The sequence below is a fragment of the Bacillus sp. ISL-41 genome, assembly GCF_018613235.1.
In the GTDB taxonomy this organism is placed as follows: Bacteria; Bacillota; Bacilli; order Bacillales; family Cytobacillaceae; genus Mesobacillus.
Genome location: NZ_JAGGQP010000010.1, coordinates 1 through 56,196, shown reverse-complemented (window position 1 = coordinate 56,196; position 56,196 = coordinate 1). Strand labels below are relative to the sequence as shown.

At 37.2% G+C, this 56,196-nt stretch carries 72 protein-coding genes, 4 pseudogenes and 1 other annotated feature; of the genes and pseudogenes, 12 read left to right on the top strand and 64 right to left on the bottom strand.

What is annotated here, in order from left to right:
- Positions 1–214: 214 nt before the first annotated feature.
- Positions 215–406 (top strand): hypothetical protein, encoded by a 192-nt coding sequence (locus J7I80_RS04775; RefSeq protein WP_214736242.1) that lies wholly within the window; start codon positions 215–217, stop codon positions 404–406.
- A gap of 338 nt (positions 407–744) precedes the next feature.
- Here J7I80_RS04775 and J7I80_RS04770 read toward each other — a convergent pair whose 3' ends face one another.
- From J7I80_RS04770 to J7I80_RS04740, 7 genes are all read right to left on the bottom strand, one after another.
- Positions 745–966, bottom strand: coding sequence for an ABA4-like family protein (locus J7I80_RS04770; protein WP_214736241.1), 222 nt, complete (start codon positions 964–966; stop codon positions 745–747).
- A gap of 174 nt (positions 967–1,140) precedes the next feature.
- Positions 1,141–1,707, bottom strand: coding sequence for a GNAT family N-acetyltransferase (locus tag J7I80_RS04765; RefSeq protein ID WP_214736240.1), 567 nt, complete (start codon positions 1,705–1,707; stop codon positions 1,141–1,143).
- 65 nt (positions 1,708–1,772) lie between these two features.
- Positions 1,773–2,020, bottom strand: a binding site (T-box leader).
- 336 nt (positions 2,021–2,356) lie between these two features.
- Positions 2,357–3,151, bottom strand: coding sequence for a DUF2935 domain-containing protein (locus J7I80_RS04760; RefSeq protein ID WP_214736239.1), 795 nt, complete (start codon positions 3,149–3,151; stop codon positions 2,357–2,359).
- Between the two features lie 206 nt (positions 3,152–3,357).
- Complete coding sequence (locus J7I80_RS04755) at positions 3,358–3,573, bottom strand: helix-turn-helix domain-containing protein (RefSeq protein ID WP_213367441.1); 216 nt, start codon at positions 3,571–3,573, stop codon at positions 3,358–3,360.
- Between the two features lie 9 nt (positions 3,574–3,582).
- Entirely contained in the window at positions 3,583–4,074 is a 492-nt protein-coding gene (locus J7I80_RS04750; RefSeq protein WP_214736238.1) for a DUF2975 domain-containing protein, read from the bottom strand.
- A 153-nt stretch (positions 4,075–4,227) separates the two neighbouring features.
- Positions 4,228–4,389, bottom strand: coding sequence for a DUF3934 domain-containing protein (locus tag J7I80_RS04745; RefSeq protein ID WP_214736237.1), 162 nt, complete (start codon positions 4,387–4,389; stop codon positions 4,228–4,230).
- Between the two features lie 183 nt (positions 4,390–4,572).
- Positions 4,573–4,719: a hypothetical protein gene (locus J7I80_RS04740; RefSeq protein WP_214736236.1), complete on the bottom strand. Its 147-nt coding sequence runs from the start codon at positions 4,717–4,719 to the stop codon at positions 4,573–4,575.
- Positions 4,720–4,940: 221 nt separating this feature from the next.
- Here J7I80_RS04740 and J7I80_RS23450 point away from each other — a divergent pair, with 221 nt between their 5' ends.
- Positions 4,941–5,066, top strand: a complete 126-nt coding sequence (locus J7I80_RS23450; RefSeq protein WP_023614463.1) for a hypothetical protein — start codon at positions 4,941–4,943, stop codon at positions 5,064–5,066.
- A 48-nt stretch (positions 5,067–5,114) separates the two neighbouring features.
- Here the strand turns inward: J7I80_RS23450 and J7I80_RS04735 are convergent, their stop codons facing one another.
- Entirely contained in the window at positions 5,115–6,650 is a 1,536-nt protein-coding gene (locus tag J7I80_RS04735; protein WP_251027600.1) for a DUF4145 domain-containing protein, read from the bottom strand.
- Positions 6,651–6,942: 292 nt separating this feature from the next.
- On the opposite strand from J7I80_RS04735, the gene J7I80_RS04730 reads away from it, so the two are divergent.
- Positions 6,943–7,122 (top strand): hypothetical protein, encoded by a 180-nt coding sequence (locus tag J7I80_RS04730; RefSeq protein ID WP_214736235.1) that lies wholly within the window; start codon positions 6,943–6,945, stop codon positions 7,120–7,122.
- Positions 7,123–7,258: 136 nt separating this feature from the next.
- On the opposite strand, the gene J7I80_RS04725 is transcribed toward J7I80_RS04730, so the two are convergent.
- The 26 genes from J7I80_RS04725 to J7I80_RS04600 form a co-directional block, all read right to left on the bottom strand.
- Positions 7,259–7,498, bottom strand: coding sequence for a hypothetical protein (locus J7I80_RS04725; RefSeq protein ID WP_214736234.1), 240 nt, complete (start codon positions 7,496–7,498; stop codon positions 7,259–7,261).
- 74 nt (positions 7,499–7,572) lie between these two features.
- Positions 7,573–8,445 (bottom strand): proline iminopeptidase-family hydrolase, encoded by an 873-nt coding sequence (locus J7I80_RS04720; RefSeq protein WP_214736233.1) that lies wholly within the window; start codon positions 8,443–8,445, stop codon positions 7,573–7,575.
- Positions 8,446–8,564: 119 nt separating this feature from the next.
- On the bottom strand, positions 8,565–9,389 hold the full coding sequence (locus tag J7I80_RS04715) for a VanW family protein (protein WP_214736232.1): 825 nt from the start codon (positions 9,387–9,389) through the stop codon (positions 8,565–8,567).
- Positions 9,390–9,551: 162 nt separating this feature from the next.
- Entirely contained in the window at positions 9,552–10,472 is a 921-nt protein-coding gene (locus J7I80_RS04710; protein ID WP_214736231.1) for a DMT family transporter, read from the bottom strand.
- 63 nt (positions 10,473–10,535) lie between these two features.
- Positions 10,536–11,408, bottom strand: coding sequence for a phosphotransferase family protein (locus J7I80_RS04705; RefSeq protein WP_214736230.1), 873 nt, complete (start codon positions 11,406–11,408; stop codon positions 10,536–10,538).
- Positions 11,409–11,477: 69 nt separating this feature from the next.
- Positions 11,478–12,125, bottom strand: a complete 648-nt coding sequence (locus tag J7I80_RS04700; RefSeq protein WP_214736229.1) for a hydrolase — start codon at positions 12,123–12,125, stop codon at positions 11,478–11,480.
- 119 nt (positions 12,126–12,244) lie between these two features.
- Positions 12,245–12,475: a hypothetical protein gene (locus tag J7I80_RS04695; protein ID WP_214736228.1), complete on the bottom strand. Its 231-nt coding sequence runs from the start codon at positions 12,473–12,475 to the stop codon at positions 12,245–12,247.
- Positions 12,476–12,576: 101 nt separating this feature from the next.
- Positions 12,577–12,753, bottom strand: coding sequence for an amino acid transporter (locus J7I80_RS04690; RefSeq protein WP_214736227.1), 177 nt, complete (start codon positions 12,751–12,753; stop codon positions 12,577–12,579).
- Positions 12,754–12,825: 72 nt separating this feature from the next.
- Positions 12,826–12,993: a hypothetical protein gene (locus J7I80_RS04685; RefSeq protein WP_214736226.1), complete on the bottom strand. Its 168-nt coding sequence runs from the start codon at positions 12,991–12,993 to the stop codon at positions 12,826–12,828.
- A 65-nt stretch (positions 12,994–13,058) separates the two neighbouring features.
- A complete protein-coding gene (locus J7I80_RS04680) occupies positions 13,059–13,478 on the bottom strand; it encodes a GNAT family N-acetyltransferase (RefSeq protein ID WP_214736225.1) in 420 nt (139 codons plus the stop codon).
- A 108-nt stretch (positions 13,479–13,586) separates the two neighbouring features.
- The gene (locus J7I80_RS04675; protein ID WP_214736224.1) at positions 13,587–14,510 is read right to left on the bottom strand and encodes an alpha/beta fold hydrolase; all 924 of its coding nucleotides are present in this window, start codon (positions 14,508–14,510) and stop codon (positions 13,587–13,589) included.
- A gap of 148 nt (positions 14,511–14,658) precedes the next feature.
- Entirely contained in the window at positions 14,659–14,949 is a 291-nt protein-coding gene (locus J7I80_RS04670) for an SdpI family protein (RefSeq protein WP_214736223.1), read from the bottom strand.
- Positions 14,950–14,973: 24 nt separating this feature from the next.
- Positions 14,974–15,552 (bottom strand): NUDIX hydrolase, encoded by a 579-nt coding sequence (locus J7I80_RS04665; RefSeq protein WP_214736222.1) that lies wholly within the window; start codon positions 15,550–15,552, stop codon positions 14,974–14,976.
- A 66-nt stretch (positions 15,553–15,618) separates the two neighbouring features.
- On the bottom strand, positions 15,619–16,383 hold the full coding sequence (locus J7I80_RS04660; protein WP_251027599.1) for a class I SAM-dependent methyltransferase: 765 nt from the start codon (positions 16,381–16,383) through the stop codon (positions 15,619–15,621).
- Positions 16,384–16,417: 34 nt separating this feature from the next.
- Positions 16,418–16,942, bottom strand: coding sequence for a hypothetical protein (locus J7I80_RS04655; RefSeq protein WP_214736221.1), 525 nt, complete (start codon positions 16,940–16,942; stop codon positions 16,418–16,420).
- Positions 16,943–17,041: 99 nt separating this feature from the next.
- Positions 17,042–17,485 (bottom strand): hypothetical protein, encoded by a 444-nt coding sequence (locus tag J7I80_RS04650; protein WP_214736220.1) that lies wholly within the window; start codon positions 17,483–17,485, stop codon positions 17,042–17,044.
- A gap of 47 nt (positions 17,486–17,532) precedes the next feature.
- On the bottom strand, positions 17,533–18,396 hold the full coding sequence (locus tag J7I80_RS04645) for a phosphotransferase family protein (protein WP_214736219.1): 864 nt from the start codon (positions 18,394–18,396) through the stop codon (positions 17,533–17,535).
- 87 nt (positions 18,397–18,483) lie between these two features.
- Entirely contained in the window at positions 18,484–19,110 is a 627-nt protein-coding gene (locus J7I80_RS04640) for a histidine phosphatase family protein (protein ID WP_214736305.1), read from the bottom strand.
- A 124-nt stretch (positions 19,111–19,234) separates the two neighbouring features.
- Complete coding sequence (locus J7I80_RS04635; protein ID WP_214736218.1) at positions 19,235–19,486, bottom strand: hypothetical protein; 252 nt, start codon at positions 19,484–19,486, stop codon at positions 19,235–19,237.
- Positions 19,487–19,527: 41 nt separating this feature from the next.
- Entirely contained in the window at positions 19,528–19,914 is a 387-nt protein-coding gene (locus J7I80_RS04630) for a hypothetical protein (protein WP_214736217.1), read from the bottom strand.
- 93 nt (positions 19,915–20,007) lie between these two features.
- The gene (locus tag J7I80_RS04625) at positions 20,008–20,211 is read right to left on the bottom strand and encodes a hypothetical protein (RefSeq protein ID WP_214736216.1); all 204 of its coding nucleotides are present in this window, start codon (positions 20,209–20,211) and stop codon (positions 20,008–20,010) included.
- A gap of 122 nt (positions 20,212–20,333) precedes the next feature.
- Positions 20,334–20,519, bottom strand: coding sequence for a DUF4177 domain-containing protein (locus tag J7I80_RS04620; protein ID WP_214736215.1), 186 nt, complete (start codon positions 20,517–20,519; stop codon positions 20,334–20,336).
- A gap of 68 nt (positions 20,520–20,587) precedes the next feature.
- Positions 20,588–21,139 carry a GNAT family N-acetyltransferase gene (locus tag J7I80_RS04615; RefSeq protein WP_214736214.1) on the bottom strand — a complete coding sequence of 184 codons (552 nt, stop codon included), beginning with the start codon at positions 21,137–21,139 and terminating at the stop codon, positions 20,588–20,590.
- A gap of 165 nt (positions 21,140–21,304) precedes the next feature.
- On the bottom strand, positions 21,305–22,438 hold the full coding sequence (locus J7I80_RS04610; RefSeq protein WP_251027598.1) for a M14 family zinc carboxypeptidase: 1,134 nt from the start codon (positions 22,436–22,438) through the stop codon (positions 21,305–21,307).
- 650 nt (positions 22,439–23,088) lie between these two features.
- Complete coding sequence (gene paiA / locus J7I80_RS04605; RefSeq protein WP_214736213.1) at positions 23,089–23,610, bottom strand: spermidine/spermine N(1)-acetyltransferase; 522 nt, start codon at positions 23,608–23,610, stop codon at positions 23,089–23,091.
- 69 nt (positions 23,611–23,679) lie between these two features.
- A complete protein-coding gene (locus J7I80_RS04600) occupies positions 23,680–24,066 on the bottom strand; it encodes a DUF4440 domain-containing protein (protein WP_214736212.1) in 387 nt (128 codons plus the stop codon).
- Between the two features lie 297 nt (positions 24,067–24,363).
- Here J7I80_RS04600 and ggt point away from each other — a divergent pair, with 297 nt between their 5' ends.
- Complete coding sequence (gene ggt, locus J7I80_RS04595; RefSeq protein ID WP_214736211.1) at positions 24,364–26,136, top strand: gamma-glutamyltransferase; 1,773 nt, start codon at positions 24,364–24,366, stop codon at positions 26,134–26,136.
- Positions 26,137–26,388: 252 nt separating this feature from the next.
- On the opposite strand, the gene ftsZ is transcribed toward ggt, so the two are convergent.
- The 16 genes and pseudogenes from ftsZ to J7I80_RS04515 form a co-directional block, all read right to left on the bottom strand.
- Positions 26,389–27,615: a cell division protein FtsZ gene (ftsZ, locus tag J7I80_RS04590; RefSeq protein WP_214736210.1), complete on the bottom strand. Its 1,227-nt coding sequence runs from the start codon at positions 27,613–27,615 to the stop codon at positions 26,389–26,391.
- Positions 27,616–28,066: 451 nt separating this feature from the next.
- A complete protein-coding gene (locus J7I80_RS04585) occupies positions 28,067–28,492 on the bottom strand; it encodes a hypothetical protein (protein WP_214736209.1) in 426 nt (141 codons plus the stop codon).
- Between the two features lie 293 nt (positions 28,493–28,785).
- Entirely contained in the window at positions 28,786–28,965 is a 180-nt protein-coding gene (locus tag J7I80_RS04580; RefSeq protein WP_214736208.1) for a hypothetical protein, read from the bottom strand.
- A 62-nt stretch (positions 28,966–29,027) separates the two neighbouring features.
- The gene (locus J7I80_RS04575; protein ID WP_214736207.1) at positions 29,028–29,708 is read right to left on the bottom strand and encodes an HAD family hydrolase; all 681 of its coding nucleotides are present in this window, start codon (positions 29,706–29,708) and stop codon (positions 29,028–29,030) included.
- 159 nt (positions 29,709–29,867) lie between these two features.
- The gene (locus J7I80_RS04570; protein ID WP_214736206.1) at positions 29,868–30,089 is read right to left on the bottom strand and encodes a hypothetical protein; all 222 of its coding nucleotides are present in this window, start codon (positions 30,087–30,089) and stop codon (positions 29,868–29,870) included.
- A 116-nt stretch (positions 30,090–30,205) separates the two neighbouring features.
- Positions 30,206–32,197 (bottom strand): S9 family peptidase, encoded by a 1,992-nt coding sequence (locus J7I80_RS04565; RefSeq protein ID WP_214736205.1) that lies wholly within the window; start codon positions 32,195–32,197, stop codon positions 30,206–30,208.
- A gap of 81 nt (positions 32,198–32,278) precedes the next feature.
- Positions 32,279–33,886, bottom strand: a complete 1,608-nt coding sequence (locus tag J7I80_RS04560; RefSeq protein WP_214736204.1) for a putative polysaccharide biosynthesis protein — start codon at positions 33,884–33,886, stop codon at positions 32,279–32,281.
- A gap of 201 nt (positions 33,887–34,087) precedes the next feature.
- Positions 34,088–34,546, bottom strand: coding sequence for a GyrI-like domain-containing protein (locus tag J7I80_RS04555; RefSeq protein ID WP_214736203.1), 459 nt, complete (start codon positions 34,544–34,546; stop codon positions 34,088–34,090).
- Between the two features lie 104 nt (positions 34,547–34,650).
- Positions 34,651–35,094, bottom strand: a complete 444-nt coding sequence (locus tag J7I80_RS04550; RefSeq protein WP_251027596.1) for a GrpB family protein — start codon at positions 35,092–35,094, stop codon at positions 34,651–34,653.
- A gap of 383 nt (positions 35,095–35,477) precedes the next feature.
- The gene (locus J7I80_RS04545; protein WP_214736202.1) at positions 35,478–36,074 is read right to left on the bottom strand and encodes a protein kinase; all 597 of its coding nucleotides are present in this window, start codon (positions 36,072–36,074) and stop codon (positions 35,478–35,480) included.
- Positions 36,075–36,629: 555 nt separating this feature from the next.
- Complete coding sequence (locus J7I80_RS04540; RefSeq protein WP_214736201.1) at positions 36,630–36,971, bottom strand: hypothetical protein; 342 nt, start codon at positions 36,969–36,971, stop codon at positions 36,630–36,632.
- Between the two features lie 46 nt (positions 36,972–37,017).
- Positions 37,018–37,206 (bottom strand): annotated as a pseudogene (locus tag J7I80_RS23710) (PspC domain-containing protein).
- 208 nt (positions 37,207–37,414) lie between these two features.
- On the bottom strand, positions 37,415–37,969 hold the full coding sequence (locus J7I80_RS04530; RefSeq protein WP_214736200.1) for a GNAT family N-acetyltransferase: 555 nt from the start codon (positions 37,967–37,969) through the stop codon (positions 37,415–37,417).
- 137 nt (positions 37,970–38,106) lie between these two features.
- Positions 38,107–38,919, bottom strand: a complete 813-nt coding sequence (locus J7I80_RS04525; protein ID WP_214736199.1) for an alpha/beta hydrolase family protein — start codon at positions 38,917–38,919, stop codon at positions 38,107–38,109.
- Between the two features lie 170 nt (positions 38,920–39,089).
- Positions 39,090–39,515, bottom strand: a complete 426-nt coding sequence (locus J7I80_RS04520; protein ID WP_214736198.1) for a GNAT family N-acetyltransferase — start codon at positions 39,513–39,515, stop codon at positions 39,090–39,092.
- 96 nt (positions 39,516–39,611) lie between these two features.
- Positions 39,612–39,806, bottom strand: a pseudogene (locus tag J7I80_RS04515) (DUF4279 domain-containing protein); the annotation flags it as partial.
- A 1,175-nt stretch (positions 39,807–40,981) separates the two neighbouring features.
- On the opposite strand from J7I80_RS04515, the gene J7I80_RS04510 reads away from it, so the two are divergent.
- A complete protein-coding gene (locus J7I80_RS04510; protein ID WP_214736196.1) occupies positions 40,982–42,085 on the top strand; it encodes a hypothetical protein in 1,104 nt (367 codons plus the stop codon).
- Between the two features lie 37 nt (positions 42,086–42,122).
- Positions 42,123–42,263 carry a hypothetical protein gene (locus J7I80_RS04505; protein WP_214736195.1) on the top strand — a complete coding sequence of 47 codons (141 nt, stop codon included), beginning with the start codon at positions 42,123–42,125 and terminating at the stop codon, positions 42,261–42,263.
- 293 nt (positions 42,264–42,556) lie between these two features.
- On the opposite strand, the gene J7I80_RS04500 is transcribed toward J7I80_RS04505, so the two are convergent.
- Positions 42,557–42,928, bottom strand: a complete 372-nt coding sequence (locus J7I80_RS04500) for a hypothetical protein (RefSeq protein ID WP_214736194.1) — start codon at positions 42,926–42,928, stop codon at positions 42,557–42,559.
- A gap of 168 nt (positions 42,929–43,096) precedes the next feature.
- Between J7I80_RS04500 and J7I80_RS23610 the strand changes: the two genes are divergently transcribed.
- Entirely contained in the window at positions 43,097–43,390 is a 294-nt protein-coding gene (locus tag J7I80_RS23610) for a hypothetical protein (protein WP_214736193.1), read from the top strand.
- A 53-nt stretch (positions 43,391–43,443) separates the two neighbouring features.
- Here J7I80_RS23610 and J7I80_RS04490 read toward each other — a convergent pair.
- From J7I80_RS04490 to J7I80_RS04460, 7 genes and pseudogenes are all read right to left on the bottom strand, one after another.
- A pseudogene (locus J7I80_RS04490) lies at positions 43,444–44,160 on the bottom strand (alpha/beta fold hydrolase).
- Positions 44,161–44,320: 160 nt separating this feature from the next.
- The gene (locus tag J7I80_RS04485) at positions 44,321–44,818 is read right to left on the bottom strand and encodes a kinase (RefSeq protein WP_214736192.1); all 498 of its coding nucleotides are present in this window, start codon (positions 44,816–44,818) and stop codon (positions 44,321–44,323) included.
- 558 nt (positions 44,819–45,376) lie between these two features.
- Positions 45,377–45,976 (bottom strand): alpha/beta hydrolase, encoded by a 600-nt coding sequence (locus J7I80_RS04480; RefSeq protein ID WP_251027594.1) that lies wholly within the window; start codon positions 45,974–45,976, stop codon positions 45,377–45,379.
- A gap of 92 nt (positions 45,977–46,068) precedes the next feature.
- Positions 46,069–46,555: pseudogene (locus J7I80_RS04475) on the bottom strand (GNAT family N-acetyltransferase).
- Positions 46,556–46,983: 428 nt separating this feature from the next.
- On the bottom strand, positions 46,984–47,127 hold the full coding sequence (locus tag J7I80_RS04470; RefSeq protein WP_214736313.1) for a hypothetical protein: 144 nt from the start codon (positions 47,125–47,127) through the stop codon (positions 46,984–46,986).
- Positions 47,128–47,172: 45 nt separating this feature from the next.
- On the bottom strand, positions 47,173–47,367 hold the full coding sequence (locus J7I80_RS04465; RefSeq protein WP_214736190.1) for a hypothetical protein: 195 nt from the start codon (positions 47,365–47,367) through the stop codon (positions 47,173–47,175).
- Positions 47,368–47,418: 51 nt separating this feature from the next.
- Entirely contained in the window at positions 47,419–47,832 is a 414-nt protein-coding gene (locus J7I80_RS04460; protein WP_214736189.1) for a nucleoside 2-deoxyribosyltransferase, read from the bottom strand.
- A 265-nt stretch (positions 47,833–48,097) separates the two neighbouring features.
- Here J7I80_RS04460 and J7I80_RS04455 point away from each other — a divergent pair, with 265 nt between their 5' ends.
- The 4 genes from J7I80_RS04455 to J7I80_RS04440 all read left to right on the top strand — a co-directional run bounded on the left by J7I80_RS04455 (position 48,098) and on the right by J7I80_RS04440 (position 51,791).
- The gene (locus tag J7I80_RS04455; RefSeq protein WP_214736188.1) at positions 48,098–49,129 is read left to right on the top strand and encodes an ArsR/SmtB family transcription factor; all 1,032 of its coding nucleotides are present in this window, start codon (positions 48,098–48,100) and stop codon (positions 49,127–49,129) included.
- Positions 49,130–49,240: 111 nt separating this feature from the next.
- Positions 49,241–50,221, top strand: coding sequence for an ABC transporter ATP-binding protein (locus J7I80_RS04450; protein ID WP_214736187.1), 981 nt, complete (start codon positions 49,241–49,243; stop codon positions 50,219–50,221).
- Positions 50,218–51,000, top strand: coding sequence for an ABC transporter permease (locus J7I80_RS04445; RefSeq protein WP_214736186.1), 783 nt, complete (start codon positions 50,218–50,220; stop codon positions 50,998–51,000). The genes J7I80_RS04450 and J7I80_RS04445 overlap by 4 nt, the downstream gene beginning before the upstream one ends.
- A gap of 2 nt (positions 51,001–51,002) precedes the next feature.
- Positions 51,003–51,791 (top strand): ABC transporter permease, encoded by a 789-nt coding sequence (locus tag J7I80_RS04440; protein WP_214736185.1) that lies wholly within the window; start codon positions 51,003–51,005, stop codon positions 51,789–51,791.
- Positions 51,792–51,861: 70 nt separating this feature from the next.
- Here J7I80_RS04440 and J7I80_RS04435 read toward each other — a convergent pair whose 3' ends face one another.
- From J7I80_RS04435 to J7I80_RS04410, 6 genes are all read right to left on the bottom strand, one after another.
- Entirely contained in the window at positions 51,862–52,503 is a 642-nt protein-coding gene (locus J7I80_RS04435) for a hypothetical protein (protein WP_214736184.1), read from the bottom strand.
- Between the two features lie 362 nt (positions 52,504–52,865).
- Positions 52,866–54,074 carry an MFS transporter gene (locus J7I80_RS04430; protein ID WP_214736183.1) on the bottom strand — a complete coding sequence of 403 codons (1,209 nt, stop codon included), beginning with the start codon at positions 54,072–54,074 and terminating at the stop codon, positions 52,866–52,868.
- Between the two features lie 126 nt (positions 54,075–54,200).
- Positions 54,201–54,608 carry a hypothetical protein gene (locus J7I80_RS04425; protein WP_214736182.1) on the bottom strand — a complete coding sequence of 136 codons (408 nt, stop codon included), beginning with the start codon at positions 54,606–54,608 and terminating at the stop codon, positions 54,201–54,203.
- A gap of 82 nt (positions 54,609–54,690) precedes the next feature.
- The gene (locus J7I80_RS04420; protein WP_214736181.1) at positions 54,691–55,113 is read right to left on the bottom strand and encodes a hypothetical protein; all 423 of its coding nucleotides are present in this window, start codon (positions 55,111–55,113) and stop codon (positions 54,691–54,693) included.
- A gap of 82 nt (positions 55,114–55,195) precedes the next feature.
- Complete coding sequence (locus tag J7I80_RS04415) at positions 55,196–55,339, bottom strand: hypothetical protein (RefSeq protein WP_214736180.1); 144 nt, start codon at positions 55,337–55,339, stop codon at positions 55,196–55,198.
- Positions 55,340–55,433: 94 nt separating this feature from the next.
- Complete coding sequence (locus tag J7I80_RS04410; protein ID WP_214736179.1) at positions 55,434–55,784, bottom strand: nuclear transport factor 2 family protein; 351 nt, start codon at positions 55,782–55,784, stop codon at positions 55,434–55,436.
- A 153-nt stretch (positions 55,785–55,937) separates the two neighbouring features.
- Here J7I80_RS04410 and J7I80_RS04405 point away from each other — a divergent pair, with 153 nt between their 5' ends.
- A complete protein-coding gene (locus J7I80_RS04405; protein WP_251027593.1) occupies positions 55,938–56,126 on the top strand; it encodes a hypothetical protein in 189 nt (62 codons plus the stop codon).
- Positions 56,127–56,196: the final 70 nt, after the last annotated feature.

Here is a 56,196-nt window from a genome sequence, read left to right as displayed (position 1 = left end):
AGTTTACTTATAAGGATTTAAAATTGTTTTTATAAGAACCAATCGCTCTGTTCCATATGTCGGGGAATTGTTAAAGACTACTAATAGGAGCATGAGGTACGTAGCAAAACTTATCCATTAATTTTTAAAGGCTCATTGATTGATAGACATTCCTAAAAACAGAAAATATTGTATAATTGTGTAAAATATAAAAGTGTTTTGGGGGTAAGATTAAATGAAGCAAAAATTAAGTTGGCTATTTAATCTATTAAAAGGGGTTGGGGCAATAGCCTTAACTTTATCTTTTTTTGAAATAGGGACAGAGTTCTTTCGCTCTTATTTATTTTGGTTTGTAGCATCTCTTTGGATCGGACTGGCAGGATCCTTCATTATTGAAAAAATGGAAAAGACTACTAAAAAAAAGTGAGTTGTAGTCATTTTGTGGGGTTGCTAGCTTGAATATAGGTGTGGACTTCATAAAATCACAGGGTACTCCCTAAAAGAGCTCTTTCATCGGACACTTCTTCATGCTTACGTCTTCCATTTGTCCGATAGAGCCCTTCTATCGGACACTTTTTTACGCTTAAGCCTCCCGTTTGGCCGATAATGAAGTTAGACTAAAAAACGGACACGTTAAATTGGACAATAAAGCTCTTATATAGGGTACTTTCAGTCATTTCACTATTCCTTTGACATATAGTGCCTTCAAGAAATCCTAGGGGCGAAATCCAAACGACTTACTTTATCTAAAGATAACCGTTCCAATTAAACTAATCCTTTTTTCTTCCGCTGTATTAAATAAATGATCAGACCTATTGGACCTGTGATAATTGTTAAAACCCATAAAATATGCCGTTTGATCCCGACAAAATATTTGTCCGAATCATAGTACACCCAAATTCCGATTACGATGAACATGGCAAAAATTGCAGCAATTTCAAGTTGGTGTCCATTAAAATCTGTATTCCTGGCCAAGCCCCATCCCATGTAATCAGCACCCCTTACCGTTTTATATAAACTTTACGAGCGTGTTAAAAAAAGGTTTCAATTTTCAGTTAATTAAATTAACAAACGAAAATTTCTAGGATAGTATATTTAAATATCAGTTCTCCATTTGGATCTCTTTCATTGGAGTATTCAAATCTTAAGTCTTTGTATTTTTTATGAAATAATCGAATAAAAGCATGTATCCGTAGGCCTGCTTCCATCCGCTGATAAATCCTCATTGCGTAAAACACCTTCTAATTCATATCCAAGTTTTTCGGGGATGGCACGGCTTTTCAGATTAGTAGATTCACATCTTATCTCAATCCGCTTGAATTTAAGTTGATTTAGCCCAAAATTCGTTACCGCCTTTACGGCTTCCGTCATATAGCCGTTTTCGCCAAACTTCGTATTGATCCAATATCCAATTTCACATTTAGGAATGGACCAGTCGATTCCTTGGAGGCTGACAGTCCCAATGAAATCATTCGTCTCTTTTTGAAAAATGAGGAAACGAAAGCTTTCTCTCTTTAAAAAGTTAATATGGGCTTTCCTCAGATTAATCTCGGTTTCCTCGACAGCAGGCAGCTTTTGGGCAAATGGCAGCCACGCTTTTAACTCAATGAATGAATCTCTTATTGCCTGGTTGACGATACTTCCATCACCCGTTCGATATGGAGCACGAAGTAATAATCTTTCTGTTTCTATCTGGGATGGAATATCTAATAATATAGGAACAGTCATTTATTTCCCCTCACTATTCTATTGATTTTTCCAATAAAAAAACTCTCACCACCCAAGAAATGAATCTTGAGGGCGAGAGTTTGACTTCGCGGTACCACCTCAGTTTGTTGATTTGTCGCCAAACCAACCTTTTCAGGTACTTTAATACCCTATCTTTATATCGGAAGAACCCGTCTTACGATCCCTGATTCATCATCAGCTTGGCAAGAAGCTCCGAGACTTTATTCATTAAGCCAGATAATACTCCCTTTCAGCAGCCAGGAGCTCTCTGTAAATATCCAAGATTAACTACTCTTCTCTTCAACGCTTTTATTATTTGGAATTTTAAATAATTTTAGTGGTTATATGAACTGATGTCAATGTTTTCCTTTGTAATAGGAAAACTCGTATTAACTGTACAATGTCTTTTAGTCATAAGTGAAGGGTAACTGCTCGAATGAATGACCAAATAAACGGGAGGCTAAGACTTACCAGTTTATCTAAACCTAATCAAAAAGCAACGCTTGTCAGCGTTGCTTTTCATACACTCTAAACCATTAATTTAAGTATATTTATTAATAACTTTTATTGAAGTAGTTTGTCTTCTGTGATTAAAAATATGGATTCTAAAAAAATATCTCTCTTTATAGAATCTGAAATACATGTATTTTTATTGCTTTGGCTTTGTAAGGTAAGTATCAAATAAATCTATAATTTCCAAGAATCTCTCAGCTTCTCTAAATGTATGGTCTGCTAGGAGTGGATGAATATTGCTTTTAATTCGGCAAGCCTCGATTAATTCTCTGGCTGTTTTCTTAAAATCCCTTAGTGAGACTACTGATACTCTGTTTTGATCTAAGAATTGATCTAAAATTGGCTCTGTTTCGGATTGTGGACGCATGGAGTCTAAATCAACCGCCTGGAAGACTAACTGATCAAAATCATGGCTAAACTCATTTGCTTGTTCAACTAGTTTTCTTTCAGAAGGATCTAAGAGATGTCCGATGAATTTTGCATGATCTGCCATAATTTTTAAAAAGAAAAGATTTTCTTGAATGATTTTATCAGGTTCGGGGGCCAGTTTTCCTTCGTTAAGTTCTTTTAATCTGTTGGCAAAATAAGCAGCCTCTCTGCTAACATGGTCAACCAATAAAGGAAAATTATTTGTCCGGATTTCACAGCGTAAAGTTAACCCTAACACCTTTCTCTTGTAACTCCAAATGGCAACAGCTGCTTGATAAACCTCATTGTTAAAAGCTTGAATTTGGCGTAAATCCGTATTAATAGAAAACCTTGCCAACTTTTCCTCGATTCGTTCAAAGAGAGTAATAAATTGTTGAGCTTCAGCTATCAATTGCTGTTGTTCATAAGTAAATCCGAGGCTTAAAAACAAAGCATGTTCCTTCATGATTCTGGACCAAAACTGTATTTCGTCCAACGATCTAGCGACTATTGGATTCGCCAATTTCCCCACCCCTTATACAGACTTCACCTCCATCATATGTATGTGTACATGTCCTTATTCTTGCTATTCGAACTACCTATTTTCACAAAAAAACTAGACAAACCAATAAAAAATGCGATCATCCTTCCTGCCCTGGATGATCGCATACTATAGTTATAAAAGGTTTTTATTACCTCAATTTGCACTTTACGATTCTGCCACTCTTATCAATACTCTTCATCACTCTTATACTCCAAAATATCCCCGGGCTGGCATTCTAACGCTTTGCAAATGGCCTCCAGCGTGGAAAGCCTGATTGCTTTTGCTTTGCCATTTTTCAAAATAGAAAGGTTAGCCATTGTGATTCCAACACGATCTGAAAGCTCCGTTACGCTCATTTTCCTTTTAGCCAACATCACATCAATATTAATTATAATTGCCATATTATCACCTCAGACTATTAAGTCGTTTTCTTCTTTGTAATCGATGGCTTCTTTTAAAAGTCTCTGCAGAACTGCTGCAAAAACAGCAACCACTAACGGAGCAAAAACCATCCCCATTCCGATGAGGATAAGGCCTGGTGCATCATCTACCTCCGCTAAAGCATAGACAAATGGGAGGGCAACCACGTATAATCCGCTGATAATGATAGCACTATTTTTGATTTTCTTTAGAGCAATTACAGATAAGTCTGAGAAAGCCTGGTTCCTGTCGATATACGTTAAAAGGTTAAATGATTGATACAGAGCGAAGTAAAATGGAACGGCCGAAACATACAGAACCATTAAAATGGCGTAAACCGCAAGAGCCAAATCTGAACCTCTTTCCATTGCCTCATTCGCCTCAGAAGCGATCTGAGGCAATAAGAACAGACACAAAGCCAAAACCGGTATGCCGATAAAAATTACAGCTACCTTCAAAAAAAGTGTTGAACTTTTTTTCATAACAAGCACCTCATTCATTTAATGTCAATTTGAATTTATCATGTTATTTATCGTTTTACAATAAAATATTATTAAAATTTATAATTATTTTATTGAATTTCACAAAAAAAGCGTCAATCCATATCTGGATCAACGCTTTTTAAACTACAGTCACTATTTTTCAGAGGCTCCATCCTTTGAAGCATCCCCATGTTTTACACCTTTACTTTTGTACGGCTTGAAACTCTTAGCTTTATTTGCACTAGCTTGCCAGCGATTCCAGCCTTTCTTGCCAGTACCTCTACCTGTTCCGCTCTTGCCCTTTGCTTTACTCAAAAGATCAACTCCATATTCTTGTACGTTCATTGTTGTACGTTCATTGTTTAGTTTTATCCATTTTCGCATAGGAAAAAACAAACATTAAGGAAGTCTAATCATATAACAGTCAGAAGTTATTATCTACTATAAAATAAAAACAGTCCAACTCATTTTGGAATCGGACTGCAGATTGCTGTGCTTTTAATGCACTCGAATGATTTCATATATATCTTCATCATGATGAACTCTCGTATGCTTTGATTCGATTCTTTCAAATTCCTCATTTCCGACCCTTGGTAAATCTCCAATCCACCAGCTTTTAAATTCATAGATAAGGTCAGCTAACATTGCGATTCCTCCAGGAAATGAATAATGTTTTATTTACACTCTTATTATACTTGTGAATAGTTTCACATGTAAAGCGCTTTCATTATATCCGGAATAGCAAAATAATATAGAATTATGAGAAATTTAACCAGTTAATTATAGTTTCTATTTTTCACTTCTGAGTGACAGAATAATCCTCCAAACTTTGAACAAAATACTCATGATAAAAAGGAGGTTTTTTTATGCCAAATCAAAATGACAACAAGTTCAGGAAAATCCAATCTGAAAGCTTCAAGCAAGGTAAATCTCAAGAGGAATATGCAGCTGAACTGGAAATGAACAAGTTGAAAGCCCAAAAGAGGAAGTAACATAATGCTAAAAAACTGCCGTGGCGTCACCACGGCAGTCTGTCGTTACTATTCACCCTTCAAAAGCGGGATATCCACCTCAACACCCAGTCGAGTCAAAATCTTGCTCAATGTCTCAAGCCCCGACTTTGGATTAATCTTCGTTTCTAGATAATATACTTCACCTGTAAGTTGAGACTGATAGGTATGAAGCTGCGTAAATGGCCTTTGATCTGGATGGATCGGCTGGAGGGCAATACCATAACGCTTGCCATTATCGGTAGACCCTAGGATGATCCCCGCTTTTACCAGATCGTACAATGGAAGACGCTTGTCTTCGATCCATTTCAACGCTTCCTTCCAAATCGCCGGAACGCTAGCACCCTCAATAATTGCTTGACCGCCATTCAGTTTTACTTTTACATATAAAGATTCCCACTTCTTGAAGCTTTTCCGCTCTGTAGAAGTGTCGTCATCTGCATATATAGCATTGTCTGTTACTTTTGCCTTCAGTTGGTCGAACAACTTTTCAACCGTACCTACTCCAACATTGGCATACTTCGCTAAAATCACAAGCTCCATTGGCAGCTGGCCAACGGTGTAGATTTGATCCTCATTCAATTGCCTTAACAAACTTGGAATACCCGTGAATTCATCGGCAGTTAACGGAACTTTTTTCAATTCTTCCGTCACCACAATATGACTCGCCTTGTAAAAGAAGAACAGCTCCCCTTGACGCTTCAATGTCAGGTTTCTGCGAACTTTCTCCTCTTCAATAAAAGTTCCAAGCTCTTCGAAAAACTGCTCATCATTCTTCTCGTTATAACGCTTCACATTCTTGTGCAGACCCTCTAGATCCCCTGGCAGCTCACTCATGATCCGCGCTTCCTGTTCATCACCAAGACGAATAAGGAAAGTTTCCGATTTATCAAATCGCTGCGGCAAAAGAAACGCATCTCGTAAGAAATAAGGGATATCAAGTGTCCTGCCCTTGTAATTTATCGTCCGGATTGGCGTAAACCCAGGCGTTTCCTGAACCTCAACAGCAGGAACAGCAACAGCCGCTGCAACCTCTGCTTTCGCTATAGTTTCAGTTTGTTGCGGAGGAGGATTTTTCAACAGATCTTCCAAACCCTTTAACCTGACCTCTAGCTCAGACATATCAAATGCCTTTTCTGCCCGTGGGGATGGATCCTGATATTCCGGCACGACCACATCCACTGGACCGTACACTTCAACATACCATTTCACAATGCTATACAAAGCTTCCCATGATAAAAGCGCCTCGGAAAAGCGGAACATACGCGCATCATGTGCCGCCTGGTTCCCCATCCTCCGCACCAAATGAAGTGCGTCGCGAATCTCTGGAATCAAATAACCCTGGTCATTGAGCAAATCCAGCTGTTCCTTCAAACCAGTCCTTGGGTCCTCAGGCATCCCCTCTGCTTTCGTCACCTGCTGCAAAATATTTTCAATAAACACCCGCGAATGAGTCAGCATCGTTCTCGGGCTGGAAAAGATACTATTTTCTAATTCCTTAGCCAGTAACGCCAATTCCTTTGAAATCGGCTCTACAAATTGATAAAAATATGTATTTGCACTCATAAATTGGTCCCCCGATTGTAGTCTACCTTTGATTTTATCATAATAATAGACTCATTTTATCGTAAACCGTAAATTGGAAGACAGCCTTATGAGTGTCTGGCAATTTTATTGGCCATAATTTCGTTTTATTGGCGATTTTGACAACTTTATTGGCGAAATGGAAATCACGATCGATTATTACCAATTTTTCATTCTAATTACAAACGCTCACCCACTCTAAAAAAGCGACATAAAATATACTCTCCTTGCGAAACTATATTAAAACAAGGATTCATTTCCCAGGAGGATCATTATGCGAAAAGTCATTTGCATCAATAATGAAGGTTTAGAAGTGGAATTCAACGTGGGTGACCAATATAATGTCGACCGAGAGTTAGATATGACCTATATTGTTACAAATAAACAGGGCAAAAAACATACAGTATTCAAAACTCATTTTGAACTTGTCGAGGAAGCTGATTCGGCGATTTAGTCTGTCAACATGTATTTTAGCACCCAGTTTATAGCTGAATATTTCTTAATCTAAGGATTTAGCCCCGCAATCCAATCCACTCCCATCATTCCATAACCAACAAAAAAATCTCTCGACATCTCGAGAGATTTTTTCATTATGCGTATTGGATTCCAGCAGCCTTGACCTTATTGATATCGCCGGAACTGCAAGGTGTAACGCCATATGTCATGCCGCAGCTTGGGCAGTTTGTGATGACGGTTTCCATTGTGAACATTTCACCGCATTCGCAAGCGATCTCGTGCACCACACGTGGCTTTATCTTTTCCTTGCCTTTGCTTTTCACATGGTCAACAATCGCTTTGCCATCTTCTAATCGAGAACATCCACAGCTCATGATAAAAACTCCTTTATGACTTAATTAACACTGTTAACATAGCATAAAGGTTGAACTAAGGAGTATAGCAAAAGTCACACCTGGCGATCCACTTTCTTAAGAAAATCACCAATCACCTGCAGATACTCTTCCGGCTCTTCCATATATGGCATATGGGCACTTTTTTCAAAAACATGGAACTCTGCTCCTTGTGTCAATTTGGCGTAATACTCCGTCGATTCCGGAGTAGCCTCATCAAAACGGCCGCAAGTATAGAGCGTCGGACTCTCGATTTCTCCCAATTGAGGTGTGCAATCAAATGTCTTAAGATTTCCCTTCACGGTAAATTCAGAAGGTCCCCACATTGTTTCATACACAACAGGATTCTTCATGCCCGCTCCAGCCTTGAGCCATTCCAAATCTGGCACACCCCGGAAAACAAATTCCTTGTTAAACTCCTTGATCGCAGCCTTAAACTCTTCAGAGTCCGTCTCTCCGCTTTCTTCACAGCGGATAATGGTTTCCTGCACCTCAGCCGGCAGCTTGGCTATATTCCGCTTTTGGTCCTCTTCCCACATCGGCGCACTCAAACACGGACTTGAAAAAATCACGCTTTTCACTCCAGTTGGCTTTGTCAGCACATAAGCCGCCGCCAATGTCGTACAGGAGTGTCCAAGAATATGTACTTCGTCGAGCTTAAGTGCCTCCCTAACCTGCCCTAACTCCTCAACGAACCGGTCAATTTTCCAAAGCGATAGATCATCCGGACGGTCTGATTTTCCGCAGCCGAGCTGGTCATACATAACCACAGGACGATCCTTACCAAGCGCCTTCAACCCTTTTAACGAATAAGTCGATGATCCCGGCCCTCCATGTAAAATGACAACCGGTGTCCCTTCCTCATCCTTATTGTAAATCTCATACCAGACTCTTCCCCCGGTAACATTCACAAAACCTTCTTCGTACATATGTAATTCCTCCTATATACTATTTTCACTGATTCCAAAGCAGTCTTCTTGCAGCACGCTTACTCATTTATGAGCATCCATTCTGTATTACCTTGTAAACTACAACAAAAGTACATACATCAAATACTTTTGACAGTATCTTGCTCCAGCAAAGGTTCATACATCATAATCGCGTGATTCTCTGTAACAAACTCATCATCAATTTGTATTTTATCATGGTTATAAACATTACGATGAATTCGATTATGCCTGACATATCCTCCCCAATATTCCAAAGTGATGGCATGCTCCCTTTCGTAAACTTCATATGATTCGATTGGAGGGGTATCCGATCTCCATTCACCAACTAAATGAGTGTCATTCAAATACACTACTAATTGATATGTATTATTTGTTTCATTTTTTATCTGTAAGTCAAGATAGTTATAGGCACATGTAGCTCCACTTCCAAAGGGTTGACTTCTTTTGGAATCCGGAAAAACATCATAGCTATGGCGATATCTTTCAGTCACGGTTAATGGAGCGTGTAATGTCATCCAATAAATCAAGTTCGATAGTTGGCATAGCCCCCCACCTACCCCGGTTGTGACTTTGCCATAATGAAGGATCATTCCATCCACATACCCTTTCCTTTTCGTTGTATTGCCAAGTAAACGCCAATAAGAAAAGGTTTCCCCAGGCCGAATGATGATTTTATTAAGCTTTTGAGTAGCGATTTCAAGATTCTTCACCTTATTATGCTGTAACCACATATCAACATCCTTCAATTCTCGAAGGAGTAAAGTTTGATGAGCGAACACTTGATGTTTCAGCGGATGATCTTCTTTTTTAAAAGAGAATTTCTTGTTCCCAAAGACCCAGTCAAAGTATCTCTTAGAACGGTAATACTTTTTTCCGAGATAAATTCTTAAAGGGCTTCTAGAGATAGGCTTTAAAGATTCCATTATGGCCTCCTGACAATTCTCTATACTAAAAATAAACTAAACGGGTTTAATTCAATACCTATTAAATTCGCCTAAACAGCTTCATTTCCTTTTTCGCCGAAGCATCCAAAAAAGAGTGTTCCAATTGTTATGAGACTCTCTTTGATTAGTCTATTAGTAATACTATGCTTCCTCAGCCAATTGTACTGTTTTCTTCTTTGAAAAAGAAGTAATGAACACTCCGACAAAAACTAGACATCCTCCAATGATCTGCGGCACGGAAATCACCTCACCAAGAACAAAGAAGGCGAACACGGTACCAAACACTGGGATAAGATTCAACGAGATCGACGCCTTTGATGGGCCAATCATTGCAACTCCTCGATTCCATAATAAAAAAGAACAAATCGATGGAAAGATTCCTATGTAAAGTAACGCAGTCCACTCGGGAAGACCAACCGTACCCACCGAGACCAACGACAGTTCGATCGCAACTGCGGGAATCATCAACATAAATCCTATTGCCAGGGTAAAACCAAAAATCGTAAGAGAAGGAAGCTTCCCAGATATCTTTTTTATATAAATGGAATACAATGCCCACAAAATGACTGCGAGCACCATAATCAGATCTCCAATATTAAACTGTAAGGCAATCATTCTTTCAATCGAACCATGTGTAATGACAACTAGGACACCAAGCATCGAAATTACCAGCGAAATCCAATACTTCAGCTCCATTTTTTCACCAATCAAAAGCGCTGACAGCAGGAAAATAAACAACGGACTCGTGCTGTTCAGCAAGGACGCGTTGATGGCCGTCGTATAATTGACAGCCCAATAGATGAGCAAATTGAAGCCCATCACACCCGTTACTGCAAGAAATAAAAGCAGCTTAAAGTGGTCACGGAAGGCAGCCTTTTCGTGTTTGAACAGCCTGATGATCACCGGGGACATGATGAGCACACCTATGCCCAGACGAGTGAACGAAATCGTCACCGGTGGAAGTGAATCAGAAAGAAACTTCCCGGCCACCGCATTTCCGCCCCAAAACAATGCCGCTACTACCAACAGAAAATACGGTGCATTTCCAAGTCTCTGGAGCATCTCTTTCCGTCCCCCCCCTTCTTCATAGCTCAAGCTCACAATCTTCATCGTAAAAAAATAAAATTATCTATAATTCTTGATCCCATTTTCAAAGGCCTCTTGATCATCATTTTCAATCCCATGCAACGCCTCTTGTAACGCAAAAGTACTTTTATAAAAATGAACACGGTTAGCTATTTCTTTGCCGTTCGGATATACATCAACACACATATTAAAAAAGTCCTCGCCGTAGCTAGAAAGTAGTCCCGCAAAATCATACGCCGGGTCCCCTATGCCAGATCCACCAAAATCGACGATACCGGTAACTTCACATGTCCCTGAATTCCATAAAATGTTGGAAGCACCGAAATCCCCATGGATCAGTGAAAGATCTAATTTTGAAAGTGCCTCTCCATATATAAACTTCTCGAATGATTCTGTTACTTCTGTTCGGGATTCTTTTTTCATAAAAGGAAATAATTTATGTTGAATCTTTTCAAAAAGTTCAATCATTTCCTCACGAGGATGAAGAAGCTCCAACTGTAACTCCCGGCTTGCTGTTTCTCCAGAAATAGAATGGAGGACTGAAAGAAAAGAAGTCAGCTGTGATGCCAGTCCTTTAAGCTGCACCTCGTTCTTAATTCCCAGTAAACTATTCCTCCAAAAAGGATTGCCTTCAATTAAGGGATAACCAGTAAAAACCTTTCCTGGTTCCGAATCGTCAAAAGATATATAAATTGGGACTGGGATTGGGATGGATACTTTATCTTCTATGTATTTTAAAATCTCGGTTTCCCTTCTCAATTGAACGGTCCCTTGTACATATTTAGGAAATCGGAAGACCAAAGAATCATTTACAACAATAACGTCATTATTCTGGCCGATTTCATTAACATAAAAATCCCTAAAGACCAGGTCAGGATAAACACGTTGTATACTTTCAATGAATTTATTCATTTATTAAAGCTCCCTAAAATGTGACTAATCTAACCAACTCTATACCTGTTGAATTGAACACTTTTTTGTTTAAATGACTTTATGGTCAACTATAGTTTGTTTTTTAAGAATTGGTTTGATATTCAGTATCCCCTGGTCAACGGATGTCTCTATATAGCCCACCATCTGATTATAAGTAAAGACATTAAGCTCTTCATCAAGGACTCCCTCATCGTATTCCATATCTCCTAACACATATGGAACAAATCCTTCTACATCTGTAGAAGTGACTTCATCCAAATCGATGATTGCAGGAAAATGACTAAATGAATTCATCAATTCATCTGTTAAGCCATAGTGTTCTAATAACTTTCCATTCAGCAAACGAAAATCATTATGATATAGCTTATATAGTCCTTCATCGGCATCCATTCTGTTCTTCAACCAAGAAAGATAGAATCCTCTTAACCAGATATCATCAGCAATTAAATGAGCAAAGTACCCAAGTATATAAGGATGATCTATATGCGAACCATATTTATGTAAAAATCCTTTATAATCCACACATCTTGAATAATCCTTTACATCCCCTATAAAGAAATGTGATAAGTTCTTTTCATCATGTGAAAAAACTGCATCAGGAGCAATGCTTCCAAGCAAAAATGAAGTCTTGTCTTCAATTGATAATGCCTGTGCAATTTTTTCCCCAATAATCGAATGCATTATTCTTGAACCCAAAAATACTCTCCCCTTTAATTCCTTATCACCTATTTTATTTCAAGAATTGCGTTTGAAATCCCTTTGTTTTCTCACTTCTTTTTTATCAAATCTGTAACGTACTGCTTCGGGTTTAAAGACTAATCTCTCTTTCTCATCATGAAATAGATTAAAAGGCCGCTTAAAATAAATACAACCGTCCCTGACAAAACCTTTACAAATGAGATACCTATCTGAACAGTATCAGCACTTGCCTGCTTAATCTCATTGACTGTCCACCAGTTATGAATGGAAGATTCATATATTGCAAAATAGAGCCATATTAAAAAACAGATAAAAACAAATAAAATGATACCGATTTTTCTATTCATTACATGCCCCTTTGCCTTCAAAAAAACACATTTTTTGTGCTAAACTTCTGCTTTCGCTTAATAAAAAGCCGGCTTTAAGCAGCCGGTTAAGGAGTCGATTGTTATGTCAAAAATTTAGCTATAATGATAAAGAGTAAAGATAGTGAAAAAAAGCCGATCATGAAATATCCAAAATATCTTAATGGTTTCGGTAAATCTTTTATATCTACATTGGTTGGGTAGCCTTCGATATTACTAAGGTGCTCCATTGCATCATTGATGGGTTTTTTATCTGACATGTTAGCCCTCCTTGATATAGATACATCCTCTTATTTAATATTCAATATCTTTCCAGCAATCTCCTTTCTAGGCTAACGAGCTGATTCATCATCCCCTGAAGGATTGTTATAATAGTAATTCTTTATGTTAATACTAGAATTATTGCCAAAACCATTCTTCGCTGGAGAGATCAAAAATCCTAAGACCATCCCCATAGAAAATGCCAATGCTGTATACGTAAAAATCCCACTTTTTTTCATCCTTACATCCTCCTTTTTAAGGTATGCCTTAACAATTCTTAGTAGAAAAAATATTGAACAAGTAATTATAAAGATTTAAAGTAAATAATCTCTGGATCGTCTTCTTCTAAATTTTCAATAAAACCACTTTGTATGAATCCATTAGCTTTAAAAACTTCTTGCATTATGTGATTCGATTTATTCGTTGAAGAAAAAATTTTCTGCGTTGGGGACTTACTTGTAAAATATTCAATAAGCGATGTAGCATATCCTTTTCGTCTTTCAGTTGGTTTAATAATGATCAGTGAAATAAAGCTACTATCAAAGAAATGAATATCAAATATTAAAAAGCCAACCATAAGATTCTTATCTTTGACAACAATACATCTCTCGTCTTCTATGGCATTCCTTATGAATTCATACCTTCTACTGCTACCGATTACTTCCTCATCAATTTTCACAATTTCATCTAGATCAATAAATTGAGCTATTTCTAAAAATTTCAAAATGCAATCTCCCTTAACTTTTAGATTAAATCATATCCGTCGTATACTTGTCCCTCCAGTATTCGAAAAAACAACACTAATGGTAGTAAGAAAGCTTGTATCCATACTTTATTTGCTAAACTTCATTTTTATCAATTTTAAAATACTGTCAATTACGATATTTGGGTTTTCGAGATGAACGGAGTGCCCGGTATCTGCTTCAATCTGCTCTGTATTGTTGGTTAAATCGGTTAACAGCAGCTGATTTTTCTTCCAACTTTCAGGTTGTTTTTTTGCACTGATCACTATAACAGGTAAATTCTGCCGCAATGGTTGAGCAGCTAATAATTGTGAAGCGGATGTAATGGAATCCACATATTCTTGGTATGCTGATTTATATGCGCCTGGCGTATATCCGATATAGTTAAGTGAATCATCATATTCCTTTGCAAGGAATTTCCGGCCTATCTTTTGTTTTAACACTCTTGGTATGCCGACTAATGAGGTAACATATCCAAATGTCACAAGCCTCTTAAATTTCTTTATACGTTTAATATTTTCCTGAGAAAGCACATATTGATTTTCGTGTGCAGCATCTTCTAAAACAAGGCCCACAACCTCATCTGGGTACATACTCGCAAAGAGTCTCATTGAAAGGCAGCCAAATGAATGGCCGACGAGTATATAAGGTGGTTTTATTTTGAGATGGCTAAGGATGTCTCTAATTTCCTCGACACTATCTAAAGAGGTCATCGTTTTCCTCTTCGTCCTGCTCCATCCATAACTCCCTCGATCATAAGAAATGACACGAGCAAACTTGGAAATTTCCGGTTGTATATAACACCAATCAATTGAGGTTGAACTGAAACCTGCTTCAAGTATGACAGTGACAGGTCCATCTCCGCTCACAATTGCGTGCACCTCTGACAATCTCGTTTTAATGATCTGTCCAGGCGGGCTAACTCTATTTTTTCTATTCATAGATAAGTTCCAGAGCGTAAAAGGCAAGCCAATAATGCCTATTATATTTCTAGCTATCGCAGGTAAACTCATTATTTCCTCCATTAAATTACCAAATCTTTCTCTGTAGATTATAATTCGATAATGATTAAAATGATTCCTTCCTTTTCCAACTTGATATTAAAAAATGTCGCCTGTTTTTGGCGACAACTTAGTAAAATATCTTTTCAGCTGGACTTCATCACTTTGTAATTTTAGTTTCAACTAAAATAAAAATAAGTAATATTGAAACGCCAAGCGTTATTAGATTTATCATTGTACTTTTAAAAATAAATGAAATTAAAAGTATTACTAATCCAAAAATAATCATCAAACGGCTGCTATACTTATTTGCTTTATCCCAATTTTCTTTATTTCTCATTGAACTCGCAGTTCTGTACCCATAAATGCTGTTAATCTTTTTAGGTGGAAATAAAGATAGTATGATCCCAGCTATTATGATAACAGCTCCAAATAATAACCCTTCATTCAATTGCATCCCCCCATAAAATCAGCATCATAAAATCCTATGTTTTTCGAAAGAATCTAAGGAGTTTTCAGCAAGAATATCCTTTGCCAAATAATAGGCATATGCGGTAAAGAGCTGGGTATTAATTATATGTTCTTTTAACGCCTTTCCCATCTCAATGAAATCAAATAAGTGGACTTTAATATCTTCATTGTCATCTAAATCTTGGTCAGATTCCTTATATGCATCAACTATAAGATAAGTAATGACTTTATTAGATTGAATGGCTGGATTGACCATAAATTCACCTAATTTTATTGGACTAATGCTTGATGTAAATCCTGTTTCTTCCCTTAATTCCCTTAGTATCCCTTCTTCGTATGTTTCGTTTTCTTCCATTTTACCTGCAGGAATTTCCAAATATACTTCACCGCCAGCATGGCGATATTGTTCAACAAGTACCACCTTATTTTCCTTTGTGATGACGATGGCGTTAACCCAATCAGAGTATTCATTCACATAGTATTCATTTAGAATAGTTCCATTTGGAAGCTCACATTGATCCATTCTCAAGTTGCCAAAAGGCGATCTATAAAGATACTCCGACTTTAATGTCTTCCATTTCATACATTTCTCCATTTGAATATTTATTTTGCTATTTTATGAGATGCGGAAACAAGTTGATTTACCAGTTTATTTACTCGCAGCAATAGTGTATTCCCATGGAATATTTTCACCATTCCAACCACGGTGCTCTTCGAATTTTTTCAGTTTAAACCCTGCTGCAATGGAAGCATTAATGATTTCACTGATTGTATAGTATCTGACACGAACTTCAGGGAAGTTTTCTTGCTCTTGCTCACCAAAAAAATGTTTAAAGGCTACATCTCCGCTATGTATCTCTTCATCAAAATAGTTATCTTCAACTTGGTACTGACCGTCTGTTTTCTTTGTAATACATTTTCTAAAAGGATGGAAATCGCTTAAAACCAACAAACCATTAGTTTTTAGCATTGAATAAAGCAAGGACATTAAGCGGTTAAGATCGTGGAAGTAATGTAAGATGCCGCCTTCGAGATAAAGCATGTCAAAGTGGCCGCCATATTTGATCTGATCGATATCATATAGGTCTGTGACAATATACTCGATAGATGTCTTTGAGTGATTCGCCAACTCTAAAGCATACTGTTTATTCTCCTCTGATATATCAAATACGGTAACTTCCGCACCCAATAAAGCTAAAGGCACTGCTTTTCTGCCATTTGAACCACAAAGATTGGCAATCTTTTTTCCAGCAATGTTATCAAAATAAGACTTGTGTTTCTTTAGCTGTTCTAGCGGATTTTCAATGAGCCGCACAGCAAAATCCTCTGGTTCTCCATATCGCCTGTTCCAAAATTCATACGCCCGATATTCCCAGGCTCTCTTGTTCTGCTCTCCTGCTTCGCTGATGCTCATTTTTTATCACCTTAAAATAAGATTTGATAGAATCCTAAATTCCTTGGGAAGATCGATTGCTAAACCATTCTTGTATTTTGTTAAAAAGTTTGGGTTCGGAATCAGCAGTAATTTTCATTGGCTTGAATCCACCAAGCTCTACCACTTCTATGTTTTCTTCTCCCTCTATCTGTATGACGCAATAATCTTCAAATGGTGTGGCTAGGATTTTTACATTTTGACCAGGGTACAATTCTTGAATAGCATCAAGGTCTAGTTGTGACAGTTGCCAATCTTTTTGGACTTGTGTCTGTTCAACATCATCTTTGTCGTTTGACTTTTCATGATCACCGGAACTGTTCTGAGAAAGTTGAAGGTAAATTTTTTGCAGCAAGGTAATAACTTCAGAGAAACCTATGAAAAGCATACCTGTGACAAAGCTGGAAAACAGGGCAGTTAAAGTCATTCCCCCATTATCTGATTCCCCGGGACCCTCGATCGTTGCAAGGATAAAGCCGCCTATCATTATTGCTAATCCTATGATGCGAAGCACTTTGGCAACTGAATTTTGTTTTTCCATTTTTTCTCCCCCATTTGTAATACCGTAATTTTAAAACAATAAAGGAATATTTTTCCTAATCTCTATAATTCATTTTAACAGAATGAAGCGACATGTCAGTTATTTTCCTTTTATTCTTTTAAACAGTATGTTCAGGAAGCTGATTCCAGTTGCCAGCATGCCCAGGGTGTAAAAATTAATAAAAATCGTATTTGTATACTGATTCAACCAGGGAAAACGATATATTTTTGAAGAGGGTTCCTTAGGGGATCCACCTAAATCGTTTATTAGATTAGTTGCAAATTTATACTCTAAAATCAAAAAGATGATAAAAAGAGCAAATGCTCCCATACCGATCATTATAGATGAGCTGGATTTTATTCTAAGATTTCCTAACCCCTTCCATAAACTTATTGCAAAAAAAATAAAGATAATTAATGCAGGCCCGACAAATAAAAGCCCTAAATTGCCATTCCCTGATATCACATGGGGTTTAAAAGTAAATAAATCCACTAGGTAAACAAAGATAACACATAGGACGAACCACCATACCATCGATCTCATAAGAATCTCCTTAACTTCTCTTGTAGTGTCTCTTTACACCCATGACTTTACTGTAAAAAACCTTTTAATCTCAATAAATTTTCTTCCAGGAACAGAGCGTTTTTCTCAATTCCGCGGCGCTTGCACCAGCCAATGCTATTAAAGGCATCTGTGAATTGATAAAAAGGCAGGACAATGTCTAAGTCAATCAATGGGCGGATGGTGTTATAGCCGTCTTTATATGATTTATACAAAGAAAAGTCAAATCGTAAAAAATCACGATAAAGTTTTGTAAAGTCCATTTCTGTTGAACCAAACCGGACACTCTCAAAATCAATCATTCCTGATACTTTATTACCGTCAACGATTATATTGGCCGGTCGAAAATCCATATGTACAAAACTAGCTCCATCCGGAGATGGCAGCTGATGCTTCATATTTTCAAATTTTTCAATCGCTTGTCGGTATAATTGTGGATCCAAGACATCCTTTACATCCTCAGCAAAGCTGTAAAATTGCTTTTCAACAAAATTAGACCAATTCGGAAATTCATTTTGGATTCCATTCAATACCTTATCAGCAGGCGGTTGAATAGTATGCATCTCAGCTTGGAGGACTCCCACTTGAAACGCTGCTGATGGCGATGACTCCACTGTCAAAGGGCATCCTTCCAATTCAGATAATAAAAAAGCTCCAGGGCACTCTTCATCACCTGGCCAATAATCCAATAGTTCAGGAATGGACACTCTGCCTTTTAATATTTCATATGCTTCCAACTCGCGCTGGAACTTCAGTTTAGTATAAGGAATTTTCAAAAAAACAGTGTCACCCTTTGATAAAGTACATCTATAGACTGTTGAACTATGAGAATCTTCAACCTCGTTCATCGATTGTGTCTGCAAACCAAATTTCTGAATGACACGATTTAACATCTAACATCCCTCCTGTTTTATTACCTTTCTAAACTCACCGATTATCGAAGAAAAAGCCACCTTGAAGGCAGCTGGAAAAATTGTATCTTATTGGTTTAAAAGGATAGGAGATTTATGAGAAATATCTCCTTCCAAAACGATCTTATATTCATCATCCTTAATTTCAACAATTGTAAGGCTAGTGTCATGTATAAAAGGCGGATCCCATAATTTTTCAATAGGTGAATGATTGAAGATGGAAAATAAGGTTTTTATCATGACCGAATGAGTAACGATCAGGATGTTTCCTGTTAAGTGGTTGTTTTTAATTCTTCCCAGGATCTTTAACGCTCTTTTTCTAACGTCAATAAAGGTTTCTCCGCCAACTGGAACAAAAAGTTCTGGCGCATTCCAAAAATGATCAATTTCTATCGGGTTAGTTTCTCTAATTGAATCCATCGTTTGACCTTCCCAAATTCCCAGGTTCATTTCCCTGAGATGGTCATCGAAAATAACAGGTATATTTCGCTGGCCTTTTACTAGTTCAGTTGTAGTCTTTGTTCTTCCACTAGGACTCGAATATATCGCTTCAAATTCATTGTCCTTTAACCACTCGCCTAAAAACTCTGCATTTTTTTTGCCGTTTTCCGTCAGGTTCGAATCCAGCCATCCTTGCATTCTTTTTTCAGTATTCCAGATAGTTTCTCCGTGCCTTGTAATGTAAAGTTTTATCATCAAAAGTTCTCCTAATATGTACTCTCTCTAGATTAATTCTATTATTTTCGAAAAAATCCTCCATACTATTAAAAAAGCACTAACCTTCCAGGATCCACAACCTATTTATATCTGTCCAAAGCTTTTAAGGTTCATTCCAAAAGAGTGTAGTAACCATGAAAGGAATAACAATTGTAATAACTAAGATAATGCTATTACCGAATAAACCAATCTTTTTATATACACCTTTTTCAGCAAACGATGCCATAATAATCCCAGCTGCTGAGACAATAACTGCACCTATTAAAAAACTATCAAAACCTGAAAGTACAAGACCATATAACACGATCCCTACAAAAAATAATATAGTTGAAAACCCGCCTAATTTGCTTTTCATTATTAATCCTTCCACCTGTATCGATACCCCTTATAATAGATTTATGGTGCCATCTCAAGAAAATATTCTCTGATCTCTTCCGGTAACTCTTCAACGGCCAGTACTTTTAACCTTTCAGTTCCAGGTGTAGTCATCACCAAATAGGTCTTTTCATCGTATTCAAACAGTGTAAATTGGCTAATTCTATCAGCAGAAGTATCAAGCCTGTTAATGAATTCAAAGTCTTCTTCTTTAAAATTGCCCTCGTACCCCTTCAGCATTACCTTTTGAGCTTCTTCAAAACCATCCGCAAACGAAATAGCTTGATATAATTCAAGCGAATCTTTAGGTGTAAAGAAAAGAATGTAGTAAGCTTCCAGACCAAGAACTGAAATCATTAAGAATAATTCCCGCCGGTCTTTAAATGGTTTTTTTTGCATTAGACCCATATCAATATCTCCCTAGAATCATTTAAACTTATGGAATTTAACAAAATAGTGTGTAAACCTCTTCTGCTTACACGAACCACAGATCAGCAACATTCATTTTTTAAGTTCAACAATTGCACCAATGAGCCCTATAAAACCGCCAATTCCCAGCAAGGTTGGAACAAATGGCGAGTTGGTACTCCCAACAAATAATGCATAAACTCCCCAAATAAACAAAGTGAAACTGCTTATTAAAGCGATCACAATTCTTATCTTCTTGCTGCTGGAAGTTTCTTTCGACCCATTAACCATATTCAAACCAAACTCCTTAGGTTTCTGCTATTCCGACATGATAGGGTGAGAACCTTCTAAGCTATCAGAATGGCATACGCCAATTGCTTATGCATTTTATGTATTTGAGTAATCATCTGATTTCAAGACTAATCCTGAACCGGTCTTTCAAAGATGATCTCATAAGAAGTAGGTTTTCCGTGGCCATTGTATTCTAAAGGCAAAACTTGTACCAATCTCCAGCCCTCAGCCGCATACTCGCTAATCGTTTCCCTTTGTGTTGGCGAAGAGAAAAATCCTCCGAGTGAAGTTTCTACAAATTGATATTCGTACATTCATGACACCTCCAAGTCTAGTATTTTTAATTACGATTCATTGCTAAAAACGTTTCAAGATTCTTAAGCTAAATACCCACTTTGCTGTAAAATTCATTTTTAAGAATGCTCAATCGTAACCGATCGACAAATTCACCGTTTCTGAGTCTGTCTTCTCTCAGGATTCCTTCTTCAATGTATCCCATTTTTTTATAAGATTTAATAGCTTTCTCATTATCTATCTCCACCCTAAGCCATATCTTATTTAACTCCAATTCTTTAAATCCCCATAATAGCATTTCGTTCATCGCGTATAAGCCATACCCTTTACCCCAGTAACTTTTATCGCCTATCGCAATACCTAACTCTGCATGCTTGTTTAACTTATCGATATTCTTTAAATCAATCCAGCCGATGTGTTTACCCTCTTCGGTCATGATTGCTTTTTGTTCATATCCATTTGTTTTAGTCATACACATTTTTATCCATGTTTCTGTCTCTTCCATGCTGAAGGGAGGATATTTCTCTGGCATATTCAAATGTTTCGTTACTTCTTTATCCAGACACCAGTTATACCGATCCTCTGCATCCTGTAAAGTTAGGTCTCTTAAAACTACCTTTGGCATTACCGTTGTTGCCATTCAACTTCCCCCTATACAATTAACCATAAAATAAACTCTGTGAATCTATTATAAATGTTTTTCTGCTATTTTATTGCTAAAAATACCAATTATTCCATAAAACTTCGCTTCATGAAAAATCCATAAAAAAGAGAATGCCTTTTACGACACTCTCTTAAAAAGATTTTAATACCCGCTATCTGCTCCTGCAGGTACGATCCCATTATAATCTGTAAAATATCCAGCCAGAGGATAATACGGGATGTTATACCAGTCATCTGGGTTCACTTTTTCGACTTCACCGGTTACATATCCGTGTACCAATGATTTCAATGCTAGGTAATTCTGCTTTGTCAGGTAGCCATTTGACTTTTGGCCAAGGCTTCCATCAGAAGAGTTCCCTTTTGTTTCGAAAAATACTGCTGGATGGCTATGGCCTTCTGGATTCAGATTGTTGTAATTCAGCCCCATCATCATCGCTGAAACAACACCGCCCCTGATATCAATATCATAGCCGATTCCTGCTTTTCTATCCACAGCGACCTGGTAACGGTCAATGTGGGTATAACCGTAATCTTTCAACTCATCATAGACATACGCCATCATCTGCTTGGTAATCTTATTATATCCAGTACCAGGCAACGTTGGACCATCTGGAGCAAGTGAGATTCCAAGCGAGAAAGACGTGGATTCGTTCGTGCCATAAACTTGTTTCAGCCCCTGGTGATGTAGGTCAATAGCAAAATCAGGGTTTACGTCCGCCCAGTAGGCATAGACCACTTGGGATTCGACTGCTTCAAAACCCTCTGCAGTCCAATCTCGGTTTAAGTCGATCAATGTACCGCTACCCGTCAGCTTGGTATGACGGATGTTCATTTCTGCTCCATCCGGATTGTACATTGGGATGAAATAAAGTGTAGACTCTTCAAGAACCTTCTCAACATCCTTCTCCCCGCTCTGCGCGTAAGTCTTTAAAAGCTGGAGTGCTGCTTCGGTAACCAGTTTCTCATTACCGTGGATTTGCGCTTGAATCCAAATTTTCTGAGGGCCTGTCCCAACTTTTGCGACATAAATGCTTCTGCCCTGCTCTGATTTCCCATACTGGTCGAGTGTAAAAACATCAACCTTTCCTTTGCTCGTTCTCTCGATGTCTTCAAGGATCTTGACAACTTCCTGGTAAGATAAGGTGCTGTTAATGTTCGTTTTGCCGTTCGTGGATGGCCCGCCAGGCTGTAACGCGGCAAATGATGCCGAGCTGAATGCAAGCATCAGTATCAAAACAGCCGAGGTAATCTTCATTAATCTTTTTAACGATTCCATCTATGTAACCCCTCCGTCAAAGTTGTCGCCCCCTTTATATCTCCCCTCCTTTATATACCTTTCGGGACGCTAAATAAATAATAGTTTATGTTAGTACTATATTAATAGTGTAAAAAGAATGAATATTTAGACAATATAAGACAAGCTCTTTTTGGTCTTTAGACCTACTAATAATTAAAAGACCATAGTTTATATGTAGAACCCAACTTGCTAATTTCTATGTTTCCTTAAAAATAGGCTCTGTTAAACTTGGCTGTTGATTTTCGTTCCTGGCGCTTCGCTTTCCGCGGGGAAGAATTATGAAAAAGCCCTACTGCCGGCTTTTTCAAAGATCAAATTCTTCCTTGCAGTCGGGTGCATCCTCGGCGCTTTATGTGCCTGCGGGTCTCCCCATGACTTGCTCATCCCGCAGGACATTGATTGTGCTTCCTCGAATCTGCCCACGCACGATGGAAATGCGTTAGCATTTTCGGAGGAGTCTTCGCACATTCCACTGCAATCAACAGGGCTTTAAACAACATCGGGCTTTAACAGAGCCAAAAATAAAGAAAAAAAGCCGCTCATATGCTAGGTTGAATAAAACCCAGCATATGGTCGGCTTATTGTAATTATTATTTATTAATTTAACACTGCGTTGAACGATAATGAACTTAATCATTCAGTGTCTTAATCATGATCAAGTCTGTTTGTTCTTCATCCCCCATGAAAAAAGAATGCTCTCCAGTTTGGACAAACCCCAACTTTTTGTAAAAAGCGATGGCATTTTCATTCTTTTCCCATACACCGAGCCAGATTTTCTTTTTACCGCTGTCCATAGCTATTTCCATTGCCCTATTAAAAAGATACTTGCCAAGACCTTGCTTTTGAAATGTATTTTTCACATAAATCCTCTCAATTTCAAGAGCGTCATTACCCATCTCTTCAGTTTGAGCATCCTTGGTATTAACCTTTAAATATCCACCAACTTCATCATAGGAATATACGAAAAAGAATTGTGATGAAGGATTAGATAGCTCGCGTTCCAGTTGTTCTAAGTTAAATGCCTTCTCCAAATAGGCACTCATATTCTCAGGAGAATTTTGATCCTTAAAGGTCTCATTAAAGGTATCCATACTAATTTCTTGAAGTGTTTGCAAATCCTCAAGAGTGCACCTTTTTAAGTTTATTGTCATTTAGATTTTTAGCTCCTTTACACAATCCTTTAACTGAATTAGTAAACAACATTCCTTTGAATAGTACCATTAAGAAGAATATCTCTCCATATGCTGTCTATATAACTTCCAAACTCCCTGTTCTTTTTTAAATATTTCAATAGCCAATGCACTTGCTACTTTTTTGCCTGATAAATAAAAATCGACAATGGACGAAAAAATAATTTCATTTTCCGACCGAAGATTGCGAGTTAAATCTGTATACTGCCATTGAGGATTTTGCCCTTTATATGACTCAAATGTTTCAATATTTGACCTTTTATAAGAGTCCCCATTATAAACCTCGTATTCCCGGTCATTGTAATACCCGAAATATCCAACAAACTCATTTGATATCCATTTGTTCACTTCATTCACATTATTGGTGTTTAAAACAGAACGGTACTCCTCAACTGCTTTAATTGCTTCATTTAGCATAAGTTTGCCTCCTATATAAAACCCGCTTGTATATTTATTCCATTTAGGTCTTACACATTCCTTTTTATTAGACAATTAGATAATAAGGAACTCACTATTAGATCGAGATAGAGTCAGTTGAAATTCAATCCCTATCATTCTTTAGTCCCGACTCATTCTACAGCCTTTTTTACTGCATCTTCCAATACAGTTAGGAAGAAAGATTTAAAATTAAGAAAATTCAGCTAATTATTTGCTATCAATCTCCCTTTTCCCCTACCATTAGGATGATTCCAAAATTAAACAGGAGGGATTCACATGAAAAGATTCTTTCGGGTCGGGCTGTTTGCTCTGCTTAGTGTTCTGTTGCTCGCCGGTACCATGCCTGCATCGGGACTGGCAAAAAAACCGCAGTTCAGCTATGACCAGTACAGCCAGGTTGATGTTGGAAAAGATGGTATGGTTGCAACAGCACATCCTCTCGCATCCGAGATTGGTGCCGAGGTTCTTCGCAAAGGCGGAAATGCGATTGATGCTGCTGTTGCGATCCAGTTTGCACTAAATGTAGTGGAGCCCATGATGTCAGGAATCGGCGGCGGCGGTTTCATGATGGTTTATGACGGAAAAACAAAGGAAACCAAGATTGTGAACAGTCGTGAACGTGCTCCTGAAGGCGCGACACCAGAGATGTTCCTGGATGAGAACGGAAATCCAATTCCTTTCTCCATTCGGTCAGCAGGCGGTACAGCAGTTGGAGTGCCTGGTACACTGAAAGGCCTCGAAACAGCGCTTGACATGTGGGGAACTCGCCCGCTGCAACAGCTGATTGGGCCGGCCGTCAAACTCGCTGACAAGGGTTTCCCAATTGATTCGGTCCTGGCAGATGCGATTGCAGATAATCAGGACAAGTTATCACGATCTGCAGCAAGCGAGGTCTTCCTGCCTGGTGGAGAGCCGCTTCAAGAGGGAGATGTTCTTGTTCAGGACGATTTAGCTAAAACCTTTAAGCTGATCCGCTCACAAGGTGCGGACGCATTCTATAAAGGAGAAATCGCCGATGCGGTTGCAGACGTTGTCCAGGAATTCGGAGGTTCAATGACTCCAGAGGACTTGAAAAAGTATGATGTAACAGTGGATGAGCCGGTTTGGGGAGACTATCAAGGCTATGAAATTGCCAGCATGCCACCACCAAGCTCAGGCGGAGTCTTCCTCTTGCAGATGCTGAAAATACTTGACGATTTCAATCTGTCGCAATATGATGTTAGATCTGCTGAAAAGTACCACCTTCTCGCCGAAGCTATGCACCTTGCCTATGCTGACCGAGCTGCATACGCTGGGGATCCTGAATTTGTCAATGTGCCTGTGAATGGACTTCTCCACCCTGATTACATCAAAGAGCGCCAGGAACTGATCAGTCTGGATTCAGTCAATCAGAATCCGACAGCTGGCGACCCGTGGAAGTACGAAGATTCCGAAGCTAACTATGCACCGGCAAGCCAGCCAAATGATCGGAAATATGGAGAAACCACCCACTTTTCTGTAACAGACAGATGGGGTAATGTCGTCTCCTACACAACAACCATTGAACAGGTTTTTGGAACGGGCATCATGGTGCCTGGTTATGGATTCATGCTGAACAATGAATTGACCGACTTCGATGCAGTCCCTGGCGGCGCGAATGAAGTGCAGCCAAGCAAACGTCCATTGAGCAGCATGACACCGACAATCGTTTTTGATAACGAAGATGAACCAGTCTTAACTGTTGGCTCTCCTGGAGGCCCAACAATCATAACCTCAGTACTGCAAACCATTATCCATGCGATTGAGTACGATATGGAACTCAAGGAAGCAGTTGAGGAGCCTAGAATCTACACAAATAATCTAAATTCCTACCGTTATGAAGACGGCATTAGCGCTGATACGCTAAGCCAACTGAATGCCATGGGTCATAAATTTGGTCCTAATCCAACCACGATTGGAAATGTACAGAGCATCCTGATAGACCGCGAGAACGGAATCTTCAAAGGAGTCGCTGACTCAAGCCGAAACGGAGCGGCGATTGGTATCGATCTGAAAGGAAAACGAAAATAGAACCAAAAACAAGTGCGAGAGTTTCCTAACAGATTCTCTTACCTGTAAAAAAACTTAATTTAAGCAAGGCAAATAGACCATTGAATATAATTATATTTGATGGTCTATTTTTATTCCTCTTGTAATACAATTCATGCAGCACTAATAAATTTTTTCGTTCAGTTAAAAAATGGATTACATTGCAAATCCAATGTAATCCATAGTTTCTTATATTTTTCATATTACCAAAACGGAAACTACTTTTTTCTAGTTTTACCGCCTTCTGCTTCGCTTCCGCAAGAACGCTGGAATTTCATTCGAGTCGTCTGGCTGCTGGGTACCCCGTTCATAATTCGCTGGCTCATCGTAGGCAGGCTGATTGCTGTATTGGCCGGACTGGCCGTAGTTTTGGGGAAGACCGTAATTCCCCGATTCAGCATAGACAACAGGCTCTCGCTGTCTCGATTGAGCATGGTATTGCTCACGGGAATTAGCAATCATGTTTCCAGGACGTCGGGATGAGTTCGATGGCGGAGCTTCCTCCTCATCATGATCGAAGCCGGTAGCAATCACGGTCACCATAATTTCATTTTTCAGGTTTTCATTGATGACCGATCCAAAGATCATGTTTAGCTGATCATCTGTTGCAGCCGCCACAATATCGGCCGCTTCCTGGACTTCATACAAACTGAGATTCACGCCGCCGGTGATGTTCATCAGCACTCCTTTCGCGCCATTGATGCTAGTTTCAAGCAGCGGTGAGGAAATGGCCTTTTTGGCAGCTTCGGCAGCACGGTCATCGCCTGAAGCCACTCCGATGCCCATAAGCGCCGTTCCATTATGCGACATAATCGTTTTCACGTCAGCAAAATCCAGGTTAATCAACCCTGGCACGGCGATCAAGTCGGAAATGCCCTGGACACCCTGCCTGAGGACATTGTCCGCCTCACGGAAGGCTTCAAGCATTGGTGTTTTCTTGTCGACGATTTCCAGCAATCGCTCGTTTGGGATGATGATTAAGGTATTAACGGCTTTCTTCATCTCTTCAATTCCGGCTGCCGCATTTTGTGCCCGCTTGCGCCCTTCAAAAGTGAACGGACGAGTCACTACTCCAATTGTAAGTGCGCCAAGTTCGCGTGCAATATGGGCAATCTCCGGCGCAGCTCCGGTCCCGGTTCCGCCGCCCATTCCGGCCGTTACGAATACCATGTCCGCACCTTGCAAGACATCCCTGATCTGATTCCTGCTTTCCTCGACAGCCTTTTTGCCGATTTCAGGATTGGCTCCGGCCCCCAGGCCCCTGGTCAGCGAACCGCCAATTTGCATCGTGACCTCCGCTTTTGACATATTGAGAGCCTGCGCATCGGTATTCACAGAAATGAACTCCACCCCCTGCACGCCATCCTCTATCATCCGGTTCACGGCATTATTTCCGCCTCCGCCAACCCCAATTACTTTTATAGTGGCAAATTGATCGATATTAGTGTCAAATTCTAGCATATGTAGTCCCCCTAATTAGCTTCTGAATTGCCCCCTATTTTTCTCTGTACCTATACAATTCGCCACCGGCTCGGCAATTCCGTCTTTTTCTGCGAATTGTTAAAGAACTGTAATTCTACAGTAATAATTAAGTAGTTCAAGAATCTTATGTACCAGGATTACTCTCCCCTTCATTAATCCCAACACCTAGAAAACACTTATTCTTTATTTGGAATTATGGTTCTAATTGAATAATCCTGCATCTTCACCTTAATATGGATTACAACAGTAAGGAGTTAATTTTTTTTCAGAAAAAAATGGTATAAATAAAAATGCCCAAACCCATATTTACCAAGGGGATGGACATTTATTTAAGTATTCTTACTGAATCGTTAATGTATTTTACATGCATTTTTATTTTCATTTTTTTGAGGAATGCTGCTCTTCTTTATTAACAAGAATTATTTAGAAATTACTTAGAATTAATGTCTTGTTCAAGTTTCTCTATCTCTCTATAATCCAGAGGAGGATTCAATACCTTATGAATTCCTCCCCCTGCAACAACATCCCGTTCAAAGATATACAAACCTAAGTCTCCATCTTTATAACCAAGGAATAGTTCAAACCGTTCACTCGGATGATCTGAACTCCAGCCCCCTTTTGTCGTAAGTCTTACCCGATATTGACTAAGAAAGTCTGAGAGTCTATTAATTGTTTCATCTTCTGCTTTTATAAGTTCAAATGTCTCAGGCCGATTATCCCCAAGTACAATATAAATTTTCTCAACACGGTTTATATCTACTAAATCAGCTAAATTTTGCGCGCGATATTTATAAAGATTAAAAAAAATGACGGCAATGAATATTAATAACAAAGAACCATACAAATATCTCCTCAAAATTTTCACCCCCACCTTTTAAAGGAAAACCTTTCTTGTACTGCCCCCCTTATGAACAATAACAAGGTCCACGAAGCTGTAATCTCTACGGGATTTTCACAGCTAATACTGTAAGGCAGTTTTTATACTATTAGCTCATGGACTACGCCACCTAAATACATAAACAAGCCAATTAAAGCCAAACAAAAACCTATAATGAATGTCCATGGATTATCTTCTTTTTCTCTATCAAAAGTTCCATAAGTTAAGAAACAAAAGATGATGGTTATAATGGGAAAAGCAACATAAATTGGTCAAAAGGCAAAAGATACCCCACCTATAAACATTGATATGATGCCAAAAGGGTTTTGTCCCTTAATACGATTTATATATTCCCTGTCTGCTTCTGAAAGGCCATCATTATCTTCATAATATAATCTCTCTTTAAGTTTTGTTAAACCAAAGTAATCACTTACTTTGTTAAAGAATTTCATAAGTCCCCCTCAACCCTTGAAGCATTAAATTTGCCTGATTAGGCAGCTAGTCAAACTTAAACTCACTTAACCTTTTTTACCGAAAAGGAAGTTATGAAATCATTGATACTCCTATAAACTTCATCTGGTTGGACCTTGAAATCGATTGTCTGATAATTTGGCAGCCAATGTACTCCAATTGTAAGTACATTCGCTTGTTTACCAGCCATAATATCAGCGTCGCTATCTCCAAGGAAAACAGCCTCATTGGGGAAAACGTTTAGATATTCCATTGCTTTTAAAATTCCCTCTGGGTGAGGTTTTGGAAACTCTACGTCATCGCCCGTTATGATTATATCAAAGAAGTTATGTAACCCAAGACACTCTAAAGATATGTCGAGACTTCTTCTTGCTTTTCCCGTTACTATCCCAAGTTTATACCCCTTTGTTTTTAACAGGCTAAGTAAAGCGTTTATGTCCTCATTATTCTGAACGAAATTTTTATGTCGTTCCTTATATATTTCATAATATAACTCAATAGCTTCGTCATACTTATTATTTTTAAGGTTTTCACGGATAATGCCAGTCTCTGAGGGTCCGAACATTGCCTTAATTTCCTCCGATGTAACCTCTCGATTATCAAATTTCATAAACACAGATTCAAATGCCATGAAACACACCGGTAATGTATCAGCAAGTGTACCATCAAAGTCAAAAATAACTGCTTTAATAACAACCACATCCTCTTTCTTTTTCCAATACATTACCTTTTCTACACTATGTAATAATTTTCCTTCTTAAACATTATCGCTTCATTTGTTGATAAAGAATTCAACAAAAAGGTGCCTGAATCCTTATGGGATCAAAGCACCGGTTTGTAAGACAAGGAGATCATTTAAACCAACCTTATGATCTAATTAACTTTAAATTAGGATAACAAGTCCAAAAAGAAAATAAAAAATAGCAGCTAATGCTTTCCCTTTTGATCTTCTATTTTCAGTGACCAAAGCAACACATAGAATAGTGAAAAGAGCAAAGCCGACAAGTCTTAATTGACCAGAAAACGGTCCTATTTTATGTAATATCAATACAATAATTGAAAAAATGGCCAAAGGTATATAAAACCTGTTGTATCTTGGATTCATCTGTTAACTCCTCTCACCAAATTATCTTATTAGTATTTATTCGTTCCCTAAATAACCTTCTTGAGTATTCTCGTAGTTTCATCCTTTTGTATCCTTTTGGGATATCCATTGCCTAATCACAAAACTCTAAGACCTTCCATCCTCTCTCCAAGAATATAGTGCGAAAACCATATCAAATTTTGCTTCATAATAGCCACATTCATTCCTGGCTGGTCAGAACTATATGCCATACCTTTAAATATGATTAATTCTGTATCCACATCCATATCCCTTAGTCCTTGATATAGCTCATTTGCATTTGAGTTTGGAACTCTCGCATCCATTTCGCCATGCTGGATTAAAGTGGGAGTGCGGGCTGATTTAATATATGTCATTGGTGAAGTTTTCCTATATATCTCTGGATCATTCCATGGGTTATTTCCTAGGTACATCTTAATAACATTAGGTGTGTCTGTATTTACATAATGGTTACTCCAATTTGTAATTCCTCCACCGACTGAAACTGCCCTAAATCTATCACTATATGTAGAACAGAAGGCTGATATATATCCACCTTGGCTCCACCCCATTACCCCTGCTCGGTCCTTATCTGCAATACCCATGTCAACAAGTCTGTCTACCCCGGATATGACATCCTGGTAGTCACCAATTCCCAGATTTCTATAGTTTGCTTTTAAAAATTCACTCCCATATCCTGAACTTCCTTTATAGTTTGGTTCTAAAACGATAAAGCCCTTTTCAATAAATTGCTCAACAGGATATTTTTCATTGAAGCAGCCTGAATGGATCGGGAAAGATGCCCAATTTGGACCGCCATGGATAAGTACCAATAAAGGATATTTTTTATTAGGATCGAAGTCTGCCGGCGTAGATAAAACCCCTTCTATTACAAGATCATCACTGCTTTTCCATGAGATGATTTCCCTGTTACTTTTAAGCTTTCCTTTGAAAAAGCTATTTTCATTCGTTATCTTTTTTTCATCTAAATAGATTTCAAAGGTTTCATTTGCTGCAGCCTTGCTATAGGATAGATGATTTCCATCCTTTGTTATGGATGCTTCCAATATAAAACCATCAGCTTTTTCGCTTAACATTTCCACAGTGCCATTCTCAGATAATAACCCAATAAGATAATTAGTTTTATTCTGGCACTTAATTAAAATCCCTTTAGCTGTCCACCGTAATGGAATAACCGTACTATCAAAATCTTTTAAAGGCTGAATGACCTCTCCGCTATTAATATCATGTATGTATAGTGTACTGTCTCCTATGTGCGTCTTATAATAACTTTTCTCCCTTATGCTTGCTGAGTAGCATATTTTGTTGCCTTCAGGAGAAATGCAAACACTCGTACCCAATAGTTTATCAACATTCATCTTTTGCAGCCCGCCAGTTTTCATATCTAGTATATATAGGTCTAAATTCTGCTCATCTTCACCAGACGGGCTTGGTGCAGCCATAAACACAACCTTTTGTCCATCGTTAGAAATATCAAATTCATAGATATGAAAATCCTTGCCGTCAGTCAGTTGATGCGGAACGGTTTTTACATTAACCTTACCAGCATAACTAGAATCTTCTGGACCCTCATATGTATTTTTTATTTCAATGTAATATAAACAATGGTTCTGGTATTCCTTGCCTACATGTTGGAAGTCTCCATATATCTCCGTGCGTTTCTTGACTTCCTCGGATTCGTTTGACTGCGCAACATAATAAAAACCCTTGCCAGCAGGATCCCATTTGAATCTACTTACTCCTTCTTTATCATCAGTTATTTGAACTCCTCCTAAGCCATCTAATGACTCAACAAAGATTTGATCTTTCTTCTCATACCCATCACCGACTGAACTAAGGTATGCAATATGTCTAGAGTCTGGTGACCATAATGGCGATGTACCCTCTAAACCGTTGGTTGTTAATGCGTAACATTTCCCCTGACTTTTTTCATATATCCATATGTGATTCCTATATTTATTACCTTCCCAGTCAGCTGTATTTTTGACAAAGGCGACGTTTTTGCCATCTTCACTTATGTTTATGCCTGATAAGGTTGGTAATGAAATAAGCTCTTCTATTGTAAGATATGATTTTTCATTCATTGTCATTAATAAATCTCCTAATCTTTATTGCTATTGTCCAAGACTTGGATGATAGCTATATAGAATTTTAACTGGCTATTTGCATTACTATTTATTCTTACTTCTCAGTGAAAATCTCTTTACTAAATTTAGCTTGTAGCCTATACCTAAATAAACGAATACCCCCGTAGAAATGGAGATGATTGAAGTTACTGCAGCACGAGAATATATACTCAAACCTTTTGGCAACCATAGTTCTGAAAAAAGCTTTACACACCAGACAGCCATTGACATCGTCAAAACTAATAAGAAAATTCCCTTTAAGGTTTTAAGTAAAGGTGATAACTTCAATTGAATTGCTTTCTTAATGATGAAAATGTTGAATAGAATAGAGATCATAAAGCCAAAGTAAGTCGCTAAAATCGGGCTTGCTTCCTTAAAATATGGTACGAGTATATAGTTTAAAACGATCTTCAAAAAAACTCCCAAAAGGATTCCTATGATTAATTTCTTTTGTTCATTTATTCCTTGCATAATAGCAGCTGTTACTGTAAACATAGCAAAAAATACTGCGGCTAAAGAGTACCATTGCAAAAGATTCCCGCCTAGCTCAGGACTGTTTTCAACCCCAAAAATCATGATATAAATTGGATTGCCGAGAATACATAGGCCCATAGCAGCTGGAAGAGTAAAGAACACAATTATTTGGATGGTTTCAGAAATCTTATTCCGCACTTCTAGTATTCTTTCTCCAATAAAATCTGAGGTTATACCCGGTATCAAAGACATGCCGAATGCTGTAGCCAATGACACAGGTATCATCACGAGAATTTGCGCTAATCCAATAACTGAATTAATAGTTTCCGCTTCATTTAACTTGTATCCTATAGACTGAAACAATTTATTAATGGTAAAGGTATCAATATTTTGATAGATGGGGATTGCCAGTCCTGTAATGACAAATGGAATTGCATATCCAATCAATTCCCTTAACATTGAGATCACTTTTAGGTCTTTGTTATTTGGACTGATATCTCTTTGTTTCTTTATTAATTCTCTTCGTTTATAAAAAATGAATAATAAAACTAAAAATCCTGCTACCCCACCGATAAAGGCGGCAAAGGTGGCAATCCCTACAGCATTGGTAACGGAACGGTTAAATATGTGGATGGTAATATATGCGCCTGCCAAGATAAAGACAATCCTGACTACCTGCTCTACCACTGTACTTAATGCCGAAGGACCCATTGATTGGCTTCCTTGGAAGTATCCCCTGAAAATACTCATTGCTGGAATAATTAACAAAGCAAAACTGACGAGCCGAATTACATACTGAACATCCTCTACAGAATTACCTGTTTGATCATTAGTCCCAATTAGTACACTTGCTAAGAATGGTGCCGAAAAATACAAAGCAGCAAATGAGATAATACCACTTATGACCATTAAATACATTCCATATCTTAATAGAGTCAAACCCACTCTATAATTGCCTAATTCATTATATTTCGAAACAATTTTAGAAACGGCAAGTGGAAGACCTATTGTTGAAATACTTAATAGAATCGTGTAAGGACCATAGGCATACTTATATAAAACATATCCTTGAGTTCCAACGAGAGCCGTGAATGGGATGATATAGATAAAGCCCAGAATCTTGGATATCAGGCTGGCTGCCGTTAAAAAGAAAGTCCCTCTTATAAATTTGCTCTCCACTGAAACACCTCTATTAATCACAACTATGTTTAGCAATTCTTTCCCATTGCGCTGATTCTCTTATTAACTCTATATTAACATATTTATCCATTCAAGTTTCATTAGCTAGCAACTAAACAAAAGTGCGCTAATCCTCCCAAGATCAGCGCACTCAACAATTTAATATTTATTCACATCAACTAATTGGATTTATCCGAAGTTTCATTGAACAGGAACCCATATTTCCATCTCATATTCTTCGCTTTCTTCTTTTCCAATCATATTAACTTTCACAATTTCAATTTCAGGCATGCCCACTTTTATCGTATACCCTTCCTCATCAAAGACTCTCCATAAATCCCAATAAGTGTTTGGAATTTTCTTGGAAGGACCTACATGTGTAAATACAACATATTTTTGTTCCGGAAAGGTATGTAAGGTCATTCCCTTTTCTATTTTGTAGTAATTAACAGATTCAATTTCAATCCCACAAGTATAAAAGTAATGGTCACTTCTTGGAGGTAAACATACCCCCACTATTTCTTTTATACTGCTATCGATGAATTTGTTTGCCCTCTCCCATAATCGCGGAATTGGATACACCATTTCACCATCCCACTTGCCCGCAGCACTATAACCTACTAGAACAAATGAATTTTTTATAACTTCCTTAAATTTCATAGAAACCCCCAATTAAATAGTTACTGAGCAATCTTAGGGTCTAGTATATTAAGATTGACCATACCTTGCATGTCTTTTTTTTGTCTTTCCTGACCTTGTTCAGGTTACCTATCTAACTTTTGGTATTCAGGAGATTCCATTAGTCTCTCGAAAAACTCATTCTTGGCTTTTCGGTAAAGCTCCATATCTCTCCCTTCATATTTCCTTTTTAACTCGTCATACTCTTTCCTGTAATGATCATTCATTTTCAAAATATCACGGGATTTCCAAAAGAAATCATATTCAGAGCCTATAACGGTCAGTTGTACCCCTAAAGGTGGATCCACAGAATCATCTTTAAATGCTCGGAAAGATTGACTTTTTGTACTGCCTTCATTAATCTCATATAATTTCGTAAGTTCTTGAACTGCTTTGGGGAAATGATGAGCTTTAACTCGAACCTGTATATCTAAGTCACCTTTAGTAATGCTGTTTGGAACAGCTGAACTGCCTACGTGTTGGACATATGCTTCGGGGAGTAGGTTTGCGATAAAGGTTTTGTGTATCAAAAATGTTTCCTCAGCCTTTTCGCCTACGGCACTATGATGAATGAAATTGACCTTATCTGTGTTAATCGCCTCCAATTCAATATGTGTTGTAAATGCTGCTCCGTTTACTCAGTAACAAAAATGCCACCCTAAATGGCAGCACGGTTTTCTTTTTTGTTCTACAAATAGACTAGGAATGACTACTCTGGAGGCAATTTTTAATATTTTTAAAGTCCGCCATAATAACCTCCTATATTTTTCCTTAACCAGAAGTTCGACAAACTTTTTAATCATTCCTCCTTTTAAAAAAAAGGGGGGCAATCTTGGATCAACCTACCCTAATTGCACTAAGCACTATTGTAAAATACATGTATTATTGGAATTCAGGTTAACTAATATTTTCCCTACTCCTTACCGCATTCATAACAGCGATTATCTTTGTCATTTCCCCCGTACATCCTTAGTTCCTTTTCAATTCCACATACGTTGCAAAAGTCATAGTGTATTTGCGGAAGAATACCTTCTTCGGCTAAAGGAACCCACTCCTTTTCATATAAACTCTTGTTCATTCCATAATCAGTAAAGACAAGTTTCCCATCTTTGTTCAACCCGTAGTTACTACTGTCTTTTAAATCAAAACAGTCGAAGTCTTTGTCTAAAATGGCCAATACTTCTTCGTATAAATTTGGAATTAAATGTTCATGTTCTTGTACCTTTATCTCATAGGTTTGATTATCCTTTAGATCTAAAGGTCTGAAGTATTTCTGTAAAGAAATAAATTCATCAACGTAATATGTCGGAGCGAGTAACGGATCAAAACCTTTATCCACCATGGAAGTATAAATTTCTAATTCATTAAGCGATTGTTTAAATCCAAGAGGATGCAAATGAACTTTTATTACATAATCTGCAACTCTATATACTTTCCGTGTCGAACCTATCCCTGCAAAATTTTCGTTCTTACAGTACATCTTCCAGTTTTGAATTATTTGCTTTAGCATTGTAGTTAACACCGCCTCCTTCTTATAGAGTATTAAATTAAAAATTCATCTTTCTTCTCTAGAGGCATCCTGGTAACAGGCGTTACTCCAAGGGATTTTTACTTTTACCATTTACTATTACAAAATAGGAAACTAAATATATTAACGATAAAAAGAGAAACACTATTAACACCGACAAGAGAAATTTATCAAAATACCAAGTTGATCCACAACAACTTATTCCATAAAAATAAGGCAGAGGCGGGTCAATTTTCACCCATGTTAGTTCTACAAATTCTATCGGAAAGCTTATAGCCATTGGGAAACTTTCTTCCAACTCTTCATATGTATTTATCATTTTTCCGTCAAAGAAAACAGTAGAGACAACAAAAATGCACGATATAAACAGAATTAATGTTAGAACTACCAACTTTTTTATAAAGAATCTCACTTCTAAAGCACCTCCAGAAGGATTTCTATCATATTTGTATGCTAATGATTCGCTTGGAATTAACATTTACAGGCCGCAAATTATTGCAGGATTAACGCTCCAATTTGTTGAAAATATTATTGCTTTTATTGGCAATAATCCGCCTCTTCTTTATCTATAACTTTTCCAGTATCCTTCTCAACAACTATCCGATATCCCTTACAATTGGCTGTATCCCTTTCATCGATAATATTCACAACATAAGTTTCAGCTGTTTCTTTCACATTCTTACTCTCGTAAGGTGTTAAATGCAGCTTAACTGGGTGTGTCCAAAAGCCAGCAATGTAACGCTGAGAGATTGTAATCGCCAATTGATCATTGACAGGTAAATCAGATCGATCAAGATCCAAAGTTCGAGCATCATGATAAAGTAATATACCTACTACTAAGCTAATCAAAAGTATCAGTACTGATTTCAATTTCTTCAAAGAAAAATCCCTTTCAAAAATTTATTCAAGTAATTCACCCGATCGTTTAATATAACGACGGAGGATTATCATCCATCGCATTAACAAGAATTAAATAGATTAGTATATTAGCGCCAGGTAACAAAACAAATATGAGCCTTACCGCCAAAGAAGATATGCCAAACTACTCAGCTAAACCTCCACAAACACCACTTATAGACTTATCTGTTGAAGACTTTTTTAACTTATTTTTCACTTCAATTCCCCCTCATATATCGGAGCCTATCTAAATTAAATAATACCATAAATAACCAATATACATAGTTAACATGATGGTAGCATTTGTTAAAAGTGCCGTTAGTCCTCCTGGAATCAGTACGAAATTAAGTTTACTTACTGGAATGATGCCCCATATAAACAAAAAAACTGCCATCAGGCAGCCAACTTCTTTGGATATTCATACTTCATTTTCGGTTGACGAATTCTTCACTTAACATAGCGAATAGATAGTGATCCCTCCATTGACCTTTTACCTTTAGATTTTTTATAAAATGGCCTTCTTGTCGGAAACCTATTTTGCTCAAAAGCTTGACTGAGCCAGCATTTTCCACATCACAGACGGCATATATCCTATGGACATCAAAAATATTAAACCCTAAGTATAATAAACCGTTGACAATTTCTATCCCATACCCTTGTTTCCAGTAGTTTGTGTTAATAAAATAACCGATTTCTGCTGTTTTAAAATCATGATCCCTTACCGTAAACAAAGCATTTCCGATGACTTTTTTAGTACTTTTCATTTCAACCGCTAAAACATATATTTGTCTGTTTTTCTCTTTTTGAAAAGCAATTTGCTTTCTAAGACTATGCAATGTTTGATCCCTACTATTTGGCCCCCAAGTTAAGTATTTAACGACTTGGGGATCTGACTTAAATTCATAAATATCTTCAAAATCATCTTCAGCAAGTTCTCTAAGGACTAACCTTTCAGTTTCGACAGGAGTGATTCCAGTCATTTTAACACCTCACAATATTTCCGTTGAAGTAAATCGTTAACCTATTTTAAGTTCAACAAAAAGGGCGTCAATCCTTCATGGATCAACGCACCAGTAATCTCTTTAAAAAAATCCTTTATTTATTTTAGATACTCCCTCTATAACTTGCTCTTCTTTTCTACTATTTGCACAACGTTTGCTAAAATTGATTCAACAACTATGCCCCATGCTGAAGAAGTTGGGTCAATGACCTTAAAATGTTCTATATCAGGTAAAACAACTAACTTCACCTTATCTCCTTTTTCTAAAGCGCTTTGGTAATAATTCTTACTTAATTCAACAGGAACATGACGATCCAACTCACCGTGTATCAACACTTGATCGACTTCAAATGGTAATAACTCTATTGGAGAAGACATTTTATAGCGTTTAGGGTATTCATGTGGTGCCTCACCTAATAGTGCAGCTACAGGACTTTTTATTCCCTTTTGTTCGTGGATTTCCCACATGTTTTGTAAGTCTGTGACCCCTGCCAAACTTAATACTTTTTTAATAGGTATAGAAAGTTCATGAAATACACCATCGTTTTTCGACGCGTTAATTCTTGAGGCTATCCAAAGGGCTAAATGGCCTCCAGCTGAATGACCTATAACAGTTACATTTGAAAGGTCAATATGATATGACTCTTTAATAATAGACAAATGGTTAATAGCGTCAATTACATCATTGAAAATGCTATTCCATCCTTCTAGTTCTTCACCAATTCTTCTATATTCGATATTCCAAGTTGCATAACCACGTCGAGTTAAATCCTCAGCAATTGGGGTATTCTCTTCTAAGTTATATTTGGATTGCCAAAACCCCCCATGAATTAGGACTATTACTGGGCATGGATCTGAACTTTCAGGCAAACGTAATACACCAAATTGTGATTGATGTTCCCCATAAAAGATATTGAATTTATTGGACATTAAAGATTACCCCTTCAAAAACATGATATTTGTATTTTTCTATATAAAAGCACACTTCCTTCATGAAGAGTGGCATGCTTAACGTTACTTATTTAAGTTAATGTTCATTAACAACGCAATTTGTTCTTGCGATAACCAGAACACTTGACCGTTAGTGAAAATCAGGCTTTTTAATAAGTTAATTTCTTTTTTAAGTAATACTGCTGATTTCCTTTGTTTGGATATTCTTCAATTACACCGACTGTCTCATAACCATTTTTTTGATAGAATTTAGGGGCTTGAAAGCTAAACGTATCTAGTTGAATTAGTTTGCACCTGTTTTCTCTAGCTATTTCTTCTATACGATTTAATAACTCTACCCCATATCCATTACCCCTAATTGATTCATCCACCCATAGATAATCAATATGTAGGTTATACCAAAAAATTGTTCCTGTTATGCCACCTAATATTTCTCCACCTTCATCCTTAAGAATAAAGCTAATATACTTAACTGGATGTTTTACATCATCAGGAAGCTTAGAAAGGTTATGTTCAATTACCTTCCTTCGAATGTATTCACTATCTTCTTGATTCCATTGTTGAGTTATGATCATAATTTCTCCTCCCGAGGAGTCGCTAAATAAATGTTTCCATACCTTTTTCTTAATCAACTGCTTCTTTTAATAAGGCAATCGACTCAAAAACGGTTATCAACTAACTATATATACGTCAAAATGGATCTCCGCTTGAATTAAACTTGCAAAATCTATGATGTCTTTCTTTAAATACATTGCGGGTGATTCATTATTTTCAATTTGAATTACTACCATAAAAAGATACTCTAAACCATATTTATCTTGGAGAAATATTAATTGGTCCGATTTCCTTTCGAGGGATTTTAGAATGATATTAACCCGTTCGATTGAGGGGGAGAAAACGTTAATTTGTAGGTTAATTAACACTGGTTTTAGTAAACGAATTAGCACTACAAATAACAATACAAAAAAGGGTCAGATTTCAATCTGATCCTTTTGCTCTGAATTCATACTCTTATTAAACTAACGCACCCTTATATTTAAGTAGAATGTTTCACAAAGTATGGTGTAATTCTACCCTGATAATCGAATCATCACTCATATTGAAGGAGGATTCCAGTAAATTCAGGTTTGTAAGTATAATCATTAAAATAATCCCTCCGTATATTAGAAAAGTAACTATGGCGGCAAACCACATAACTGTTTTATATAATGGATACTTGTAGGCAGTATAAGTAAAAATGATTATCTGAATAAGCATCAGTATGACAAGAAGGAAACTTCCCCAATTAAGAGTCATATTTTCACCATCCAAAATATTTTAACCTAACTTTTCCCATTATTCCTATATAAGTAAACCTGCTTCTTTACTTTAACAAGTAGAAGGGGTTTGCTTTTTCACCATTTGCCACGTTGATGTATGTCTATTTACCTTAGAACCGACAGTTCTATAACTGCGAAGCGGCATACTAGACAGGAACGAAAATTCATTTTCCCAACATTTTCATTATGAACTATCTCATGTCTGACAGCTATGAAGAAGACCTTATTGAATCGCTTGAAAAGTAAGCGACCCTGGCTAATTCTAAATTAGAGGTCTGTCAGTAATCCCCTGACTTCAAAAAATTTTAGTGAACACCTGATGAAATTGAAAGCCAATCGCATGCAGAAGCAGCTGGCATAAGCCGGTTGCTTTACTTTTGTCTTTGATATTTTCCCAATATTAAACCATCAAAAGACATGCTATGATTTCACTATATTTTTTACAAATATTTATAATTTTTGAATTTTAAAGGAGGTGATATTGATGTAGAAGGGAGATACGTACTGTTCTAAATTTTTTAATCATTAAAAAATATTAAAGGGGAATGGATAATGAAAAAGTCAGGTGGTTTTCGTAAGATTGGAATTCTTACAATTGCAGCTAGTATTATGCTTGGTACAGCCTCGATTGCTCCGAACTTTCATGTAAATGCATCCCAAATCAAGTTGCTTCAACTAATGCACTCACTGTAGATCTGGAATTAGCAAGCGAAGGTATTGTTTTGAAACAGCAGAAATACTGGAAAGGCCAGTCAGACGAAGCTTTCGTAGTTCCTCAGAAACCTGAGCTGATACACAATAACGGTGAAGCCCTTGAAACTGATATTCAGCAAGGCGGTGATCCACTTGTTGCTATTTATAGATTCAAATTGAATGGCGGTCTGTATGAGTCCTACTATTTTGGAGAAGTTCCTGAAGACGCAATAAAAAATGCCAAGAAAGATGCCATTACAAAAACAAAAGAAATCCGGAAGAGTGACAAAGAATATATCAAAAGTCTGAAAATTGATGAAACAAATGAAGAAGCTGCAGGAACTCTTTCAAGCCAGTCAATCGTTGCCGACCCCACCTATCCGCCTACAAATGATGAGCCAGGCATAACTGAGCCGACAGACCCAGGCACACTGGATGGGTCTGCATGTGAGCCGATATTGTCAATAGACGAAAACGGCAATGAAGTTGTAGATAATCCATGTGAAGAGTCTGAAGATGATTACGTGCTAGATGACGATATTAAGTATATAGACAAAACCCAGCCACAATATGTTGTTTCTGAACCCACAGGAGGTTATTACAAATCCTATAGCTGGGATATGGGTACAGGTATATATTCCTCGAGCACCCATTTTGATAGGAAGGCAACAGCTGCTAACATTAATGGTGTCACAGGTTCTGTTTGGGATATAAAAGCCTTCAATTCATGGGAAGAAAAGACCTGGGCGATCGGAGGCAGCATTGATTATATGACAACAAGATATGATGTCAGTTACTCATCACAGAAAATTTTCTCCTACGGACCACTTGACGATTGGGGTGGTAAAATACCGGTTTCTTTAAGTGGAGGAGGACCTTCAGGTATTAGTTGGAGTTTTGATCTTGGAGCCGTGGTTACAACAAATGACAGGTCCTCTATTGCCAATAAATATGGACGCTGGACCTGGAGCTCTGTGGAGCCGCTTCTGTCACCAAATCCTTTTGTAACAAAACCAGGATTAAGGGTAGGTAATACAGCTGGAAAACTTGCTATTGAAATGAGTCATGTATTGATGATGGATGCTGATTATGGTCAAACTGGAGTTGTTACTGCTTATATCCCTGATAGATGATAATATAAATGTATCATCATAAAAAGGAGGCGTCTTTTTGAAACCCCCAAAAAATAAGCCTGAGCGGGACGAAACTTGGAGGACATTATTCCTGCTAGGTTTAATACTTACGACAGGTTCAATTGCATGGTGGCTTGCCCAAATCGCTGATTTACTTGAAGTTATTGCGAATAAATAAAATGAAGCGGGTGTAATGGCTTTTTGCCTACCCCGCTTTGAAACCATCCACCATCGAACAGCCTTTAGAACCACATAAGAATCTTCAAAATAATAGGTTACTCTTATTCGGCTAACGAGCCTTTTCAATACATAGAATTTCATGATTTTGCAGTATATACAAATAAGAATATAAAATTACTTTTATGCCTTATTGCATTAAACTGCATCTATAGTTCAATAAGGAATTCAACAAAAAAGATGCTTAATCCTTCCTGGATCAACGCACCCGTTACTTAAATAAGCATTTTTATTTTAATCAAGTAAATACCCACGCAATTTCTCAACTTTATTTGTTTGAAGAACTATCCCTTTAATATCAAAAACTACAATTTCGGGGAACTCATTTAAGGATAATGCTTCTTTATAATCATAATCATGTGAAGATTCTTCATCTAAAATAATATACGATAAAGAAAGAATTTTTTCCCATAATTTGTTCGCATCAATTAAGTCATTATTGATACTACGTTGGTATTCTTCAGAAGTCATTTTGTCATCAAAAACCACAATACTGTATTTTCCTTCAACTTCAGACTTAAATTGATTTACAACTATTTCTTCCTCAGATGAACAACCTATTAAAATAAATATTAGACTTAGTATAATTGCTAATTTCTTTTTCAAAACTTTCCCTCCTTGCAACAATTTACTTTAACATAAGTTTAAGATAACCTTATTGAACATTACTGCTTCGTTTGTTTAAGTGAATTCCTTCGCAATCTTTAAATTGATATGACTTCATTAGCAATTTAGTAAATGTAGTCCATTATTTTTTGAAATCCTAAGGGTAAAGTGATAGCAACTAGTAATCCTATTACAATAGAAGAAGCAGCAAATACAACAAATTTACTAAAGGAAATTTCTCTCCTTTTATATGCGGTAAAAAATACTTTATTTAGACTAAAGACAGTAATAAAAATTATTATTGCTGAAAATATACTTGCTATGATTACCTCCATTGTACAGCTCCTTTTAAAAACTCTTTTATTGATATTACAACAAAATTATCCAAATATTTATTCAACATTACTGCTTCGTTTATTCAATAAGGAGTTCAACAAAAAAGAGTGGGTCAATCCTGTGTGAATCAATGCACCCTTGAGTTTAAGCATAAATCATCACAATCAAAACTATTTATTCTAAACTAATTTTTTTATTGCAGAGACTACTACTTCCGGTTCATCATTTTGTATATAGTGAGCACTATTTTCTGCGATTATCAACTCTCCATCTGAGGATATTTCAAGAATCTCTCTCTGCATTTCATTCCATAACCCTTGTGATTCCATAGAATAATGTGCTTTCTTACCTGCCGAAAGAACAATTAATGGTACGTTTAATTTTTGTCTAGTTTCTTTTAATTGCTTAAGGCTTTCCACAAATTCATCATAATTTCCTTCGTAAACGAATTGCTTGTTATATGCTTGCTGAAAATTTTGTGACATCGTGGGGAGAAATCTTTCTCTGTAGTCTTCAGGCGTAGAGTCAATCAGGACTAATCCACTAACTTCATTTGGATATTCTGTAGCAAACATCCGCATATTAACTCCACCAAATGAATGACCTACTAATATATAGGGAGGTTTGATTTGGGCTTCACTAAGTAGTTCCTTTAATTCTTTTACCATTTCACGGCTGGTTCTGGGTTTACTACTTTTTTCACTCTTCCCAAGTCAAGCTCTATCATAAATTAGTACACTAGAGAGCATTGAAATCTCCCTTAATACTGAATTCCAGGCCTTAGAAAAATCTCCATATCCAGCATCCATTATTACTGTTGGCTTTCCCTTACTCTTTCCCACTAATTTAGCATATAGTTTACAATCACTTATTTGTATAAACATTTCTTTATCCATTGGATCATTCCCCTCGATTGGAAACCTCTCTTTAGTAAAAATATAACATCTCACTTCTTCTTCAACCTGCCCCTATAGTTCAATAAGGAATTCAACAAAAAAGGTGCTTAATCCTTCCTGTATCAACGCACCCGTTTGTTGAAGAAATCAAAAGGAATAATCATTTTTGTAGTTGGTTTAAAATCTGTTTCAATACATAATCTTGAGACATATCATTAGTAAATAGTGTTTCTCCCTGCACTCCAAGGTAATCGTTTGAATTCCACCAGGCACGCAAAGAGCTTTCTCCAAATTCCATCTTTTGAGCACGAGTGTTATGACGTATGACTGTTTCCTCAAAGGATAAATCAAAATAATAAGTATATGCCTCTTGGTTATAGAACTGAATTAAGTCTTTCAGCATTTCACCATAACGGCTTTTATTTAAGATTCCTTCCACAATAACAACTCCACACTTACCTTTACCATATTCTGCAATTTGGCGAATCAAACCAATTGAAGGATTTCCATCTCTATCGTTAACCTTCAACATATCACGACGAACGACATCCTGTGAAACCAAAAGCGCTCCGTGACCTAAATGATTTTGAAGGCTTTTTGCAGTCGTAGTTTTTCCACTTCCCGAATTGCCTCGTAAGATAATTAGCTTAGATTCCATAAACTCTCCCTATCTATTGTCCCTTTTTTAAAATCTTACTTTTAATACTTCAATCAAATAATCAATTTTTGCTTATTGAACATAACTGCATCGTTCGTATTATAAGGTCATCCAGAAAAGAAAATATTTCTGATAATCACTGGGGTTAGGCAATTGTTCTGTCATTTCATGTAAGGTATTCATTAAATCCCTTTTCCTTCTTTTTAGACCTCTAACCTTTTTCTTAGATTTATTATCGAAACTCCATCGATTCATATAGCTCAACACCTTTTGCCTATTTATGCTTATTCAATTATCCACCCACAGCAAAAGAAGTCAATAACCCTCTTCTTCACTCAGTAAATCCAACGGTTTTTAAAACAGTTCTAGGGTTTTACAGTTAAAATAAAAGCAATGTACAAAACTCCAATAGCAATTATAGCTAACAAATACGTTTTAAGTTGTTCCACTAGAGCTCCTCCTTAACAACCTCTTTTTCTTTAAAAAACAGATTTCTTTTTTTAAGGAAAATTCAATAAAAAGGTCGTTAATCCTCACTGGATCAACGGCCCGATTAGTCTAAAACTCATTAATATCAGAAATGACACTTTTTAATATATCAATAGACTTTATAGGATCTTTATCAAGCTCTAAACTGTGATTTCCACCCTCAACCACTTTTAAGATAAGATTTCGATTAATTTTCAACTTTTCAGATCGATCCACAATAAAGCAATGACTATCTTCTTCTCCAAAAATACAAAGACCTTTATGATCACTGTTAAGCATTGCATTAAAAACGTCATCATTTTGCAGCAATGGCGTCAACCATACTAACTTGGCCTCTTTAAACATTTTATGATCGAGCAGACACCTTAAAACTTTTGTTCCGATCGATTTAGCCACTATATAATAGTTGCTGTATTTTTTGTCCTTTGTTGCGTTGTCGATTACAAGTTGAACGTCTCTTGCAAGATCCCTTTCATTTAGAGAAGACAGTTCCTGCCTGTTAAATGAATAGTTAATGTGTAAAACATCGAATCCTTTATTGTAAAATAACCCTGTTGAGTAGTATAACAACGGAGCTTGTGTTGAGTAACCAGCACCAGGTAAGACAATTACAAGATTATTTGTTTCTTCTTTTTGTTCAATCAATCTAAAAGGGATGCTTTTTATCATTTTCTCACTACTCTCCATTATTCAGACTATGAACCAACCTTCGTCCAAAAGTAATTCAACAAAAAGAGCGTTAACCCTTAGTCAACGCAACGTTAGACAAATGATTTTTTCAACTCAATTTCATCCCTTATCGGAATACCATCATTACCGATTAAAGGGATCTCTGGTTTTATATTTCTCGCTTTCTCGACTGCATTATTGATCACTTTGGAAATGACAAATCCTCGTTTTTGATAAAACTTCAATGCTAATAAATTATCATTTGTTGTTATGAGCTTTATGAGTTTACATTCTTTTACATTCTTTCTCGAAAGCTAGGTTTTCTACTTCTTTAACAAGCGATGTACCTATTCCCTTACCTTCTTCAATACTGTCTAATGATATAATTTCGCATTCGTAATCTTTAATGACATAGGTAATCAGGCCAATGACGTTGTCTTCTTTTACGATGGCAAAACCATCTAATGAACTGCAATCATAAACGCCGCTTGAGATAACCATTTCTGGAGATCCCCAATGCAACTTAAAAAACTCTATTAATTTATCTTTTGGTAACTCTTCAGTTTTGTAAGTATTCATGACTTCCCCCGTATCGTCACAATTCTTATTGTCCATCTTTTGATTGCTTATAAAACCATAAAGAGCCAATCCAATTAGGAAAAAACTATTCTATTTCTTGATTAGTAAAATATTAAAAGGCATATAGTGTCATTGTAATTGAGCTAGGGATTAACGAAAAAGTAATAAATGGGTGCGTTCTCACTTTTTCCAAACCACTTAACTCCTTCCCGTATTCTCTTTTCTTCGAAGATTGAAGCAAGACTGCATTGGCTAAAAGAAATCCGGCCGACAGTATAGCCAGTTTAGTGCCAAGAATAAAAGAGAGAATCGCAGATAACAAGGCACCAAACAAAAGTAATTTACTTAATGAACTCTTAATCTTAACCTACCCCTTTTTGTTATCAGTTGTTTTTACAAGTATTCGGTAATCTCTTCCGAAACAGCAGCTACTTAAGTAAACCAAATACCCAAACAATCAAGTACATTGGAATGGCTACGATAATCATACCTGCCAGTAAATAGCCAAGCGACTTTAAAATGAATTTAAAAATATCATAAATAGAGCCTGCTAAGTCATCAATAAATCTCACTATTAATCTCCCCTTAAAAATTTCCATATTACCACCATATGCAAATTACTTCTTTAGAGTTCTGAAAGTTATAGAAAGTGCAATCCAGGTTAATCCTGAAAAAATGGCTAAAGGAATTGCTTCAGCTGTCATAAACTCTGGTAGTAGATTCGAAAAAATAGTCCTGAAAAATAAAAAAGTTGAAAATAAGGCAGCCAAGATTAATACCCCTAACAAAAATAAAGAAAGTTTCTTTGTCAATTTGGTTATCTCCTTTCTTTCAGCTATAACCACCTTGAATTAAAATACCTTTTAGTTTGACGGCAATTGAGTGATAATATTCTCTACCAATTCATCCAGTGTCCCATAACATTTTACTACCTCTGGTAAATGATAAAATGTGCTGGTCGTGTCAAGATGATCTATTGCTCTATCTGGGGAGTATAGAAATATCCTCTTCCCCAGGCCTAATGCGATCCCTAATTCTATATGAGTTCCTTTTCCGCCTGGCAGTAACACAACAAGGAAATCTGATTCTATGACGGCGTCTTTCTCGTTTTGCCCGATCACTTTTAAGAATTCGAATGTAAACGTCTTCTCTTCCCTTGCTTCGGCATTTTTCGTCCAATCATATGTATGCATATAGCCTTTATTCACTAATTGTTTCGTAACAAAGTTTACTGCATCAATATTTCGAAAACTCGATGCAACATAAAATTTCTCCATACTTTTCTCCCTTTAAAAAACTGAACTTTTCATTCTTACTTACATAAGTATTCAATAAAAAAGTGCGATAATCCTTCCTGAGATTGTCGAAAAATGGAAAACACTCTTGCATAACCTGATTTAATAATGCTTAATAATTACTGAGTCTGTTAATAAAGCCCTGCTTAAATATACATATTGAACCTTAAAAACCTTTATGAACTTTCCTTGTTTCCTTTATTAGACGATTGCCTTATAATAAACATGTATGAAATGAGGTGTTTATATGTCATTAGAGTGGGACAGCCGCACAAAAGCAGATGAAGTCGTTGTAGAGCATTTTCACTCAACTGTTGTGGAATTTATTGCTTTTACTTCGTCTTTACTTGATTCCAGAAAAGAAAAGGACCGCTTATATGGTCAACTAGTCAAGGAACTGGATAAAAACTCCGCAAAATTCCTGGATTTTTGGGATTCAAAAACCGATTGGAGTTTCACATTCCTTTTTAATTTCCTTCTGCCTTGTCCTTATTTTCATGATGTAGAACTGTTTCTTGAAAAGATCTCTACTCTTAGTGATCCTGATTTTTTGTATCACTTTTTTGGCGAGTCTATTCCGGAAAAACAAATTAAAGAATTGATCAAGGATCCAGAGAAGCTTAGATCTATCGAAGATACGATCTGGTGGGAAACCGTTGAAAAAAAATCAACGATGCAAGATATTCTAAACAACCTGCCTGATTTCCGAAAGAGCTTTATATCTCTCCTGTTAACTGCTTCGCAATCCGAGGCTTTCAGAGACGAGCTTACAAAAATAACCAACCTTGTCCAGGAATCCATTGATAAAGTGAAATCGATCGACATGGAACCATTGGCGTTAGCTCAATACATAATGGGAAAAACGTTCAGACGAACAAGCTTATATCAAGTGTATTACTTTATTCCCTCGTACTTTTTTGCCGCTAATCGAATCAGGATTTTCGATTCTAAGACATGTATCATCATCTATGGTGTTGATGCACCACTTGTCGATTATCGAAAAAAAAGTGCCGAACTGGAAGTCCAACTAAAAGCACTTTCTGACCGGAATCGAATCCTTATTTTAAGAATGCTCACACGGAATAAGGAATACGGTGCCAAAATTTCCGAGTACCTCGGAATTACAACGGCCACCGTCTCGCACCATCTGGAACTTTTGAAGAAAGCTGGTTTTGTGAAAGAAGAAAAAGTAGGGACGATTAAGTATTTTTCCTATAACCAGGAACATGCAGAGGCAACTTTAAAACAATTGCAAGAATTTATAAGCCCTAAGTTATAGTCTAATCCCCACAGAGGATTAGGCTTTTTTTATGTAAAAAATGGTTGACTTTACCAAACATCATAATATAATCATCTTATAAGATAACTATATTACATTGGAGGCGAAGACATGAACCAAAATGTAATTGAAGTGAAAAATGTTACTCGAGCTTACACAACGGAAGTAGGTATATTCAAGAAAGAAAAGAAGAAGGTAGAAGCACTAAAAGGAGTTTCTTTTTCAGTGAAGAAAGGGGAAATCTTTGGCTTGTTGGGTCCTAATGGCGCCGGTAAAACAACGATGATTAAAATATTGTCTACGATGCTGATCCCCCATTCAGGTAATGTGTCCATCTTAGGTCTTGATCCGGCAGCAGATCACCGACTTTTGAGGCCGAAAATCAATTTTATCCTTGGTGGTGAACGGAACTTATACTGGCGGCTATCGGCTTACGACAATCTTTCGTATTTTGCAGACCTTTATAAAATCCCTCAATCTATCAAGAAAAGTAGAATTGAAGATTTACTGAAACTCGTTGGCCTTCATGATGTTGCCCATCAAAAGGTTGAGACCTTCTCAAAAGGAATGAAGCAGCGGTTACAAATTGCAAGAGGGCTTGTGAACAATCCGGAGATTCTGTTTCTTGACGAGCCTTCTATCGGCCTTGATCCTGTAAGCGCCAGGCAGCTTCGCGAGACAATGCGGAAACTAAATAACCAAGGGACGACGATTCTGCTGACAACTCATTACATGTATGAAGCAGACGAATTATGTGATCGCATTGCCTTCATTAATAAAGGGGAAATAATCGACATCGATAGCCCTTACAATTTGAAGAAAAAGGTAGATAACATGTCGATTATCGATTGCTCGGTCCTGGGAGCATCATCATCGCAAATTGATTCAATAAAGAATCATAAAAGCATTCAGCACATAAAAGTTGACCGACAGGATTTTGCCTTTACATTAAGGATCCAGACAACAGAACCCCAGCTTGTCGTGCCATTTATTTATGATTCTATGAAAAACTCTGTGATTACCAATTTAACAATTTCGAATCCAACACTTGAGGATGTATATGTTAGAACGATTGGAGAGAATGCATCATGAGTCTAGCTGCGTCCCTTCTTCATACCATCCTGGTCCATATGAAGCTATCAATTGCACGGCCGATGTTTAAGTTCATCATCTGGATTTCACCGCTTTTTTATTCAACATTGGCGATCTTTATTTACGGAAAAGACTCACCCGAAACTTTGTTCCATTATGTCGTATTGGGCTCAGGATTCATGGCTCTTTGGTCTTCGATTGTTTTTTCATCTGCAAGTGATGTGAACAGAGAACGATTTTATGGAACACTCGAAATCATTTTTATCTCGCCAGTTCCGTTCGCAGTCACTCTGATTGGAAAAATCATTGCAAATACATTATGGGGACTTATTTCAATGATTTTGTCTTTTGTTTATTTAAAATTTGTCTTCCAATTAGACCTTGTCTTTTATCATCCGTGGATCTTTTTAACAGCACTACTATTCGTCCTGCTGTCACTGGCTGTTTTCTCTTTCTTTCTTGCGCTCTCCTTTACCCTTTCCAGGCAAGCGGAAGCGTTAATGAATTTCATTGAGTATCCTATTTACCTAATTTGCGGCTTTTTATTTCCGATTTCGTATTTGCCAGCCTGGGTTCAAGGAATCTCATACGTATTGCCTCCCACCTGGGCAATCCAACTTTTACGGGATGTGACTATTGAAACGCTCTCTTCACACTCAGTGCTAATTTCTTTTTCAGCCCTAGTTTCTCTTACAGTGCTGTACATTCTCGTTGGAGTGTATTTCTATCGATTGATGGATAAAAAGGCTAGATTTCACGGAAAGTTGGGGGTGTATTAACAATGGAAGCTGTTCAACGATTTATCCGTCACGGTTTTCTATCGTATAAAGCATTATTTGGCTGGCTGGATCCTAAGGTATATCTATTCGTGATGGTCCTCAGTCCTCTCAGCCAGCTAATTTTCTTTTCCATGTTAGTAAACTATGTGTACAAAGGGGAAAATCTATTAGGTTATGTAGCAGCCAATGCGCTACTGCTTTGTGTATTAAATGCAGTGTTTGGAATTATGTCGGTCATCACCTCCGACCGCTGGATGGGAACACTTCCCCTAGTCATGGCCACACCCTACAATAAAGTAAACTTATTTTTATCACGATCCATCGCGCACGTCTTAAATGGACTGGTGACCGCTGCGATTGGATTGGGGTTTGGAATTCTTCTTTTTCAGTTAACGATTTCTTTAAAAGAAGGTCTCGTGCTGCTGATTATTTGGCTCTGTTCGATCTTCTCAGCTTCTGGGCTTGGCCTAATACTCGGAACCTTTTGTCTCTGGTCCCCTTCTATGCACCTATGGTCAAACCTGCTGGCAAGTCTGTTACTTTTATTGAGTGGTGCTAACTATCCTTATTCCCGGATGCCAGAATGGCTGCAGCTCCTCGGGCAGTTCATACCACTGACAAGAGGCGTCCAACTTACAAAGGACATTTTAAACGATGGGAATTATTCAAATGTGGCAGTCCTTTTAGGCGAAGAAATCTTGTTAGGCATTGCATTCTTCGCCATCAGCTTCCTACTGCTAAAATTCGCCGAATACCAGTCCAGGTCAAAAGGAACAATGGAATTTGATTGATTAGAAGAACACATCAAAAGGCATTGCAGGTGCAATGCCTTTTGCTTCGTACATAAATGATTAGAAATCGCTACAGCCTTCGAGAAAAATCGTACGTAAATGTGCCTATTTCACTCTGCTCCGTCATAATATTCACGTAGTCCATTTCAAAATAGTAAAGTGCTTTACTTAGAACATCGTAAAAGAACGGAACAAACTCTAACTCTTTAAATATAAAAACTTCTATCAGCGGATCATTATTTCGATAGGCTTTGAATATCCGGTGATTCCCATTAATACAATAGGGCTTATTATCGGTTAGATATCGACTTTGAAGGACCATGACAGGATTTTTATGATTGGGTTTTATTCGATTGGGATCTTTATTTATATTACCTGGGTCAACAGATTCAATAATGTTCTTTGGTGAAAAGTTTACTGGCTTATTCCTCTTATCTTTTATTAAAGCTGTGGCCCCGTCAATGTCTAAGGTATATTCAAACACTCCTGTCGGGAACTCTGCATACAAGGAAAATGTCTCCTTTCCAATTGGATGAATGACCGGGTACGTTTCACTGATCAGATTTCCATTCACAATCTCCGTCCACTTCCTGGCAACTTCATTTCCATAACCGGACTTGTTCTTCATCTCCTGAATTCGTGAATGAAAATGGGTAAAGGGCTTAAAATCACGAGATTCTTTTTCATAAATCTCGATTTTACCATGCTGCATGTCAATCCTCCTAATTCTGTTTTACAAATATACTAGTTTTTTTAAAGGGTCTGGATTTTTGATTTAGCATTTTAAAAATAAACCGAAAGTTTCCGCTTAAATTGGAAACAACCCTTGTTTTCTTAAAAATAAGGGTATTTTTTCCGCTTATTTAATCAAAATCGTTGGATTTTTTCATATTTTTATCAGTTAACCGGAATATCTCCGCTTATTTCTGCTATATAAGGGGCATCTGTATACAATAGCCGGAAATTCTCCGCTTATAATTGCTTATACCTACAAGAAAATCAACAATAGATAAATAACAGAGTTTTTTTAAAAAAGAAGGATTTTGCCATAATAACAAAATCCTCCTCTTCTACTTACTGTTCCATTACTTTTTTGATAAACAACTGGTTGTTTTTATTAACAATGACGCTTACCACCATAAGCAATAAACCAGAAATAACGAATACGAATCTAACCCCCAGCAAATCTGCAAGGAAGCCCATAACTAGTGATCCTATTCCGAACACGCCTGTTCCAATAGCACCTAAAGAGGTATAAACCGTTGCCAACCGTTCTATTGGCACACTAGTTTGGATGATTGTTTGTTGAGGAATGCTTTTTAGCTGTACAGATATCCCTACAATCAACGATAGAACCAGGGCAATAGCTGGTACACTATTTAAACTGAACAAGATTGTCGCCAGGAAACCCGCAAAGGAACCTGCCAAAATAAAAGCTCCTAATTTCCGCTCAATAAATGAGAAGTATTTTATACAATAAATACTTCCCATGATCAAGCCTGCAAAGAAAGCACCGTTGATAAAACCCCACCATTTCTCGGCTGCATGGAGAGCATCACTGACAAATACCAATAAAATAGCCGCAATCCACACCGTACCAGCAAATGTTTCATATACATTAATCCAGCCAATTTTTCGCAGAACTTTCGTGTCTGCTATGGTTAGCCATCCTTCTTTTATTTGCTCAAGTTTCCCCTTCGACTCTGTAGTCTTATGAACGACAGCATCCAATAAGCAAAGGAGGCCGCTTGATATGGCAAATAAGACTCCAACTAACCAGACTAGCAGCGGTGGATTCAACACAAGCAAAAACAAACTGCCTATAAACCACATCAATGCCTGAAGTGTTTGCGTAACCGTTTCTGTAATTCCGTTCGCCTGCACTAAGTCCTCAGGTTTCACATAGTGAGGAATCAAGGTCTGGCTGATTGGATTTGCACAGCCATCCAGGAAGGCAATCAATCCTATAATTAAGTAAATCCAGTAAAAATCGGCAGCTGTTAATCCAATCAGAACTAACCCAAGAATAACTAGCAAAAGAGTCTTCCCGATCTGAGTTCCAGCCATTAACCACTTCAAATTAACTTTTCCGATCAAAAGTGGTGTCAAAAGGCTGGATACGAACATGGATGAAGTAATCGTAAATGGAACGAAAGACGCTGCCGTTGCTGAGCCAGTTATGACAAAAATTGTACTAATCACACTTACCATATATAGTACATCGCCCATATTGGCGAGAGATTGACCGATCAACAATAAAGTAAAGTTCTTATTCCAATTCATTTATAATCCCCCGTATAAAATATAATGTTCATTTTAACAGCGGGAAAATTTAGATTGGACAATTCATCTACATCAATACTCCTTTCAATTGGCGGATAAATCCGGGGGATGATTTATCACAAGATTCTATGAGAGAAACAGATAAAATACAAAAACCGAAACATAAATTGTATCCAGGCCTGCCAGGTAAAATTTAAGGTTTGATATTTTCAACTTTGCCAGGCTGTAATTAAATAAGACATCATATAAGCTTATTGCAAATAAAATGACGGACGCGATTACCACTAATATATTTCCAGTGATTAACACGGCAAGGATATATAATAACCATCTTCTGAAAAAATTAAAAATCAAATCAATGAGTACCATAGACAAGCCTTCTGGATTCACTTCCAGCTCTTCGTCAGAAGATATTTCGCCAAGACCCGTTTTAATCTTTCTGTAATCTTTTATGTAGTCGAGATTGATCCACAATAAAATGAAGCAATAAACAATGATATAAATTTCCTCATTGCCGTATAGTAATTCACCCAAAAGAACACCTCAATTTTTACAATCAATAACCATTTTTGCTGTAATCTTTGTTTGCGTTCGCTTATTCTTGCTGCCTAGATCACTATTTTGCTTCTACTACGAAACTGCTAAATTCCTCATCGTCAATTAATATATCAATCTTCCAAAGACCCTTTTGGTCAAGCCCAAACTTTGCTTCACTTTGCATACCCATAATTTCTTGCTGGTAAAGTTCCATAGTTTTACTCGAATCTTTATGTGTCGCAATCATCTTATACTTTTTACCAGTTAAATCTTTGCTATTGTCCAAAAAATATAGCTTGTAATGTCTCCCTTTTCCCACTGGAAACTCAGGCTCATCGGTTTCTCCATTCAATTTGGTCATGCCAAACTGATCCTCTGTTCCAAATAAGGTCTTGCCATCCTTAGTAAAAGTTGCACTTAATCCCCAGTATGGTTCGTCACTGTTGGTACAAGCGCTCAGGATGGACAAGACTAAAATCAATAAGCTTATGGGCTTTTTCATTCGCTTTCACCTCAACTCTTATATGACCGTTGCGACCCAATATATATACCCCATCTCACATGCCGGCGGCTCAACTTTATGCTCAATTCCTTATATTGGCGAAGAATTCTCCCATATTAACTCCCAGATGATAGGAAGCATACCAAATCCAAAGTGTTAAGAATATAGTAGTAAGAGCCGGATACTTTTTGGTCATTCTATTCAGTTCTTTTGTAAAATCATCCATTCCCACTTACTCCTTATTAGTAAAATATTACCATTTCATTATTGCGCAGATTGCTTTTTCGCTCAATATGTTGTTAATCCTTCTCTTCAAAGTTTTAAAAAGTTGGATTTGTTTTCGTTCCTTGATGGAAAACCATTTTCCATACACCCTCGTTTTGTTTCCAAATAGAACTCCGTAACGCGTGCTGTTTCGTCTGTTCATTAAAAGTTCGGTATGTCGCCAGGGCTATATTTTCCGATAAAAGATGAATATCGAAATCACTTAATGTAACTTTGATTATCCCAATCCCACCTTCAATTTCTTCATCCTTATACAAAACCCTTCCAGAACTTCCAAACTCAAAGAACTCATCAGCCAATAACTTTTTCAGTTCCGTTTTTGATGATCGGACTTCTGGCGTTAATAATTTTTCCTCTAATTGTTTTATATGTTCTTTTAGATCCATAGATAACGTCTCCTTTACAATCAATAGAAGACTAATTCAACAAAGCCAGCGAATTCCCTTCCTAAATGTAAAACAATTCCTTTTCTCGTTACAAGTTGAAACCTCTACACAATTGAATCGTATTAGGAAATATATAGAAAGGGGATGAACGTTATGAATATTAAGGATAAGAAATGTAGTAGCTGCGGCGGAAGCTCTTTCGTCCAGGCGATGGATTATATTAATCTCCGCCCAGTGGATAAAAAAATGGCTATCGGATCAGAAAGGCTCTATACAGTTTGTTTAGATTGCGGAGAAGTTGTTTCAATTAAGGTGAAAAATCCTGAGAAGTTAGTTAAGTAATCATATTGAAGCTATTTAAGGGCTACTTCGGACAACTTTGATAGAAATCCGGTCTGACCCCTTAATTCTT

Bases quoted from the DNA above. Each gene is read 5' to 3' on its own strand.
- J7I80_RS04775 (WP_214736242.1), top strand. From the start codon at position 215: ATGAAGCAAAAATTAAGTTGGCTATTTAATCTATTAAAAGGGGTTGGG.
- J7I80_RS04770 (WP_214736241.1), bottom strand. From the start codon at position 966: ATGGGATGGGGCTTGGCCAGGAATACAGATTTTAATGGACACCAACTT.
- J7I80_RS04765 (WP_214736240.1), bottom strand. From the start codon at position 1,707: ATGACTGTTCCTATATTATTAGATATTCCATCCCAGATAGAAACAGAA.
- J7I80_RS04755 (WP_213367441.1), bottom strand. From the start codon at position 3,573: ATGGCAATTATAATTAATATTGATGTGATGTTGGCTAAAAGGAAAATG.
- J7I80_RS04750 (WP_214736238.1), bottom strand. From the start codon at position 4,074: ATGAAAAAAAGTTCAACACTTTTTTTGAAGGTAGCTGTAATTTTTATC.
- J7I80_RS04740 (WP_214736236.1), bottom strand. From the start codon at position 4,719: ATGTTAGCTGACCTTATCTATGAATTTAAAAGCTGGTGGATTGGAGAT.
- J7I80_RS23450 (WP_023614463.1), top strand. From the start codon at position 4,941: ATGCCAAATCAAAATGACAACAAGTTCAGGAAAATCCAATCTGAAAGC.
- J7I80_RS04735 (WP_251027600.1), bottom strand. From the start codon at position 6,650: ATGAGTGCAAATACATATTTTTATCAATTTGTAGAGCCGATTTCAAAG.
- J7I80_RS04730 (WP_214736235.1), top strand. From the start codon at position 6,943: ATGCGAAAAGTCATTTGCATCAATAATGAAGGTTTAGAAGTGGAATTC.
- J7I80_RS04725 (WP_214736234.1), bottom strand. From the start codon at position 7,498: ATGAGCTGTGGATGTTCTCGATTAGAAGATGGCAAAGCGATTGTTGAC.
- J7I80_RS04720 (WP_214736233.1), bottom strand. From the start codon at position 8,445: ATGTACGAAGAAGGTTTTGTGAATGTTACCGGGGGAAGAGTCTGGTAT.
- J7I80_RS04715 (WP_214736232.1), bottom strand. From the start codon at position 9,389: ATGGAATCTTTAAAGCCTATCTCTAGAAGCCCTTTAAGAATTTATCTC.
- J7I80_RS04710 (WP_214736231.1), bottom strand. From the start codon at position 10,472: ATGCTCCAGAGACTTGGAAATGCACCGTATTTTCTGTTGGTAGTAGCG.
- J7I80_RS04705 (WP_214736230.1), bottom strand. From the start codon at position 11,408: ATGAATAAATTCATTGAAAGTATACAACGTGTTTATCCTGACCTGGTC.
- J7I80_RS04695 (WP_214736228.1), bottom strand. From the start codon at position 12,475: ATGAATAGAAAAATCGGTATCATTTTATTTGTTTTTATCTGTTTTTTA.
- J7I80_RS04690 (WP_214736227.1), bottom strand. From the start codon at position 12,753: ATGTCAGATAAAAAACCCATCAATGATGCAATGGAGCACCTTAGTAAT.
- J7I80_RS04685 (WP_214736226.1), bottom strand. From the start codon at position 12,993: ATGAAAAAAAGTGGGATTTTTACGTATACAGCATTGGCATTTTCTATG.
- J7I80_RS04675 (WP_214736224.1), bottom strand. From the start codon at position 14,510: ATGAGTTTACCTGCGATAGCTAGAAATATAATAGGCATTATTGGCTTG.
- J7I80_RS04665 (WP_214736222.1), bottom strand. From the start codon at position 15,552: ATGAAATGGAAGACATTAAAGTCGGAGTATCTTTATAGATCGCCTTTT.
- J7I80_RS04660 (WP_251027599.1), bottom strand. From the start codon at position 16,383: ATGAGCATCAGCGAAGCAGGAGAGCAGAACAAGAGAGCCTGGGAATAT.
- J7I80_RS04655 (WP_214736221.1), bottom strand. From the start codon at position 16,942: ATGGAAAAACAAAATTCAGTTGCCAAAGTGCTTCGCATCATAGGATTA.
- J7I80_RS04650 (WP_214736220.1), bottom strand. From the start codon at position 17,485: ATGAGATCGATGGTATGGTGGTTCGTCCTATGTGTTATCTTTGTTTAC.
- J7I80_RS04645 (WP_214736219.1), bottom strand. From the start codon at position 18,396: ATGTTAAATCGTGTCATTCAGAAATTTGGTTTGCAGACACAATCGATG.
- J7I80_RS04640 (WP_214736305.1), bottom strand. From the start codon at position 19,110: ATGATAAAACTTTACATTACAAGGCACGGAGAAACTATCTGGAATACT.
- J7I80_RS04635 (WP_214736218.1), bottom strand. From the start codon at position 19,486: ATGAAAAGCAAATTAGGCGGGTTTTCAACTATATTATTTTTTGTAGGG.
- J7I80_RS04630 (WP_214736217.1), bottom strand. From the start codon at position 19,914: ATGGGTCTAATGCAAAAAAAACCATTTAAAGACCGGCGGGAATTATTC.
- J7I80_RS04620 (WP_214736215.1), bottom strand. From the start codon at position 20,519: ATGTACGAATATCAATTTGTAGAAACTTCACTCGGAGGATTTTTCTCT.
- J7I80_RS04615 (WP_214736214.1), bottom strand. From the start codon at position 21,139: ATGGCAACAACGGTAATGCCAAAGGTAGTTTTAAGAGACCTAACTTTA.
- J7I80_RS04610 (WP_251027598.1), bottom strand. From the start codon at position 22,438: ATGGAATCGTTAAAAAGATTAATGAAGATTACCTCGGCTGTTTTGATA.
- paiA (WP_214736213.1), bottom strand. From the start codon at position 23,610: ATGACAATAAACTTAAAAAGGTGCACTCTTGAGGATTTGCAAACACTT.
- J7I80_RS04600 (WP_214736212.1), bottom strand. From the start codon at position 24,066: ATGCTAAATGAAGCAATTAAAGCAGTTGAGGAGTACCGTTCTGTTTTA.
- ggt (WP_214736211.1), top strand. From the start codon at position 24,364: ATGAAAAGATTCTTTCGGGTCGGGCTGTTTGCTCTGCTTAGTGTTCTG.
- ftsZ (WP_214736210.1), bottom strand. From the start codon at position 27,615: ATGCTAGAATTTGACACTAATATCGATCAATTTGCCACTATAAAAGTA.
- J7I80_RS04580 (WP_214736208.1), bottom strand. From the start codon at position 28,965: ATGAAATTCTTTAACAAAGTAAGTGATTACTTTGGTTTAACAAAACTT.
- J7I80_RS04575 (WP_214736207.1), bottom strand. From the start codon at position 29,708: ATGTATTGGAAAAAGAAAGAGGATGTGGTTGTTATTAAAGCAGTTATT.
- J7I80_RS04570 (WP_214736206.1), bottom strand. From the start codon at position 30,089: ATGAATCCAAGATACAACAGGTTTTATATACCTTTGGCCATTTTTTCA.
- J7I80_RS04565 (WP_214736205.1), bottom strand. From the start codon at position 32,197: ATGACAATGAATGAAAAATCATATCTTACAATAGAAGAGCTTATTTCA.
- J7I80_RS04555 (WP_214736203.1), bottom strand. From the start codon at position 34,546: ATGAAATTTAAGGAAGTTATAAAAAATTCATTTGTTCTAGTAGGTTAT.
- J7I80_RS04545 (WP_214736202.1), bottom strand. From the start codon at position 36,074: ATGCTAAAGCAAATAATTCAAAACTGGAAGATGTACTGTAAGAACGAA.
- J7I80_RS04530 (WP_214736200.1), bottom strand. From the start codon at position 37,969: ATGACTGGAATCACTCCTGTCGAAACTGAAAGGTTAGTCCTTAGAGAA.
- J7I80_RS04525 (WP_214736199.1), bottom strand. From the start codon at position 38,919: ATGTCCAATAAATTCAATATCTTTTATGGGGAACATCAATCACAATTT.
- J7I80_RS04520 (WP_214736198.1), bottom strand. From the start codon at position 39,515: ATGATCATAACTCAACAATGGAATCAAGAAGATAGTGAATACATTCGA.
- J7I80_RS04485 (WP_214736192.1), bottom strand. From the start codon at position 44,818: ATGGAATCTAAGCTAATTATCTTACGAGGCAATTCGGGAAGTGGAAAA.
- J7I80_RS04480 (WP_251027594.1), bottom strand. From the start codon at position 45,976: ATGATAAAAAGCATCCCTTTTAGATTGATTGAACAAAAAGAAGAAACA.
- J7I80_RS04460 (WP_214736189.1), bottom strand. From the start codon at position 47,832: ATGGAGAAATTTTATGTTGCATCGAGTTTTCGAAATATTGATGCAGTA.
- J7I80_RS04455 (WP_214736188.1), top strand. From the start codon at position 48,098: ATGTCATTAGAGTGGGACAGCCGCACAAAAGCAGATGAAGTCGTTGTA.
- J7I80_RS04450 (WP_214736187.1), top strand. From the start codon at position 49,241: ATGAACCAAAATGTAATTGAAGTGAAAAATGTTACTCGAGCTTACACA.
- J7I80_RS04445 (WP_214736186.1), top strand. From the start codon at position 50,218: ATGAGTCTAGCTGCGTCCCTTCTTCATACCATCCTGGTCCATATGAAG.
- J7I80_RS04440 (WP_214736185.1), top strand. From the start codon at position 51,003: ATGGAAGCTGTTCAACGATTTATCCGTCACGGTTTTCTATCGTATAAA.
- J7I80_RS04435 (WP_214736184.1), bottom strand. From the start codon at position 52,503: ATGCAGCATGGTAAAATCGAGATTTATGAAAAAGAATCTCGTGATTTT.
- J7I80_RS04430 (WP_214736183.1), bottom strand. From the start codon at position 54,074: ATGAATTGGAATAAGAACTTTACTTTATTGTTGATCGGTCAATCTCTC.
- J7I80_RS04420 (WP_214736181.1), bottom strand. From the start codon at position 55,113: ATGAAAAAGCCCATAAGCTTATTGATTTTAGTCTTGTCCATCCTGAGC.
- J7I80_RS04415 (WP_214736180.1), bottom strand. From the start codon at position 55,339: ATGGATGATTTTACAAAAGAACTGAATAGAATGACCAAAAAGTATCCG.
- J7I80_RS04410 (WP_214736179.1), bottom strand. From the start codon at position 55,784: ATGGATCTAAAAGAACATATAAAACAATTAGAGGAAAAATTATTAACG.
- J7I80_RS04405 (WP_251027593.1), top strand. From the start codon at position 55,938: ATGAATATTAAGGATAAGAAATGTAGTAGCTGCGGCGGAAGCTCTTTC.